Here is a 57,671-nt window from a genome sequence, read left to right as displayed (position 1 = left end):
GAGCCCCATCTGGATCGCCGCGAGCGGCCCTTCCAGCTCGGGCATATCCTCGCTGAGGCGCGTCTGTGCGCCTTCGTTGACCCAGATCTCCTCGGCGCCCCAGAACGTGTCGCCTTCGGACGCGAAAACGTCCTTGCGGCCGCCGGCGAAGCCGAACACCGGTCCGCCCATGCTTTCGATGGCGACGTTGCCAGCCAGGATGAACAGGTCGGCCCAGCTGATGTTCTTGCCGTACTTCTGCTTGAGCGGCCACAGCAGGCGGCGCGCCTTGTCGAGGTTGCCGTTGTCCGGCCAGGAGTTGAGCGGCTCGAACCGCTGCTGACCCGAGGACGACCCGCCGCGACCGTCGGTCACCCGGTAGGTTCCGGCAGCGTGCCATGCCATGCGGATCATGAACGGGCCGTAGTGGCCGTAGTCCGCGGGCCACCAGGACTTGCTGTCCGTCATAAGCGCGGTCAGGTCCGCCTTCAGCGCGGCATAGTCCAGCGCCTGGAACGCTTCGGCGTAATCATACTCGTCGCCCATGGGGTCGGGCGAGACACCATGCTGGTGAAGCATGTCGATCGGCAGCGCATCGGGCCACCAATCCTTGTTCGTGCGGCCCAGCAGCGAGCGGGCCTTGACCTCGCCGCCACCTTGCGGACTCATTGGGCAACCGCTCTCGCGAGGCTTGTCGTAATCGGCCATCTCGGCGTCCTCTCGATTGGTAACAATTCCACTGCCAAGGGTGGGCGTCCAACCGTCGTCTGTCCAATCGATTATACGGGATAGGCCGATCAGGTCGGTCGATCAGAGAGTGCGCGTTAAAGGAACGATAGAGCCAGGCGCGAGTGCGATAGCGGCCAGCTCCGTGAAACCGCGACTCTCACTTCTAAAAACATGTTCTCGTTCGGGTTCTGCGAAGTCCGCCTGCTCGGCTTGCGGGTTGGGCCCGATGAATGAACGTTCGAAGGCGGGAGCCCGTAAGGCGCCGGGAGTGGCAACCTGTCGGTCAAATACGACCATAAATTGGCAGGCCGAGCCTGTCACTCGGCGTTGTGCTCCGTGACATGGTGCGGATCGTCGCTAGGTACATCGTTACCCGTGCCGCCGTCTCCAAGCCCGCGCCGCCATCCATCGCCTGCGATCGCGCGAGCAGGCACCCGGCGCGCAAAAACCTTCCATGGAATACTCGAAGGTCGGGTAGCGTCCCCACCCTTTTCGCTTGCCGATCATCCCGCAAACCGAAAGGAGAGTAGCATGAAAATCCAAGCTGCCGTCCTGCGTGCGCGTGGCGCCGTTCCACTATATGCGGCTAGCAGGCCGCTTCATAGTGAAACGCTCGATCTCGATCCGCCGGGAAAGGGCGAAGCGCTTGTCCGCATCGCCGCGGCGGGAGCTGTGCCATTCCGATCTTTCGGTGATCAACGGCGATCGTCCGCGCCCACTACCAATGGCGCTCGGTCATGAAGCTGCCGGAATCGTCGAAGAGCTCGGCGAGGATGTGAACGATCTTACGGTCGGCGATCATGTCGTGATGGTGTTCATGCCGAGCTGCGGACATTGCCTGCCCCTGCGCCGAAGGACGTCCGGCTTTATGCGCGCCGGGTGCGGCGGCGAATGGCGCGGGAACGTTGCTTGGTGATGGCGTGCGGCTGCATGGCGAGGGCGGTGCTGTCCATCACCATCTCGGCGTTTCCCCCTTCGCGGGCCATGCCGTCGTCTCGCGGCGTTCACTGGTCAAGGTGGACAAGGGATTGCCGTTGCACGAAGCAGCATAAATGGCGTGGAGGAACAGCAGCGCGGCCATCGACAGCGCGCACCAGAACAACGCCCACGCAAGCAGGCCCGGATCGTAGACGAGCGCGGCGGCGAACAGCGCCGCGTCGGCAAGTGCGATCCAGGCGCGGCGATTGCGGCGGACATCCGGTCGGCCGAGCAGCACACCACCGATCCACGCGACCGCGAAGCCGCCAATGACCGCGCCCGGGAAATCAATGGGGAACAGCGCATCAAACAGCGCGACCAGCGCGGTGGCGATCGCGCCCTTGTATCAAAATACGAACCGCATTCCGCGTCACTTCATAAGGGGAAATCGACGTAGTTGGGCGGCGTCGAGGACGGATGGGGCGGCTGCGGATTTCTAGCGCGCGTGGTGTGCGGTCTTTGTGCAGCGCGACCGATCGAATGAGGGCGGCCGAGCATCCACGGTTTGGTCCAGTTGGCGCGGAAGTTGAGCTTTCGCGAGACTGTCCCGCACAGCATAGAAGGGTCATGGCCAACCACGTCTTCTACAGCTTCCGTCGCTGCCCATATGCCATGCGGGCCAGATTAGCGTTGGCCGTTGGTGGGGTTCCTTACGAGCTTCGCGAGGTCCGGCTGTCCAACAAGCCTTCAGAATTGCTGACCATTTCGGCAAAAGGCACGGTTCCCGTACTCCAAACCGCGGATGGAGTGGTGATCGGGGAAAGTCTCGCCATTATGCGTTGGGCGCTCGAGGATCGAGATCCTCAGGGTTGGCTCTTACGGGACGATCCCACACTCATTGCCACCAATGACGGCATGTTCAAGCGCGAGCTGGATCGGTATAAATATCCTGCCCGTCATGGTTCCGCGCCCGCTTGGCATCGCGACAACGGCCTTCGCTTCCTGCAAGAGCTTGAAGCAAGGATTGCGGTTGCCGGCCAGCTTTGCGGCGCAGTGCAGGGGCTTGCGGACGCCGCCATCATGCCGTTCGTCAGGCAGTTTGCAGGCGTCGATCAAGACTGGTTCGCCGCGCAGCCGCTTCCTTGTCTCAAAGCATGGCTCGCAAAACACATCGCGTCGGAACTGTTCGCCAGGATCATGTATCGCGTTGCTCCCTGGTCTCCGGGAGACACACCCACCATCGTGGCCGGCTCCTTGCATGATTGAGCGTTGGTCGATCCAAGATGATTAAAATCGTCATCAGACTTGGATGAACGGACGTCGGATTTCGTAAGTTGCTAATAGCCCTTGAACGTCCGTATCTGGGTCTGCTCCGCTATCACAGCCAGCCGTTTCCCCTAGCAATCCGACCGGCCTCGATGCGGTTGCTCGCGCCAAGCTTGGCGGCCGCATCGGACAAGTAGTTGCGGACCGTCCCGGGGGAGAGCGCGAGGCGGACGCCGATCTCGCGGTTGGGGAGGCCTTCCTCGGCCAGGCGGAGCGCGTCGCGTTCGCGGTCGGTCAGCGGATCATCGCCGATTTCCCATGCGGCGGCGGCCAGATCGGCAGCGATCGCACGGCCGCCCGCCGCGACGGTCCGGATCGCGGTGGCGAGCTGTTCGACCGGCGTATCCTTGAGCAGGTAGCCGCGCACCCCGGCGGCGCGTGCGCGCGCGAGGTAGCCGGGGCGGGCGAAGGTGGTGACGATGACGACGCGGGTGGCGAGTTGTTCGGCGGCGATCCGGGCGGCAACGTCGATCCCGCCGCGCCCCGGCATCTCGATGTCGGTCAGCAGGATATCGGGGGTGAGGTCGCGCACGAGCGCCAGAGCAGTATCGCCGTCGACCGCGCGACCGGCGATGGTCATGTCGGGTTCGAAGCCAAGCAGGGCGGCGATCGCACCGAGGACGAGCGCCTGATCCTCCGCGATGACGATCCGGATCATGCGGTCGCTGCCGGCACATGCGCGACGAGGCGTGTGCCAGGTGTCAGCATATGGATCGAGAATGTCCCGCCAGCCGCCGACAGGCGCTGTCGCATACCGGTCAGGCCGTGGCCTTCGCGGAACGAGCCGCCGCGCCCATCGTCGGCGACAGCCAGGCCGGCGGTGGCCGTATCGGTCGTGAATTCGATGCGGCAGGTGCGCGCATCGGAATGGCGGATCACATTCGTCACGGCCTCCCGCAAGGTCATGGCCAGCACAGCGCCGGCATTGACGGGGATCGCCTCGATATCGCCGGTCAGCGTCGCGGTGATGCCGGCGGCCTCCAGCGCACCGCGCGAGGATTCCGCTTCGTGGCGCAGGCTGTCGCCTGCGGTGCCCGACAGCGCGGCGCGAACCTCGGCGAGGCCGGTGCGCGCGATGTCGGCGACGGCGCGCATCTCCGCCTCCGCAGCGGGGGTGTCACCGGGCACGAGCTTGACCGCGAGGTCGGCGCGCAGGGCGATCAGCGTCAGCGTGCGGCCGACGACATCGTGCAGGTCGCGCGCCATGCGTTCGCGCTCCGCGGTGCCGGCCAAGCGACGGACTTCCTCCTGCGACGCGAGCAATGCCCGGGTACGGTCGTAGAAGGCCTCGCGCGAAAAATTGCCGAAGCCCGTCAGGAGAAGCAGCAACACGCCGGGCAGCCAAGAGACCAGGGCTTGCTCCCATGCAATGCCCGCCGCGGCGGTGATCGCGGCGATGCCGAGGATCGCCAGGACCGCGGCGCGAGGCGGCTGGAGGTAACCCACCATCGCGGCGGCGTAGATTGAGAAGACTGTCCAGCTCCCGCCGAACGGCGCGAGCATCAGGCCGATGACCAGGATCACCGCAGCGGCAGTCGCCTGCTGGCGGCCACGCCGCCGGAAGCCGTACAGATAGACAGGCAGGAACAGTGCGATGCCAATGATCGAGATCGCCACGCCCGTCGGGGTCGGTGGCTGCCAGAGCCAGGGCATCGCGTAAAAGGGCAGATAGGCGAGCCACGGCAGCGGCCCTTCGATCCAGCTTCTATGCGGTGGGGTTGGCATGGCGCCGACGTCGCGCGACATGGGGGCGGCCGTCAAGCGGGGCTCCGCCGCCAGCCGGTCCAGGCCCATCCTGAGGCGGCCAGCGTCATGGCGAGCGCGACCACCAGATGGACGGCCGGGCTGCCAATTGTGTCGGCGCCTACAATGGCGCGCGCCAGCTGGCCGAGATGGTAGGAGGGCGCGAACTGGCCGACCGCCTGCATCCAGCCGGGCAGCATCGTCGAGGGGACCCAAAGCCCGCCCAGCACGGCGGACCCGAGGAACAACGCGTTGGCGACGGCGACCGCGCCCTTGCCGCTCATCCGCATGCCGAGGCCGAGGCCGATCAGCCCGAACGGGAGGGTCGAGGCGAGATGGAGCGCGATTAGCAACAGCCATTGTCCGGCCGAAAGCCTCACGCCGGCCAGGATCGCTGCGAGATAAATGATCGCGATCGCGGCGGCGGTCGCGGCGAGTGCGGCGACCAGCTTGGCGGCGACGAACGCGTCGGCGGGCAGCGGGGAAACGCGCTTGAGTTCGATCAGGCCCTGCTCGCGCTCCATTGCGACACCCGCGCCGAAGCCGAAGAGCGCCGGGCCAATCGCGGCGAACACGCCGTAGCCTGCCAGGCTGGCGGCAGCGACGGCGGGCGATGGCGTGCGACTGATCGCCAGTGTAAACAGCGCGTAGAAGGCGGCGGGGGTCAGGACCGTGGGCAGCAGGAATTGCGGCAGCCGCCACGAACGCTTGAGTTCGGCGACGGCCTCGCGCCGCCAGATGCCGGTGGGGAGGGCGGCGGCAGTCATGCGGCGATCCTCCGGTCCGGGCCGAGCAGGGCGGCGATAGCGTCTTCGAGCGCCGCATCCGCGATGCGGAGATCGGCGAGGTTCGGGTCGGCGCTGCACAGCGCGCGGACGGTGGCGACCGCGTCGCCGGTAATGATGCGCTGGTCAGTCCCGTCCGGGCCGGCCTCGCGTACCGCGGGCAGCGCGAGCAGAAGGGCGGGGGGTAGCATGGTGCGGCAGCGGACGACCGATCCGCCGGCCCGCGCGCGGAGTGCGGCGGGGCTGTCATCCGCGACGATCCGGCCACGGTCCATGACGAGCACGCGGTCGGCGAGCGCGTCCGCCTCGGCCAGGTCGTGGGTGGTCAGCAGGATCGCGGTTCCGTCATCGGCGGCGGCGCGGACCGTGGCCCAGAGCGCCTGTCGCGATACGCGGTCCAGTGCCGCAGTTGGTTCGTCGAGGACGAGCAGCGCGGGTCGGCCGCAGATCGCCAGTCTATAATGGACGCGCCGTGCCTGCCCGCCGGACAGCGCCCCGCAGCGTCGCTTCGCCAAATCGGACAGGCCGGCGATCGCCAGCGTTTCGGCAACGGGGCGCGGATTGGGATAGTAGCCGGATTGCAGCGTCACGAGTTCGAACACGGTCATGACGTCGGGCAGCCCCGCGGATTGCAGCATGACGCCCATCCGGCTGCGCGCCGCCGGGCGGGTCGGGTCGAGCCCGAACAGGCGAACGGTCCCGGTATCCGGTTGCAGCCGCCCGGTGAGCAGCCCCACGCTGGTCGTCTTGCCCGCACCGTTCGGGCCGAGCAGTGCGGTGACTTCGCCAGCGCGGATCTTGAGTGTGAGGCCGTCGAGCACGGGCTTGCCGGCGAGCCGTTTTGACACCTTCGCCAGTGTCGCAATGGCGGAAAGATCGTCCTGCATTTCGTTGCGCTCCCCTATCGTGTCGACTGGGTCATGCAGGACGCGGCGGGCGGGATGCAGTGTCGGCTGTCATCCCGGCCGGGTGACATTTGTCAGGCGAGGGCCGCCGCGACGTTGGTAACGCAACGGGAGTCGCTTGACGCACGCGGCGGGAGGCAGACCGACGCGATCGACCCGGCTAACCCGCAATCCCTCCGTCGGGCCCGGACGGCGGACAGTCGACCGACCGGATCTTTACAAATGTAGATGGCGGCAAAGGCGAGATTAACGAGTGGCCGGCTTCTAGAGGGGCCAATTTAACGGCGAAGACCAAATGAGGGTCAGACGCGACCAAGGCCTTTCTCAGAATCTGACCAACAACGGGTTCACATTTCGGGCACTCTTGCAACGCGATATGTCTTGGTCTTCGGTGCGGTTAGCCGTTTGGGATCCGGTTTAGCTGGAACCGAACCGGACTGTGTCGACCTTCGTTAGGCGCAGTTGCGAAACTGCTAAGTTTCGGACGTCTCGAATGTCGGCACTTTTGCGACAGCGTCATCGTGCCAGGTGGTGGACTGCGAGGAGATTTTTCAAAGCGAGCGGCCCGATGGGCACCTTCCCGAAAACGATCGTTGATCGGGGAGGCATTGGCCTTCCCAGAAGCCGTCAATTATCGAGAACGCGAACTCCGTTTGCGGGGTTCTCGCGGTAATGCTGAAGCCGCGATTGAAGCGATCCAACATGAATTCCCAGCTTATGACCATCGGGATCGAGGAAATATGTCGAGGCTCCCTCGCTCCTGTCCTGCTGCCAAATCCCGCACTCGGCGTTCAGGCGGGCGCTCAGGCTCGTCGAATCAGCTTCTTCGACGGCAAAGACGATATGGCTGTAATTGGGATGCGGTGAGGATCGGGCCTGCGCATTGAGCGACAAGCAAAGCCACAACGAACCTGCTTCCAGATAAGCGCCCTCCGACCATAACGCTCGCGCCTCAAAGCCTAAGACACGCGATAGAAGGTCAGCGAACGCTTCATGTCGCTTACGGCCAACGTGATGTGGTTGATCCCTGTTACGTGCATTAGCGAGCACCTCCCCGGGCAAGCTACCTGATCCGTGCTTCGTTTCTACAAGCGAACGCTTAGCGGGAACGCCGTTGGTCCCACGACCCATCGCGTTCGGGGCGCTCTGAAGTTCGGTGCGACATGGGGGGCGAGAATGCTGCGACAATTTGGTGAAGAAATATGGACGGCTGATGGGCCAACCGTTTCCGTCGCTGGCTTCGCTTATCCAACACCGATGCGTTGAATGGCGCGTCATCGGCGGTTGCGGGCGCTGACTATCGAAAAAGTGGCGATCAGCTGCCCTAGACCCTGAGAAACGACGCCGTCTGAAAGCTTAGGCGTGTTGCCCAAGTACGCTGACGACCGCGCGACGCGCTTCCTCGAGTACCGCCGCGACCCTGCTGACGCGGGCAGTGCCGACCCGATAAACCAATAGTACGTCGACAGGTGGCGATCGCCAGTCAGGAAGAACGTGCACGAGCCGTCGGTTCAGCAGATCGTCGCGCACCATGAAATCTGGAACCATCGTGATTCCGTGACCCGCCCGGACCAGCCGCAGCAACGCATCGAAGTCGCGCACGGAGATCTTCGCGGCGCGATCCAGCGTGACCTGCTCTCCGGAGCCGTCCGTCTTGCACAGCTGCCAGTCGATGTGCGTCGACTTTCCCGAGAAGGCCAGCAACGGTGTTGTGTCCAGCTTGGTGATCTCGGATGGCACGACGGTAAAGGCTGAGGAACAAACGAGAATGCGCGCGAAGGATCCGACCGCGTCCGCAACCAAGCCATCGTCGCTGACCCGCCCGACCCTGACTGCGAAATCGAACGCGGGATCCTGGACGTCGTCGAAATCGTAGCTGGGGTGGACGATGAGCGCGATATCGGGATAGCGTTCCGCCAGCGCCGGGACGAGGTGCTCGAGCAGCGCTCCGCCGAGCGCCGGCGGCACCGCAATCCGCACCGTGCCGCGCGGCGCTGTTCGCGCTCTGAGTGTTTCATCGAGCAGGTGATCGGCCTCGGCCAGGATCGACTGGATGCGGGGCAAAAGCTGCTCGCCCTCACGGGTCAGCGCAATGCGACGGGAAGTTCGTTCGAGAAGGCGAACGCCGAGCCGTGCCTCCAGCCGCGTTAGCTGCACCGAAATCGTCGATTTGGACAAGCCGTGCATACGCGCGGCGGCAGTGATCCCGCCATGTCGAACGACGCTCGCGAACGCGCGAAGGTCATGCAGGTCGATGGTTTGCTTTTCTTGAACCATATGTTCAGTTCTGGGCCGCTGTTTACCTAATGGCAACCTGACTACGTCCCGTCCGCAGTCCATGGAAGGGAATTGACGATGGCTAGGATCCTGATGACCGGCACCAGCGGTGCTTTCGGCATGTTGGCGGCGCGAGGCGCGCTGGCGGCGGGCCACCAACTGGCTGCGGCCATGCGCGAACCCGACGGGCGAAACGCCCACGCGGCAAGCACACTTCGCGCGCTTGGCGCCACGGTGGTCGAGATCGACGTAACCGATGATGACAGTGTTGCCCGTGGCACGGAAGCCGCGCTCGCGGTTTTGGGCGGGCTCGAGGTGCTCGCCAATATTGCAGGCGTGGGGACACACGGGTTGAGCGAGGGCTACAGCTCAGCGCAATTGATGCGCTTGTTTGATCTCAACGTGGTTGGCGTGCACCGCATGATGCGCGCCGTACTCCCCACGTTGCGGGCGCAGCAAACGGGGCTCGTCATCAACATCTCGAGTCTGCTGGGACGGCTGTCCTTGCCATTCTACGGCCCTTACAGCGCCACCAAGTTCGCGCTTGAGAGCCTGAGCGATGCCTATCGCGTGGAGGTTTCGCAGTTCGGCGTAGACGTCGTTCTGGTCGAGCCGGGCGGTTTCAAGACCACCTGGATCGAAGCGCTGGTGCGTCCCGAAGATACCGAGCGCTTGTCAGGATATGGCCCGGCCGCGGATGCGCCAGCGCAGACCCTGGCGCAAGTCGAAGCGATGCTCGACACCAAGCCCGAACAGGATCCGGCCAAGGTGGCCGACGCAATCCTGGCGCTGGTCGATACGCCCGCAGGCGAGCGGCCCCATCGGACGGTGGTAGATTTTATCGGCATGTCTGAGCCCGTCGGCATGATGAACGATCTGGCGGCTCAGGCAACGGCTGGTGTCTACCAAGCCTTTGGAAGTGAAGACCTGCTGAAACTGAAAGTCCGATAGCGATTTCGAAGGGGGGCCGCTGATATGCCGGCGGCTCCAACGACGGACGTTAGGATCATGCAGATGTTTTGATCCTAGCGTTCGTTCGGGCCGCAGATGACCGCGGTATGATAGTCAAGACTTAATTTGACGGCGATCATGTCATTGGCAAGCCGCTCTCCAGGGCAAATGCCCGCGTCGCATCCCGCCGCGACGATGATGGCAGACAATTGTCAAAACGTTCAAACTAAGTGTCCGCAGACGTTCCGGCGTTCCCGGAAACGTTAGTATTCCGGGAACGCACTGTTGCTCGCTTTTCACGAGGTTCGGCGAGGCGCTACGGCGCAGAAGGGCTGACAAGTTGCGATCCAGCGTCGCGACATCATGTCTTGATGAAGGCCAGCAGGTCGGGATTGATAATGTCAGGGTGCGTGGTGGCCATCCCGTGAGGCAAACCAGGATATGTTTTCAAGCTACCCTTCCGCAGCAACTTGATGGCTTTACGCGCCGAATCGGCAATCGGGACGATCTGATCGTCCTCACCGTGCAGGACCAGGACCGGCACTTCGATCGCACGCAGATCATCAGTGAAGTCGGTTTCGGAAAACGCCTTGATGCAATCATATTGCGGCTTGGCACCACCAGTCATGCCCTGCCGCCACCAATTGTCGATCAAACCCTGGCTGACCTTCGCTCCGGGGCGGTTGAAGCCGAAGAAGGGACCTGCGGGTACGTCAATGTAGAATTGTGCTCGGTTGGCGACGAGTGCCGCGCGAAAGCCGTCGAACACCGACATCGGCAACCCTTCCGGGTTCGCTACGGTCTTTAGCATGATTGGCGGCACCGCGCCGATGAGCACCGCCTTTGCGACGCGGCCTTTTTCGGCACGCGCAACATAGCGGGCCACCTCGCCACCACCTGTCGAGTGTCCGATGTGAACGGCATCGCGCAAGTTCAACGAGATCGTGAGTGCTGCGACATCGTCGGCATAGGTGTCCATCTCGTTGCCGGTGTCCGTCTGGTCGGATCGGCCATGCCCACGTCGATCGTGTGCTATGACCCGATATCCAAGACCAAGAAAATACAGCATTTGGTTGTCCCAATCGTCGGAACTGAGCGGCCAGCCGTGATGAAAGACGATGGGCTGCGCCGTCTTCGGCCCCCAGTCCTTGTAGAAGATCTGGGTGCCGTCCTTGGTCGTGATGAAGCCTGTGCTCATGGAAGAGTCTCCGGTGTGAAGGATTGCTTGTGCGAATGCGTCGGAAGGCAGGGCCAAAGCGGCGAGGACCGACGTAGTCCCGATCAGCAGATTACGCCGCGTCGCTACGGGCCAAATGGCATCGGGTCGGGTCAATCGAACCTCACTTATCTGGTTGCGACGACGCAACTCGCGTCGTGCGGTGGATATGGACATTTCGCGGTAAATGAGGCGTGGCATTTATGACATTGAGCGAGCCGAAAGTGACAAATGCCTTCAAACGATACCGACGTTGCCGAGGTGGCGTTGCTGATCTACCCGGACTGCCAGTTGGCCGCCGTTTACGGCCTGACAGACCTGTTTCGTATCGCAGGCGAATGCGCAGCGCGCGAACTGGAGCAGAAGCCGCTTCGCACTGTCCGCGTGTCACACTGGCGCGTGGAGGAACCGGATGTCGTGTGCGTGTGGGACAGTCGTCCCAGTAAGCCGCATCGGATCAGCCACGCGATTGCGCCGCCGAGCCTCGTCATGCCGGAATCGATGCAGCTCATGACGACGGCTTCGAATTGGATGGCCGCACGACATGCCGATGGCGGTATCTTGTGTTCGGTGTGCGCCGGCGCTTTCGTGCTGGCCGAGACCGGGCTGATCGACCATCGGCGTGCCACAACGCACTGGGCCTTCGCAGAGGCGCTCGCGCGGCGGTTTCCGAACGTCAGGGTGGCCACCCAGAACATGGTCATCGACGACGGCGATATTCTGACCGCCGGCGGCATCCTGGCGTGGACCGATCTGGGGCTGACGCTCGTCGCAAAGCTGCTCGGGCAAGGCGTCATGCTCGCAACCGCGCGCTTTCTGCTTGTCGATCCGCCCCGCCGCGATCAGCGGGCGTTCTCCTCCTTCGTTCCGGTCTTCGATCATGGCGACGCAGCCGTCCTGACGGTGCAGCACCATATTCATGCCGATTGCGCCGACACCCGCTCGATCACGGACCTGGCTGCAGTAGCCGGTCTTACGGAGCGGACCTTTCTGAGGCGGTTCTCGAAGGCCACGGGCCTGCGACCGAAGGAGTATCAGCAACAGCTTCGCGTCATGAAAGCACGCGATGCTCTCGAACTCACAAAACAGGCCGTGGATCAGATCGGGTGGTCGGTCGGTTACGCCGATCCCGCCGCATTTCGGCGTCTGTTTCGCAGAACCACCGGCTTATCGCCGGCACAATATCGCGAGCGTTTCAGCGTTCGGATCAAAGCCGCGGGTGAAGGTGAAGGTAAGGATTAGGCCAACGTGGATGCCTCTCCGTCCAAGCAACTTTTCTGAAAAGGAAGATCGATCAAGACAGCCGGGGAGGGGAGAACCTCCCTGCATAGAATGTTGCCGTTCTTGCGAGAGTGTCATGGCGGCAGATGGTGGATTGCCAGAAGACTTTTGGAGGTGAGATGCCCGATAGAGGCCTTCTCACAAACGATGGACTAGCGGGAGAGCCTCGGCCGTCCTTGGTGTCACGGGGTGGGCCAGCCCGGGCTAGATTCATGTCAGCACAACTGCACCCGGGCTGACGCCGAAGGCGCGTTTGAAGGCTTGGCCGAACGCGCTCTGCGAGCCGTAGCCCGCGTCGCTCGCTACCGCGCCAATGTTCCTGCCACCGCGCAGCATCGCAGCGCGCGCAACCGTCAGTCTCCACGTACGGACATAGGCGAGCGGTGTGTAGCCAACCCTGCGAGCGAACGCAGCGGCAAAGGCGGCGCGCGACATACCTGCTACGCCAGCAAGAGTGGCAACGGTCCAAGGCCGCGCGACATCGGCATGGATGGCGCGAAGCGCGCGGCCAAGCCGATCGTCTGACAACGCACCGAGCCAGCCGATCCCGGTACCATCCCTGCGTGCAGCGCAGGCGCGTATCGCCTCGACCAGCAGCACGTCGGCAAGCCGTGCGCTGACGACTTCGCCGCCAACCTCGTCCCGCTCGATCTCGGCGCCGAGCAGTGCCAGGATCGTCGCCACGCTCGACGAACCCGCAGCCTCTTTCGGCACCATCATGAAGTCTGGAAGCACGTCGAGTAAGAAATCGGCGAGCCCGGGGGCGACGGTGACAGTTCCGCCGATCGCGACGATATCGGCACCGCCAATTCGGGCAACGTCGCCATGCTCGAAAAAGGGTTGACCGTCGACCGGCTCGACATCAGGCGCACTCGCCGTTCGATAGGCTGTGCGACCAATCAGGCAGACATCGCCTTCGTTGAGCTGGTGCGCCACGCCTCCGGGAAGCAGCAGCCACTGACTGCCACGCAGCATGGCGACGAACTTCAATCGCTCGACCGCCGGAAATTCGAGCGCCCACCGTCCCGCCGCCTCCATCCTCGTTTGGCGCCCCATCCGCGCACCGAGCACGTCGAGAATGTTTGAGAGGGGATCGCCGGCCATATTAGACGCTCGCTACAAGGATGTAGACGTTCTAGGATAGATCGTCTCGTTATCATTGCCTAGATCTTCTGACGAACGAAGGAGACGAGCAATGAGAAACGAAAGTAAAGTTGTCGCCATTCCGGGTGCGAGCGGCGGCATCGGCCGCGCCACGGCCAAGCTGCTCGCAGGACATGGCATGACGGTGGTCCTGGGCGGGCGCGATGAACAGGCGCTGGCCTCGTTGGCCGCGGACATCGCGGCGTCTGGCGGCACGGCGATCTGCAAGCCGATCGATGTCCGGCGTCGGAGCGATCTGGAAGAATTCGTCGCCGTTGCGGTCAGTCAGGGCGGAAGGCTGGACACGCTCGTCAACGCCGCCGGGATCGGGCCGATCTCGCGCTTCGACGCGCTGCGCGTCGACGATTGGGATGCGATGATCGACGTCAATCTTCGCGGTACGCTCTACGGCATCGCCGCGGCGCTCCCGGTATTTGCCCGACAGGAAAGCGGCCACATCATCAACATCGTGTCGGTGGCGGGCATCCAGATGTCGCCGATGATGGGCGTCTACGCGGCGACCAAGAACGCGGTCCGCACCGCGACCGAAATCCTGCGCCAGGAAGCCGGACCCAACCTCCGCGTAACGGAGATCTCACCAGGCGTCATCGCAACCGACTTCATGGACGGCATCACCGACGAGGCCGCGAAGGCAGCGGTGTCCGACCGGCTCGGCGCGATCGCGATCCCACCCGAGGCGATCGCCCGCGGCATTCTCTACGCCATCGAGCAGCCTGCAGACGTCGATGTTGGAAGCATCGTGATCCGCCCGACGGCTCAAAGTTGAAGGTCAACCGCTCCGATCTGCAACGGCAATCCTGACAGCCGGACAGACCCCCGGGGGGGGGGCTGTCTAAGCTTAGCCGTTTTCCCCAAAACTTCGTTTCCGATTGGCCTTTGACGAAATGGGCTGCTGACGACTGAGAGGTGGGAGTGCGAGCGCATCGCGAATAGTCTAAGTTTCGAACGTCTCGAATATCGGGACTTATGCGACAGCGTTATGCCCAAAGTAGTGGTGAGCGAAACAGCCGCTTTGGAGCATCAAACCAATGCCGGCTGAATTCAATCCGGAGGGTCAGGCATCGAGGGTTTGCTCACCCGGAGAGCAATCGAGCATGGTTCGACCTGAACGCTCGTTCTTGAAGCGGACAGCCATCCTGTCACACATTGCGTTACGCCGCACATGGTGGAGGATCAGGTATTTTCAAAGTTCGCAGACCCACTAAGCATGAAGCATGCCTATTCTTATTCGCGCAATCGCCGCCGTTTTCTTTGGTTGCGCAGTTGTCGCAGCACAATCTGCCCAGGCGCATAGCCAGCCCGCCGCCGCCGTCCGGGCCAAAGGTTCGCAAGGCGTCCCACCTGCTTCCCTATCGGCCGAAGCGTGGCGGAAGCGGACACAGATCGATCTCGGCGCCTTCGCTGAAGCCTTGCGCCAGAATTACATCTACGCTGCCTACCCGGACCCTGCGCGCTGGCGCACATGGTTCGACCGCACGCTCGCGAGCGTCCAAGCCGAACTTCCGCTGGTCCGTGACGAGGCTGGCTACCGGGCCGTGCTCAGTCATCTGACCGCCGCTTTTCAGGATGCCCACGTCGCCATCCGCTTCGATCCGTCGAAGCCAGTCCCGTCGAACTGGCCGGGGTTTCTCGCCCGGTTCGATAACGGCGCCTACCACATCACGGCTTCGCGGCAGGCGAATGTCATCGATAGTGCCGAAGTGTCGGCCTGCGATGGCAAGCCAATGTCGTGGTGGATCGCAACCATTTCACAGTACGAAGTCGGGCTGCCTGACACATTGGAGGTCGCCCGCAACGAGGCGGCACTGCGGCTCTTTGTTGATCGCGGCAGTCCACTTCGCCCACGGCCGGCGCAATGCACCATCGGTGGCCGATCCGTCGCGCTGGACTGGACGCCGGCACCGTTGAAGGACATCAATCCAATTCAGCGTTCGTGGCGGGGTGCCCGCGTCCCCGAGGTCAGCACACGACTGGTCGGCAGCGACGGAGCCTGGGTGAAGCTCGGCTACTTCCAGCCCGAAGATGCCGCGCAGGCCAGGGCGTTCCACGCGGCGATCGATGCTGCGCCGGCTCTTCGAACCAAGGGCTTCATCGTGCTCGACGTACGGGGCAACGGAGGCGGCCCCTATAACTGGTTCATGGCGTACCTGCGTGGGCTCTACGGCCAGGAATATGCCGATCATTACGCAACTGAACGATTGCACATCCGCGCGGTCTATCGCCTGTCACCGGCCTATCTGAAGCTTGATCAAGAGGATGTGTCGGAGGCAAGCAACCTCAAGCAACCGGCGGACCCGTTATATGAGATCAATGATGCCGCCAACGACAGGCTCCAGAAACAGGCTATCGCGTCGGGCCGGCAGATTTTCCGGTCGATGCCTATCCCATTCCCCGCCAGCGGGACGCCACCGGTTAGCCCGGTCCACGCCAAAGTCTACGTCCTCACGGATTATGGCTGCGGGAGCGCCTGTATTGGGTTCGTCGACGAATTGAAGCGGTTCCCCGGCGTGCGTCAGATCGGACTGCCAACCACTGTGGACAGCCGCTCGGGCACTGCCGTAGATATCGAACTGCCCAGCAAGCAGGCCACCGTCATGATCGCGGCAATGACGCGCGACGGTCGTATTCGTGACGACAATGTGTCGCAAGTGCCGTCGATACGCTTCCCTGGGGACATCCGTGACGATAAAGCGGTCGAATCCTGGTTCCTGCGTGAAGTCGCAGGCAAGTAACACTAGGGTTCGTTCCTTCTATTGTGAATGAACGTCCGGAATTAAGTAGCGAAGCGGTTGCAAAAAGCGACTGATGTCGGGGTTTAGCGAACAGTCCGCCTCTGAGCGATAGCGGACATATATCGATCCTCCTGCGGAATGCCCCGAGTTTGGAGAGAAGAGAACCGGCGGCTTTGAGCAGCAACCGTCGTGACCGGACGTTTGTTCAGCTATGATTGTTGGGGGTTGATCGATCGCGTCTCTATTGTCTGGCGCTTGCCCGTAAACGGCTGAAGTGGGGAAGCGAGAAAGGCGCCTGGAATGTCCGGCTATGGGTCATCGCGTATGGCTGTTGCTGGCCCGCTCCGAAATCCTCAGTCCTACGACCGATGCTTCGAAATCAGACGCGCACGAGATGCGCACGGAGCAGCGCTCTGCGCGTGGGAGCCGACAAACAAATATTGCCGTCTCGCCACCAACCTTAGTTGCGAAGCCGCGGGGCCTGTCTTTTGAAGATATAAGGGATCAGGCCCTCATAGAGTGTGATGCGGGTAGGGTTCGGGAGTCTGTCGAGCCGCAGCTTGCGCACCGAACGCGACCCATCCACGGCAAACCCGTGATCGGGCATGGTGCCCACATCCGTAAGCGGTAGAATATATGGTCCTTCACCGTCTGTGGCGACCGTGTAGCGCACAGTTCGCTGGCCGTTCAGCACCATCTTGCCGTTGGACAGAGCGAACGTGCCGCAACAGTCGTTTGCGAATGTGCCGTTCTCACCGGCTACTGCGGCAGGCCCGCGCGGGATGACGAGGAGGGCGACGAAGACCGCAACGCCGACCGCAATGACCCCAGAGGTAACTCCGCGCCGCATATTCGCTCCCCCTCGGCAAAATCCTCAGACAGAGCCGTATAACGACATATGTAGATTTATTGGTCAAGGCGATCTTTTTGGGGTGGTGGTCGACCGCTTGGTACTCAGCAGAACGGGCCTCGCGCCTAGGAGCGGGGATCTTCGCGCACGGTGGTTGAAGCGATGCGGGCGTGCCATTGAGCGATTGTGAGAACGCCTGCCAACTCGACGGCCAGCCGCGTCACTTGCGCAGCCAGGGGCGACAGATCCAGTATCAATATGGCCGTGAAGAGCCACAACGTCATCATCGTCGCGCCGATGAGGGCGCCGAACTTCACCACATTTGGCCAATCCTTCTCGACGACCACCCATGCGAGACCGAGGTGCGCCGTAGCGGGCAGAAGCCACATGAGCAGTAATATCGGTAGGGCGCTGTTCTGGGACCATGTCAGGTAGGGATTCTGACCGACGCCCGATGCCAGGAGGGCGTGAGGCGAACCGTGTCCCAAAGACAGGAAGACTTTCATGGCCTGCTCGAATTGCACGACTGCCATGGGTATGAGCAGACCGAGCGCGAGCGTATAATTTGCAAGCGCAAGACGTCCTTCGTCCTGCCGCACCATTCCGCGGCAAGCCGCCGTCAGGCATCCGATCGCATAGGCAAACGGTTCGCCATCGTCGACTGCCGCCTCAAACTCCGCCTCCATGGCCATTGCCCATTCCTGGCGATCCGCGCCAAGACACCGGGCGGCCACGGACATGACGATGCGTGAAACGAAAGCCGTCACGCTGTTGCGGTCGTTTTAGACGAGAGGGAGTGGACCGGCGTTGCCGTCGTCGCGAACGCGGCCCCCGACGCGGTCAGGCGATATACGTGGCGAGGCGGGCGACCGGGTCGTTCGGGCTCGCGCCATTCAGCTTCGACAAGCCCCTGGTCGGTCATGCGCATCAGGAGCGGGTACAGCGTCCCCGACCTGAGCCCGGTTTCCTTCATCAGATCATAGCCATGTCGCCAAGTCTGGGTCCGCGCGGAAAACGCGCCCAGGAGAACCAACATTTGCTTCGATGGTCGGCGACTACGGCTCATCCTCCTACTCGACGTAATCAGGCCGGTCCGTCAACCTCCAGCTAATCTGAGCTGTCGCGATCGTGCGGGTGTTCCAGTTTTTGCTCCGAACCTGTCTGCTCGCGCTGTGACACGCGGCCTTGCTGTGCGTCGATGTCAAGCCAATCAGCCGGTAGGTTATGGAACATGTGTCTCCAAAAGCCGGCGGTCGCCCAACGGACGATCCGAGAAGAACTGGATATGAACGAAAGGCGGCTTTCGGCGAGGAGGAAGAGCGTCCGGAACGTCGCCTTTTGGGTTAGTGTGGATTTAGCTGCAATTGGGCACGTCGCCTTCTGAGTCAGTCAAAGAACGGCGTCGCGTCTGCGATCGGTTGCTCAGTTTGCGATGCATGCCACTTCGGCAACGCCGGGTCGCTAAGCTTGCCGCATTCAAGCAGGGGAAGACGGCCCAGGAAGTGGATGTGTCATGATAATTAGTTCGCAATGGTGTGGTTGGCGATCCAGTCGCACCTGTAAGTGCCGAACAGTCCACGTCAGCGACGCCAATAGAAATTGGCTAGGTACCGTATGCACGCTGTAGATCCGTCACTCGACGGCGACTGTTGCACAGAATCGCCGACCATGATGTACCAGTGCAAGGCAGTTTGTCGGAGATAATCTGATGCGGCGTTTTACCTTTTTGACGCTACTGGCGTGCGCAGCGGTGCCCGCCGCGGCAGAGGCGGTGCTGCAGGGGGAAGCGCCGGCGACGCTACCATCATCGTCAGAGATCCTGGTCACCGGTGTTCGGAGCCGTCCAAGTCAATGGCGCGAAGCGGAAACGACCCATGTGCGGGTGCTGAGCGATGGCAGCGAGGCCGAATTGATACGCATGGCCCGCAACCTGGAAACGCTGCATCTGCTGTTGGCGGGGTTGATGGGGCGCGGATCGGACGACGACACGGTCAAGCTGCGCATCACGCTCATCGGGGGGCTCGCGGACTTCGAGGCGATGGACCTTCGCAACACCCGCTGGCAGCAGGGTCCGTTCGCGCGCCCGTTCATGATCGCACGGTATTACGATCCGCGTGACGAAGGCGCGGTGATGGCGTCAAGTCGTTTCGACCAGACGGCCGTGCTGCAGCAAGGGTTGAATTTGAGCGCGTTGACGGGAATCGTTCCGGGCCTGCAGCCGGGGGCTGGCGGTGCGCAGGTGGCGGGCGTCGTGCCGCTGCTCGGCCTGGCCGACAGTGCGTTCGGCGTGCCGCAGCCCAACGAACTCTCGGTCGCGGTTCCGGCCACGTCCATGTTGTATTCGTTGTTCGCGCAGCACTGGCTGATGACCTATTTTCCTGGCGCCTATCCACGTTGGTATCTCGACGGGTTCGGGCAACTCTTCTCGACGATGACGATCCGTGACGGACGGGTGATCGAATATGGCCGCGCGCCGGAGAACAGCGACCGGGTAATCCGCTTCTACGGCGGCTATCCGCTCGAACGCCTGTTCGACGGCCGCTATCTCGACAGCCCTGAGCGGAGCGAATGGACGCCGTTCCACGCATGGCTGCTCACACATTATCTGTTCTTCTCCGACGATCGCAGGCCACAGGTGCGGCGCTACCTTGCCGCGCTCGGTAGTGGAGCGTCGCAGGCGGAGGCAGCGCAGGTGTTCGGCGACCTGCCGACGCTTTCGCGCGAGGTGCGGCGTTACCACAGCGAGCGTAAACCCTATTTCCGGATCGAATTGCCCGTCGCATCGGGCGAGGTGCCGCTGGTGCGCCGCGTCAGCCTCGGCGAAGCCGCGTTCATCAAGGGCCGGCTGGAACTCGGTGCGCGTGTCGACCTGCCGCCGCTGCCCGATCCCGACGCGTCGCCCGAAGTCACCAAACGCATGACGCGCGACCGTGAACGGGCGGTGGCGGCGCGCGACGGCTGGCGCGAACGGCTCCGTCGCGACGCTGAACGCTTTCCGTCGGAGGCGGGGCCGCACTTGTTGGTCGCCGAGGCCGAATGCCGCAGTGACAGTGCGGCTACCTGCGAAGCGGCGGCGGATCGAGCGCTTGCGCTGGTGCCGGGCGATCCGCGGGCGCTGGCATGGAAGGGTATGGCGCAGGTGATACGTGCCGCCGCTCTTCCGCAAGCGCAACGCTCGCCGGCGCTGGGTATCGCACGCACGACGATCGGACGTGCCAACCGCGCCGATACCGATGCGGTGCTACCGCTGCTCGCCTATGGCTTCAGCTGGCTCGACGCCGGCGTCACGCCGCCGGCAATCGCGGCGGACGGGCTGTCGCGCGTCGTGGAGCGCGTGCCGGCGTCGCCTGGCCCTCGGCTGATGCTCGGCCGGGTCCTCGCTGCGCGCGGTCAAGCGGCAACAGCACGCACCGTGCTGCGCCCGATCACGCTGGGGCCATATGAATCGCCCGAACGTTCGCAGGCAGCGGCGCTGATCGCTACGCTGCCCGCGAACTGACCAACGTGGCCTCAGCGCACCGCCGCTGCCAAGTCGGATGCCTTGCCGCGGACAAGCCGCGAATGACCAAACCTGCCCATTCTCGACAATTAGTATCCTAGCCCGGATCCATCGCGCACATTTTACAGAGGATCAGCGTCGGCAAAGGGCGGGTGTTGGCGAGTGGTGGATCTGTTTGATTGACCGCTCGTAAGCCTTCCATGCGGCGAAAGGGCCGTTCGGATAGCGCCCACAAGCGGGAGTCGGGCTCCATCGTTAAGGGTTACTGCGGCGGGTGTTTCTATGCGCATTTTCACTTTTCCCGGGCTGGCGGCAGTGACCCTCATGAGTAGTATTGCGGCCTCTGCTCATGGCAACACAGCCGTCGTCACTGGTGTCGATCACCGCGGCGGCACCGCATTCGGCGGTTACGGCGAAATGTATCTGCGGTTCACGGATGTATTGGTGAAGACAGATGGTCGGTGGCAGCTTGTTGTGCAGCAGACAACCTCGACCTCAGGTTTCTAAACGGCCGCTTGTCACCACCTTATATCGGTTAGCGCCTGAATCGAATGCCGTGGGATCGGTCGTAGCGACAAGATGATCGAACGGCCGAAGTTGGAAGCCGAAAACCGCGCACGAACGTCCGGGATCGAGTTCAAGACGCTTTGGCGGAACTCCGCACGTGAGGATGCGTGGCTTTGAAACCAATTCGTCTATTCTGGCTATTTTGGTGGAGACCAATTTGGGGAAGCATCATACTGCCGTGGTCGTCAGCGCAATTCCGGTAGCCGTCTTTCCTTCCCTGCTTCCTTTCTAAGAAGTTCGTCGCTGTTAACCCGCCACGAAGCGCGCAAACTCGTCGACGCCTGTCACGTCGTCGGCACTCCGTTCGCATGCCGCGCGAACCACCGCCAGGAACCGTGATCGCGGACGTAAATGTTGGTGTACCGCCGCCTGAGAACGCGCGTGCAAGATCAGATCGGATCGTAACTGAACAGCCACATTGACGAGGCCTGCTTGCTTGCTTTGTCGCCGGTGCTTTGAAGTCGGCCGACCGCCGTATATCTAGCGCCGTTCCGGAGCGCGCCGGACGGCATGAGGCGGGCGAGGCGCGAGGCGACGTAGAGCACAAGGTCATGGCCATCGTCAGTGATCATGCTGACCGCCGTGTAGCCAAGCTTTCCACCCAGAAGCCGTTCGTTCGCCTGACCGTATCCGGTGGGTGACTTGAGGTTCGTAATGCGGCCGGTCACCCGGACGAGATTGCCGTTAGGCTGGTCGGTCGCGGCGTTGAACGACCGCTTTGTCTGCATCCGCTCGGCATTGATCCGAGTGTAATGATCGAGGAGTTGCCCGAGGCTCTGGTAGCCGATCGTCCATTTGCTGCGCTCGGCCCAGAACAACGTCCCGTCGAATACCGTGAACAGCGCGTCGGTCCAGCCAGCGCACCCGTCGGCATCCTCGCAATTGGGCCATGCCGCGTCGATCCATTGCACGAGCTGCGTGTCCGGATCCGAGAATTCGGCTTCCTTGGCAAGACCGGGCCCGAACGCGACCGCGGCCTGGTGTTGCCGCGGAGCAACGACCGCGACCGCGCCGTTGCCCACATCGAGCTTGCCAATCCGCAACTGTCGCATCATCGCCCAAGCATAGTCGTTCGCGGACAGCCCCTTCAGGTCGTCGACCACCAGGACGCTCATTTCGACGCCCGAGTCCCTGGCAAGGCGATACAGCCGCTGTTCCATCGTTTTCGCACGTGCCGGATCGAGCCGTCCGGTCTCGTCGACGATGAAGCGGCCGTATTTGAAGGGTATCGATCCGGGCGCCGGTAAAATGCGGGCGGGGACCGAGGCATTGACGACCGCCGGCGTTGTGGCGACCTGTGGCGCTGTCGCTGCTCGAGCGATCGCGCCTGGCGAGGCGGCGCCCTGCGCCGCGGGCGCTTTCCCGCCCGCGCACTCGAGACCGCCCGATTGCATGCAGGATTGCCGCCACCCTTGGCGGATCGCGTCGGCGCGCTGGTTTCTTGCCGGATGGGTCGGCGAGCCGTGGCTGCTGCCGACCGTCAGGATCATCCGCTGCGCCTCGGCGAGCGGCGCGCCCATCTTTTGCAGGACGTAGCCGCTGAACTTGTCGGCTTCCAATTCGATGTCCGGGCGACTGCCACCGGGCACGATCGTGTGCCCCGACAGATGGTGCGCGATCTCGTGCGCCATGATGCTGATCGGACCCCAGGGGCTGCCGCCGACCTGCGCCTCGGCTGCCTTCATGAACGTGGGATTGAAGGCGATGACCCGGCGCGGCACCCGCTTGTCGTCGAGCAGGATGACCGCGGCGGCGTTCGGCACCGGTCCGGACACGACGACGAAATTGGCGGGGAGGCCCGTATAGCCCATGATCCGCGTGACGGCGCTGGCGCAATCCTGCGGCGCGCCGCCAGTCAGTGCGGCGCCATCCGCCTGGACCGGCGTGCCGTCATAGGAACAGGCCTGGAGCGTCGACGCGATCGCCTCGACCTTGGCCGCGCTGGACGCCATCTTGCTCGTGTCGTCCGCCTTGCCGCAACCGCTTGTCAGGAGGGCCGCCAGCGCACCCATTGATGCCAGATGCAGGGTTCGCATGTCACTGTCTCCTGGTCAGCGGCTTACCAGCCAAAGGATCGCCCATGCGTAGATGCGCAGCAGCGTCCAGTTGACCGCGGCGACCATGATGCCGGCTAAAACGAGCCTTGGCCAGTCAGTCCGCCATGACAGGAGGAAGAACTGGCGATAGGCCACCACGACAATCACCGTCTTGAGTATCGGGACATAAATCTGCGACGCCGCCTTGTGTGCCAGGATGAAGGCCGGGTCGCGCCAGATCAGCGTCGGCAACAGGTTGACGCTGGTGAAGGCAAGCACGATCGATTGGCAGTAGATCGCCAAGACCGCTACTTCGACCAGATTGTAGCCGAGCCGGCGCGGGAACACGATCGCCGCCGCGACGATGATGGCGACGATGCCCAGCGAGAAGCTCCAGTTGGAATAGGCTAGCACCTGCGCCGCCATGCGTTTGACGACGCCATCGCGATCGACGCCCGCATAGACGCTGAAATACTGGTTGGTCGCGAGTAACAGGACCAGGACGGCAACGGTCGCCACGAGCAGCTTCAGCGGGTGCATCCACGTCGTCCGCCGGCCCATCACATAGTCCCGGGCGACCGTACCGGGCCTGACGACCAGCTTGCCGAGCGTCCGCACCGCCGGCAGCTCGAACAGGCGGAGCCGATCCCAGGTTTCCTTGCGGAGATCGTGCCAAACGAACCGCTTCGCAGCTTTCTGCCCGCAGCGACCGCAATACGCGGTCGTCATCGGTGTCGTGCAATTGCGGCATGTCGGTTGCTCGAACCAGTCATTCGACACCGGAACGTTGGGAAGGGAAGAAGCGCCCTGTCTGCTCGGACCGAACGCATCGGCAATCATGCGGCGGACATCCAGCATCTTACCTCCCATCGTTGCCCCGCTTCGGCTTAGCATAGGACGGATGGACCGCGGAACAGCGTCCCCGTGGACACGATGCTGCGCTGCGACCCGGGTCTCCTTCAAAGCAGTCGGATTTTGGCCGGCCAGACAACGCCGGACACGCTAGATGAACTAAGAAGATCCAGTTCACGGTCAGCACCTCCAGCTGCCGCCTATCTTGCCTGAAGCGTCTGATACGGATCGAACCGGCTCGAGCTTCGCTGTCCCGTCATGTTGTTAGCGAGGGCTGTTAGATGGAAGCTGCGAACGTATTCAAAACACTCGACGTAGAGCTGAAACCGAATCCGGCGCGCACTGTCATACGGCCATTCGGCTTCAGTTATCCGGCCGCCTTTGCCGACGGGAGGCCCACTCGTTCTGAAGCGGTGGCGGCACGCCTGATGGGAATGGCGCCGGAGATGCGTGACCGCATGCTTGGGCTTCTCCACGATGCGATGCAGCCGCGGCATCGGAATGTCGATCGCGTGTTTCTTCGCCGCTTCCTGGAAGTAGAGCACGACCTGGGCGTCGCGGTAGAGGCAGAGCGCGACCGGCTGTTGATCGGCGCCTACTTCAGCCAGGAATATGCCTTCGAGAGCGCTGCGCTCTTCAACCCTTCGATCGTGACCGTACCCGATCAGGACCAGGTCGATGACAATGTCGCCTTCGTTCTCTCGCTGCGTGGTGTGGGCGAAGGACATATCTCGTCCGTCACATTCCGATCGGGCACATGGGACGGCGCAGACGGTCTGGTGATCGATCCGGTCAGCTCGCAAGGGGTTCCGCCGAGGATCGAGCGAGATGACGATGCGGGCTGGGTGCGGCTGCGCTCCGACGACAGTCAGGACGTTTCGGAAACCGTGATCTTCCCGACATTGCCCAGCCAGCGGCAAGGCGTCGAGGATCTCCGGCTTGTCCACTTTACCGACGATGATGGCACTGAGAGCGTGATCGGCACCTACACGGCCTTCGATGGCCGCGACGCGCGTGCTGAGCTTCTCCGCGGCATCGACGTACGGACCTACGAGATGCGGCCACTGACCGGCGCGATGTCCGCGTATAAGGGCATGGCGCTTTTTCCCCGACGGATCGACGGACAGTTCGTCATGCTCGGCCGCCAAGACAACGAGAATATCTGGCTCCTGCGTTCCGACGACCTGCATCATTGGGAGACCGGCGAGATCATCATGGGGCCGCGTTACCCGTGGGAGTTCGTCCAGATGGGCAACTGCGGATCGCCGATCGAGATCGACGAGGGGTGGCTGGTGTTCACGCACGGGGTCGGACTGGTGCGGGGCTATTGCGTGGGTGCGTGCCTGCTCGACAAGGCCGATCCCAGAAAAGTGCTCGCGCGAACACCATCGCCGCTGCTGTTCCCGAGCGGCGAACAGCGGGGCGGCTACGTCCCTAACGTCACCTACAGCTGCGGTGCGTTGCTCCACAAGCGACGCGTGCTGCTGCCATACGCGATCGCCGATGAGTACTCGGCATTTGCGGTTGGTAGCGTCGACGACATACTCTCCGTCATGCGGTAGCGTGCTCTGCTTCATCGACGTCGGAATGCCCTGTAAGCAGCGAAGATCCATTCTGAACGAGCGTCCGACGTCGAGCAGGGGCGACGCTCGTCAAAAATGTCCGAATGTGGGTCTTCCAGATCGGAGACTGCTGTGACCCGGCAGGTGCCGCATATGCCTCCTACTTGGCCGCAGTCGCCTCGATCTCGACCAGATATTGTGGTGCTGCCAATGCGGCGACCTGAACGGTGGACCGGGCAACGGTGGTCGGGTTTTCCGGTGTTCCGAAATAGAGTTTGAAGGCATCGTTCATCCCGGCAAAATCCATTTTGCCACCCAGCTTGGGATCACCGGCAACGAAGACGGTCAGTTTGATAATGTCCGCCATGCGAAAGCCTTGTGCCGCCAGCAGGCCTTTGATTTTTTCGAAAACGCTGATCGTTTGGGTCCGGGTATCACCGTATTGCGCGATCGTCGCCGACGTGCCGGTTGGCGGCGGAGCGCCGATCGGTGACGCCAGTTGCCCGGACAGATACAGCATCTTCGCGCCGGCGGGGACTGTTACGCCCTGGAGGATCAGGCCGGGCGGGCTCGCCGCGTGGCGAACGATCGCCGGGGCCGCGGATGCGCTGCTCGACCAGGTGGTCAGTCCGATGCCCATGGCGATCACTGCCCCGGCCAGCGAAAGGCGGAAGATACCGGCAGCCAGGCCGCGCCACGGAACGCTCGTGCGCCGGCGCGAGAACTCAGACTGCGAAGTTGATGTGTGCATAATATTAGCCTCCGTTGATGCATAGGGACGGAACGTCAGCGGCGCGTCAAGCACGCTGCTACCGTTAAAGATCAGGTCGAGATTGGCAGTCGTACCGCCCGGCCGGGGATTGAACAGCAATTGCCAGCACGGACGCCAATGCGATACACGATGTGCAATTATAATATGTCATGGATTGCTTCCCTGAATGCAAAACGTTCAGACCATCACCTGCCATGGCTCAAAGATTATTGTCACCTGAACTTTATTTTCGGTTTGAATATTGTTCCGGAACGGTTCAATTTTCTGACTAATATTATCAGGGCTGTTTTATTAAATAGTCGGCTGTCAGCTATCTAGTCGGTGGTTTTAATCGAGTTGCCTTGCGTCGTGTGGGTGTACCGATAGTGGTCCGACATGATCGAAGACGCCCCGTGTAAGGATCAGGCGGCGCGGGTGGCGCGGGCTGGCGACTCCGTCAGCGCCTGCGCGGCGACACGGCGGAGCAGCGCCGAGACCTGAGTCTGCGCGGACTGGATGCCGCCTTCCTGCCAACCGGGCGTCTGGCTGAGCGCCGCACCGGCGAAGTAGACCCGGCCGTCGGCGAGCTGGAACGCGCGGAAGGCTTCGGTATCGATGTGGCCTTCCTGATGGCCATTGGCGCTGCCTGCCTTCCAGTCGGGCCAGGGGCCGAGGCTGAACGGTACCTTGTGCCAGTTGACGGCGATGCCGTTGACCAGGTCCTTGCCGTGGCCGGGATGCAGCCGTTCGATTACGTCGCGGGAAAAGGCGATCTGTTCCGCGATCGGACGGCGCTGGAACTCCGCCGCCTTGGCCCCCGAGGCGTAGCAGCCGAGCAGCATGCCCCGTTCGGAATGCAGGCCGGCCGAGGGATACCACACCAGCGACGTCGGCCCGCCGACGAACGAGATCCCGCCGTAGATCTGGTCGCGTTCCCAGAAGCGTGGCGCCTCGAACGCGACCTTGTTCGAATGATCATAGACGACGCCGGCGATCGCGGCCTTCACCCGTGGGCTAAAGTCCGTATCGATCTTTCCCAGGACCGGGAAGGGAATGGTGCAGATCATGTAGTCCGCATCCACCGTTTCGGCCACGTCGCTGGCCGTGTCGCGGTAGACGACCGAGACGCCCCGGCCGGTATGGCGGATCCTCGTCACCACCGCCCCGCGGATGGCGGGATGGCGCAGCGCGCGGTCGAAAGCGGCATGGATTCGGTCCATGCCGCCGACCGGTTCGAACATCGTTGCCTGCATGTACAGATTGTCTTCGAACAGGGTCATCGGCAATTGCTGGTTGGCCAGCAACTGGTCGATCGGCATCGCGCTGCCGGGCGCTGCGAACGTCACCCCGGCCCCCGGCGCGGTGCCGAAGCCGGACCGTTCCGTGCCCTTGAACGTCATATCCTGACCAAGATCGCCGTAGGATTTAAGGAACGGCATGAGCCTTTCGCGGTCCGCAGCGGTGATCGACTGGTCCAGCGAACCCTGATTGATCGCCTTGGCCAGCAGCTCCGCGATATGCCCCCGCATGTCGTTGACGGCGGTTCGCATCCGGATCCGGCGGCCGTCGTCCCCCATCACATAGGCGGACCGGCTGGAATTGATCTCGACCTCAAGCGGGACGCCGAATTTCTTGGCATAGCCGATCAGGCCCTGGTGAAAGCTTGGGATGCGGGCCGGCCCGGCGTTGAAGTAGATGCCGTCCGAAAAGCGCGCCGTCTGCGTGGCCTCGCCGTTCATCTCGATCTTGTCGCCATCGCGAACCGTCCAGGCACGCCCGCCGACCCTGTCCCGCGCCTCGAGCAGGGTGACCAGAAAACCGGCCTGTTCGAGCTCGTAGGCCGCGGTCAACCCAGCGATCCCGGCGCCCAGCACCACCACATGCTTGCCGTGTCCCGCGGTCGGCGTGGCCTCCTTCACCCCTTGCGCGTGGGCGATGCCCGTCAGTCCAAGCGCCTGCATCGCGCAGAATGTCGCGCCATATCCCCCCAGCATGCCGATACGACCAAGTAACGCCCTGCGTGTAACCATGTCGATCCCCCCGAACGAGCAATGGTCGCGCACCGGTCATCGAAATGCGCGACATGACGGGACATTGCTGTCACCGGCCCTCCAGGATCATACTCTCCGAATTGCTCATCACTAATGAGGAAGGCAGCAGGCTGCCTCTCCCCCTCAGCCCCGACTGATTTTGTTTTCTGTTTCTCTGTGTGCAGCTGACATGTTTGAAGATGATCCCGAAACCGAGCGCAGCGCAACACAAAAAATGCGTAATTCGTAGCAGTGGTAAAATTTTCGTGTTGATATGTCGGCTTGACGGCGTCAGTTGTTGCCGGTCGGCCGCCGATAACAGTTGGCCGAAGATCTCGAATCGAAGGCGGTATGAGGTGCCGCTGAGGCCCAGGTGGTGCCCTGCTCCTTCCGAACAGCGCGCCGCATCGGTTCAGGATCACGGCGATCGCCGAGGCCTGCTCGGCGCCAAGCGCGAAACCTGGCCGCCCGGACCCGGATCACCGATTAGCGACCTTGGGCTCCGCGTGCGATCAGGGGTGGATCCAGAAACGGATGACCTGGGCGACCAGGCTCACTGCAGCATGCTCCGCAGCCAGATCGTCGCCATCCAACCGGGGTGGTTCCACAGCGGGCGGAGGTCGGTCATCAATGGTCTTCGCTTACGCCGAGCAGTTGGACACGCAAGATCCTGCCGTAGGCATGCGGGCGCAGCGGCCCGACCCGACATTGACCTGATGATATCGTGACCGATAACGCTCACAACGATAAAGCGAACGGTGAGGGGTGTCGCGATGAAGGCCTTGTTATGGGTCATGGTTGGTCCAGCGGGCATTCCGGCGCCCGCCATTGGCCAGCCGGACGTCGCGCAGCCATCCGTGCCGCATCCCCGCCTGCTCGTGCTGACTGACATCGAGGCCGACCCGGACGATACGCAGTCGTTGATCCGCCTGCTGCTGTACGCGAACGAGATCGATATTGAGGGGTTGGTAGCTACGACGTCCGTCCACCAGAAGACGCGGCTTGCGCCGGAATCCATTCGCCGGCTGATCGGCGAGTATGAAAGGTCCGGCCCAATCTTGTGCGGCATGATCCGGGCTTTCCCACGGCGGAAAGCCTGTCGCGGATGATCGATACGGGTCAGCCGGGTTACGGCATGGCCGCGATCGGGCCGGGCAATGATACGCCCGGATCGCGGCGGATCATCGTCGCGCCGGACCGGCGCGACGATCGGCCGTTGTGGGTCGCAGGCTGGGGCGGGCCGAACACGCTGGCGCAGGCGTTGCCGACCCTCCGCGCCACGCGGTCGCCGGCAGAGCTGAAGCGGCCGGTCGCCAAGCTGCGCGTCTATACCGTGTCGGACCAGGACGACGGCGGGCCGTGGATCCGTCGCGAATTTCCGGACCTGTTCTACATCGTCAGCCCGGGGGGTTACGGAGCGGCGACGTGGAGCGGGATCAATATCGTCGTCGACGGCATCGACAACAACACGATCTCCAACCCCTGGCTTGTCGCCAACATCCAGCAAGGGCGCGGTCCGCTGGGCGCGGCCTATCCCGATGTCGCGTACGGGATGGAAGGCGATACGCCGACGTTCCTCGGGCTGATCCCGAACGGTTTGAACATGCCCGACCGGCCGGACTGGGGCGGGTGGGGCGGGCGCTACACTTTGCGCATACCGGCGCGGGCAGAGCTCGATCCGACGGGGTTCAACGGCGGCGTGCCGGTGCCGCCCGAGACCCGGCCGATCTGGACGAACGCCGTCGACACCGTCACGCCGGTGGTCGCGAACGCCTATGGCCGGGCGACCAAGCCGATGGACCGCAGCTACCGGGGGTTTCGCGAGACGTTGTGGCGCTGGCGGGACGATTTCCAGAACGACTTCGCGGCGCGGATGCAGTGGACCTACAGGGCGCCGGCCGACGTCAATCACCCGCCGGTGGTCGTGCTGCGCCATGCGGATCGGCTTGCCGTCCGGTCGGGTGCCACCGTCCAGCTGAGCGCGCTCGGCACGCGCGACCCGGATGGCGACAGCCTCAGCTATCGCTGGTTCCAGTATCGCGAGGCGGGGACCTGTGGCGATATTGCGCTGTCGAGCACGGAGAATCTCTACGAGCGCAGTTTTCGGGTGCCCTCCGTCACGCGGACCTGCGACGCGCATTTCGTGCTGGCCGTCACCGATCGCGGCACGCCGCCGCTGACCCGGTATCGCCGAATCGTCGTCACCGTCAGGCCGTAGTTGGCAGCCGGGGAAGGGCGCTGCGCCATGGGTCGGCATTGACAATGGGGGCACGGGATAGGCAGGGTGGTATTCAGCAGGTGTCAGACAGCAATTTGGATGCTGTCGGCCGGAGTGGGGGTTGCGGTAGGCAGGATGGCGACCGAACCCGCATTTCCGCTCCGCCACCGTCCGGGTTCCGAACCGGCTCGCGTTCGCCCGGCCATCGCCAGCGCTCCGTTCAATAGAGATTGAAGAGATTATGCCCAGGATCGTCAACGCCCGCGTCATCGTCACCTGCCCGGGGCGCAATTTCGTTACGCTGAAGATCGAATGCGACGACGGGACGACGGGTGTCGGCGATGCCACGCTCAACGGGCGCGAGCTGTCGGTCGCGAGCTACCTGACCGATCATGTCGTGCCGTGCCTGATCGGGCGAGATGCGCACCGGATCGAGGATGTCTGGCAGTATCTGTACCGAGGGGCCTACTGGCGGCGCGGACCGGTGACGATGACCGCGATCGCGGCGGTCGATACCGCATTGTGGGACATCAAGGGCAAGCTGGCCGGGATGCCGGTCTACCAGTTGCTCGGCGGGGCGAGCCGTGAGGGCGTGATGGTGTATTGCCACGCCAACGGCACGACGATCGACGATACGATCGTGGTGGCACGGAAATATCAGGCGCAGGGCTACAAGGCGATCCGCATCCAGTGCGGCGTACCCGGCATGGCGTCGACCTACGGCGTGGCGAAGGGCGACCAGCCCTATGAGCCCGCCGACGGCGACCTGCCGACCGAGGCGGTCTGGAACACCAGCCGCTATTTGCGCGCGGTGCCCGAACTGTTCGCCGCGGCGCGCGAGGCGCTGGGCTGGGACGTCCACCTGCTGCACGACATCCATCACCGACTGACGCCGATCGAGGCGGGGCGGCTGGGCAAAGATCTGGAGCCCTATCGCCCGTTCTGGCTGGAGGATGCGACGCCGGCCGAGAACCAGGAGGCGTTCCGGCTGATCCGCCAGCACACCACCGTGCCGCTGGCGGTGGGCGAGATCTTCAATTCGATCCACGATTGCCGGGAGCTGATCCAGAACCAGCTGATCGACTATATCCGCACCACGGTGGTCCATGCCGGCGGCCTCACGCATCTCCGCCGGATCGCGGCGCTGGCGGACCTGTACCAGGTCCGGACCGGCTGCCACGGCGCGACCGACCTGTCGCCGGTCTGCATGGCCGCCGCGCTTCATTTCGGCCTGTCCGTCCCGAACTTCGGGATCCAGGAACATATGCCGCATACGGCCGAGACGGACGCGGTGTTTCCGCACGCGTACAGCTTCGCGAACGGCATGATGCGTCCGGGCGACGCGCCGGGCCTGGGCGTCGACATCGACGAGGCACTCGCCGCGGGTTACGAATATAAGCGTGCCTTCCTGCCGGTGAACCGGCTGGAAGACGGCACGATGTACAATTGGTGAGCATCGCCGCACCGCCCGCCGACATGATCAAGAAACCGCGTGGCAAGGTGCGGTGGATCATCTGCGCGCTGCTGTTCGCCGCGGTCGCGCTGAGCTACATCGATCGGCTCGTCCTGCCGACGTTGAAGCCCGAGCTCCAGTCGCGCTACGGCTGGAGCGAGCAGGGCTATGCCAATCTCGCGATCGCGTTCCAGGCCGCCTACGGCATCGCCTATGTTCTGTTCGGGCGGTTCGTCGACCGGGTGGGGGCGAAGATCGGCTACGCGGTCGCAGTGACGCTCTGGACGATCGGTCATGTCGCGCACGCGCTGTTCACCAGTGCCGGCATGATGATCTTCGCGCGGATCCCGCTCGCGATCGGGGAGGCCGGGGCGTTTCCGGCGGCGCTGGCCGCGGCGAACGAGTGGTTTCCGCAACGCGAACGCGCGCTGGCGATCGGGATCTTCAACGCCGGATCGAATGTCGGTGCGATCCTGACGCCGCTGGTGGTGCCGATCATCGCGGTCACGTTCGGGTGGCGGATGGCGTTCATCGCGACGGGCGCGCTGACCGTTATCTGGCTGTTCGCGTGGCTCGCTTTCTACCGCAGCCCGCGGCGGCACCCGCGTGTCACGCCCGAGGAACTGGCGTGGATCGAGGCCGACCCCGTGCCGGCGGCCCGCCCGGTGCGCTGGCGCACGTTGCTTGGGCTGCGCCAGACGTGGGCTTATATGCTCGGCCGGTTCCTGATTGACCCGGTCTGGTGGACGTTTCTATTCTGGCTGCCTGACTTCTTCAACCGGCAATATGGCGTGAAGATGCTCGATTTCGGCCCGCCGCTGGTTGCGGTCTACCTGCTGGCGGACGTCGGTTCGATCGGCGGTGGATGGTTTTCGTCGCACCTGCTGGCGCGCGGGTTCAGCGCGAACCGCGCGCGCAAGACCGCGCTGTTCGTCTGCGCGCTGTTCGCGCTGCCGATCATCTTTGCGGCGCAGGCGCCGGGGCTCTGGTGGGCGGTCGCGGCGATCGGCCTCGCCTGTGCGTGCCACCAGGGGTTCTCGGCAAACGTCTACGCCATTCCGGGTGATCTCTTCCCGCGCGGCATGGGCGGGTCGGTCATCGGGCTGGGCGGGCTGGCCGGCGCGCTGGGCGGCATGTTGATGGCGAAGTTCGCGGGCACGATCCTGGCTGGGGTCGGCAGCTACGGACCGATCTTCGCGGTCGCGGGGGTGGCCTATCTGCTCGCGTTGCTCGTCATCCACCTGCTCGTGCCGCGCTACACGCCCGTCGAACCGGACGCGCTTGCATGACGCGTCCGTTTGGCCGGGATCATGGCCGGCTGTTCAGCGGCCGCCGGGCCGGGCGATGACGGGGCGTGCCGTCGACGGTGCGGCGACGCTCGTCCCCGGCGGCAAGCTTCATTTACAGGTTTTGGACGGACTGCGAGGCACAGGGGCGCTGTTGGTTGTCGCATTTCTTATCCAGGGCAGCGCGGTCCAGTTCGACGCCGCGCGCCTGCCGTTGCCACATGCCTATCTGGCCGTGAATTTCTGCTTTGCGTTGTCGGGCTTCGTCTTTGGCTGTGCCTATGTCGATCGCTGGGGACCGAGGTCGATGCGGCAGTTCCTGATCCGCCGGCTGATCCGGCTGCATCCGCTCATGATCCTCGGCGTTGTATTGGGACTGCTGAGCTACTGGGCCGATCCGTTCGCGGGCGACCGGCAAGGCGCGTCCACGATCCTGATCGGCTTCGCGTTCGTCGCCGTGCTGTTCGCCCTGCCGGCTGCGCCGCTGCCCAATCGGCTGGGCGCCAGTCACTCGCTGAACGCGCCCGCCTGACATTCTTTCAGAAGCATATCGGCAGTCTGGCCTATGCGCTCGTGCTGCGGAAACACGGCATGCGCGCGCTGGCGATGGTTGCGCTGGCCACGCCCTTCCACCCAGAGGACGACGGGCCAAAAAAAGGGCCGGTCGCGGACGACCGGCCCATCAGGGGAGGGGAACCGTTTAGAGGGTCAGAAGCGGCCGCGAATACCGACCAGGACCGTTCGGCCGGGGTTGTATTCGTTGAAGGTCGCGTTCGGGAACTGGAAGTAGGAGCTTTGCGCTTCCTTGGTGATGTTGATCACGTTCACGACGACCGTCGGCAACAGGTCGTTGCCTAGGATCTTGCCGAGATCGATGTTGCCGGAGAAGTCGAGCTGAGCATAGTCGCGGCCGATGATGGCGGCGGCGGGCAGGCCGTTCTGGTTGAGACCGGACTGCACCGAACCCTCGTTATAGGTGTAGGTCAGGCGGGCGGACAGGCCGTTGCCCTCGTAATAGCCGGTCAGCGTGTAGGTGGTGGGCGCGACGCCGAGCGCCACCGCGGGGGCACCGGTGCCTTCGCCCTTCTGGTCGATCATCGTCAGGTTGCCCTGGAAACCGAAGCCTTCGACGCCGATGAAGCGGGTCAGGAAATCGAGCGGCTGGGTGACCTGGAACTCAACCCCGTTCACCTTCAGCTTGCCGTCGGAATTGACCTGCTGCTGGATCTGGATCGGCACCTGTTCCGGCGCGACGCCGGCCGGCCCCGCGCGGTCGATCAGTGCCTGCTGCTGCGCCTGCGTCAGCGAGGCGAAGGTGATGCCGAACGGTTCGAGCGTGCTGAACGGCACGGTGGTGAGACCGTTGACCGTGAAGCCGGTGATCGATTTGCGGAATGCGGCGAACGCGATGACGCCCTCGCCCCCGGTGTAGTATTCGAAACCGAGATCGATATTGTCCGAGATATACGGGTTCAGCGCGTTGTTGCCGAGCGTGCCGACATCCGCCGATGGCGAGGTGAACGACGCACCGGGCAGCAGCTGGTTCGGATCCGGCCGGGTCATGGTGCGCGAAACCGAGGCGCGGGCGACGGCCTTGCGCCCGAAGTTATAGGCGACGCTCGCCGACGGCAGGTAGTTGGAATAGAGCCGGTCGGTCTGCGTGAAGTTCACGAGCGTGGGGTAGCAGGACCCGTCAAGCGCGAACGTCGGACTGACACCCGGGCAGGTGACGCCGTTCCGCACGTTGCGCGGATCGGGAATGGTCGTGCGACCGCCGACCTTCTGCAGCGTGCGGACGTAGCGGACGCCGCCGTTCAGCCGGACCGTATCGCCATCGTTGCCGACGTCGAAATTGCCGTTCGCTTCGATGAACGTGCCCGTCACCTTCTCGCGGATCAGGCCGCCATTGGCGCCGCTGCTGCCCGAGCCGGTCTCGGTCGCGCCTGCCAGCAGGCTGTCGTAGTTGGTCGCGGCCTTGAACTTGTCCCAGTCCACCGTGATGTAGCCGTTGCTGCCCGGCAGCAGGTAGCCCGCCAGAGCGGCGGTCGGGACGATCGAGCCCGCATAGACCAGCGGCGCGCCACCGGCGCTGAAGCCCGTGCCGTAGCCGGCATAGGTCGGGTAGCCCGCGGGGGCGGCGGTGCCCGGCTGGTTGGCGCCATCGCACAGTGGCTGGCGGTTCGGGCCCGGCAGAACGACGCTGGGGTTGTTGCCGCAGACAGCGGCCTGCCACGGATTGGTGTTGTCGAACGGCGTAATGCGGCGCGATGTATCGTCATAGGCGGCGCCGACGCGGACGCTGAACCGCTCGGCATCGCCGAACAGCAGGCTGCCGCGGATGCCCTTGGTCTCGGTGCGGCGTTCCTCGCCGTTGAGGTTCAGGCGACCGCCGCCGGCCCAGCCGAACGAGGCGGGGTTGTTCAGATCGACGTTGCTCTGAATGTCCGGAATGCCGCCGTCGTTGGTGTAGTTCACCGTCGTGCCGCTGTTCGGCGGGGTGATGACCAGCACGGTCGGGCTTTCGCGCCGGAACTTGCTCTTCGTGTAGTTCAGCTGGAAATCGCCCTTGATGGCGTCGTTTAGGATGAACTCGGCCCCCGGATTGACGACCCAATAGTCCTGACGATCGCGGTACGGACGATATTCCAGGAAGAACTGCGAGTTGGCATAGGTGCCGCCGGTGACCGTGCAGCCGACGGTGCAGTCGGTGTTGTCATAGGTCGTGTTGAGCGGGATCACGGCGCCGTTGCGCACGGACCACGCCATCGACGTGCGGGTGAAGTCGGTTTTGCGATTGGCGTACATGCCGTCGACGTAGAAATGGAATGCGTCGCTCGGCCGCCATTCGAGCGAGACGAGGCCGTTGTAGCGCGTGCGTTCGCCGACCTCGGTCCGGTTGCGCCCGAGCCGGGGGAGCAGGCCGTTGTCGATCTGATCGATCGTGGCGCCCGGGTTCTGCGCGAGCAGGAAGGCCTGGTTGATCGGCGTGCCCGTCACCAGCCCGTTGCCGGCGTTGATCGGGACGGTGCCGGGAATGGTGAAGTTGCCGCCGCCGGTCGAGTTCAATGCGCCGCTGACGCGCTGGGCCGAGGTCAGGTTCGGGTTGGTCCAGCCGATGGTTTCGAACCCGTCCACCTGGAACCGGTTCTTGACGGCCGCGCCACCGACCAGCACGCCGAAGTCGCCGAACGTGGCACTGGCGAGTGCGTAGCCGCGATAGCCCCATTTGTCGGCGAGGCTGACCTTCGACCCCTGTAGACCGTAGCTGATGTAGGGCTTGGGATTGTCGAACGGGCGCGCGGACCGAAGGTTGACGGTGCCGGCGGCGCCGCCTTCGACCTGGCTGGCGGTGGGCGACTTGCTGACCGTCAGCTGGGTGAAGAGTTCGGTCGGGATGAGGTCGAGATCGACCTCGCGGTTGGTGGACTGCGCATCGAACCGGACCGATGCGATCGCGACGGGGGCACCGTTGAGCAGGACGCGCGTGAAGTTCGTGCCGAGCCCGCGGATCGCGACGTTCGATCCTTCGCCGGTGACTTCGCGGCTGATCGTGACGCCGGGGATACGGTTGACCGATTCCGCGATGTTCGTGTCGGGAAACTTGCCGATATCTTCGGCGAAGATCGTGTCGGTGAAGCCAATCGAGTTGCGCTTTGCGTTCGTCTGGCTTTCCAGCGAGGCGCGGTAGCCGGTGACGACGATATCCTGGTTGCCAGTGGCGGAGGGGTCGGCCGGAGCCTGCGCGGTTCCGTCGATCGCGGTCGGTGCGGTCTGGCCGGCACCGTCCTGCGTCGCGGCAGGAGGGCTGTCCGCGCTGGAAGAAGAGGACGCGGTGGGCGCGGGTGGTGCGGCCGGGGCCGTCCCGGTCTGCGCCATGGCCGGCCAGGCGGTGGTGGCCATCAAGAGCGTCGACACGGCACCGGCGCGACGCAAACCACTCAGCGACTTCATCTGTAATCCTCCCCAAACGCGGCTGTTCTGCGACGCCGCTGTCCTGATGACAGCGTGCTAGGGGCGGCATGGTCGGCCGGTCAAGATGATATATGTCGGTCCAATTCATTTTATTTCGGGTGTGATATGTATGGCACGTGGTCTGCACCGACGGTCCGGGGACGATTTAATCTGGCAAGGATCATGCGATTCATGCTTCACGTTCGCGGACGGCGACGAGGGTAGACGATGATCGGCCAGGAAAAGCTTTATCGACGCATCAGTGACGCGATCCTCGCCCGGCTTGCCGCCGGAGAGTTTCCGATCGGCAGCCGATTGCCGACCGAGCGGAAGCTGGCCGATGCCTATGGCGTGAGCCGTGCGTCGGTGCGCGAGGCGGTGGTGGCGCTCGAGATGATCGGCGTGCTCGAACTGCGCAAGGGTTCGGGCATCTATGTCGTTTCGCTCGGTGCGAACGAGGAGGTCGAGACGCTCGATATCGGTGCGTTCGAGCTTCTGGAGGCGCGCCGCGGGATCGAGGCGGAAGTGGCGGCGCTGGCGGCCGTGCGCCGCAGCGACGACGATCTGGCCGAGCTGGAGCGGTTGATCGCGGTGATGCGCGAGCCGGACGTGACCGTCAGCGAACAGGCCGATCGCGATTTCCATTTTGCGCTGGCGGGCGCCACCGGTAACCGCGCGATGACGACGGTCGTGACCGACCTGTGGGCGATGCGGGAGCGTTGCCTGCTGGCGCGGACGATCCACCAGCGCGCCCGTGGCGGCGGGGAGGATCGTCGGGCGGCCGAACATGATGCCGTGCTGGCCGCGGTGCGCGCGCAGGACGCGGACGGCGCCCGCGTCGCGATGCGCCAGCATCTGGAGGCCGTGATCGAGCATCTGCTCGTCATGACCGAGAATGAGGAATTCGAGGCGGTTCGCCGCCGGATTGCCAGCCGGCGTTCGCATATCCTCGGCACGGATGCCGTGATGAGCGAGGCTCGCTAGCCTTCGAAGATCGCCCGCATCGGATCGGGCGATCGTGGAAAACAATTGCCTTGCCGCCCGTTCTTTCTAAATTGGTCTGACAAAAGCAGATAGGGGCAGGCCGATGGGATCGTTTCGACGCGGGCGGACCGCAGTGACCGTCGGTTCCCGGTTCGCGACGATGGCCCGCCTGGCGCCGCGCATTGCCTGGATCGTGACGGTCGCCGCGGTCGCGGCATCGCCGGCGCAAGCCCAGCGGGCCCGCATTTCGATCAACGACGGCTGGAAGTTCCACCGCGGTGACCCGGCCGGCGTCGGCGCAGACCTGCGCTACGAAGTGCTGCCCGAACTGAAGCTGCGTCCCGACGGTGCCGATTTCGATGCCGGCGTGATGGACGATTCCGACACGGCGGTGCGCAAGGGCGTCCTGCGCCCGTATATCCTGCCAAGCGGCAACGCCTTCATCCGGGACCCCGCAAAGCGCCATGTCCGCCCGGCCGGCAATCCCGGCGGCGACGTGCCTTACATCAAGGGCGGCTTCGACGACGCTGGCTGGCAGTCGGTGACGCTGCCCCACGACTGGGCGATCGCCGGGCCGTTTATCGCGAAGGGGCCCTATGGCGGCATGGGCCGGCTGCCGAGCTGGGGGGCGGGATGGTATCGCCGGAAGCTGGCCATTCCCGCCGCGGATCGCGGCCGATCGGTGTTCCTCGATGTTGACGGTGCCATGTCCTATGCGACGGTCTGGCTGAACGGCAAACTCGTCGGCGGCTGGCCTTACGGGTATAATTCGTGGCGGCTCGACCTGACGCCGTACATCATCCCCGGTGGCGACAACCAGCTTGCGATCCGGCTGGACAATCCGATGGAATCGTCACGCTGGTATCCGGGCGGCGGCATCTACCGGAACGTGTGGCTGACCACGGCCGATCCTGTGCACGTCGCGCAGTGGGGCACGAAGATCACGACGTCCGACGTCTCCGCGCGACAGGCGCAGGTCGCGCTGGCGTTGACCGTCGAGAACCTCGCGTCCGCCGGCGCCAGCGTCGTCGCCGATACCGCGATCTTCGCGATCGATGCGGCCGACCGGCGGCTGGGCGGCGCGGTGGCGCGGATTGCGACCGCGGCGGTTGCGATCGCTGCCGGTGGAACCGCCAGCATCAGCGGGACGACGACGATCCGCAACCCGCGGCTGTGGGGGCCGCCGCCAACTCAGGTGCCCAATCGCTATGTCGCGGTCACGACGCTGCGGCGCGGCGGGCGGGTGATCGACACGTACGAGACCCGCTTCGGCGTGCGTGCGCTGACCTTCGATCCCAATCGCGGGGTGATCGTCAACGGTGAGCATGTGATGCTGAACGGCGTGAACCAGCACCATGATCTGGGGGCGCTGGGTGCCGCGTGGAACGACCGCGCGGCCAAGCGCCAGCTCAACATCCTGGCCGACATGGGCGTCAACGCGATCCGCATGGCGCATAATCCGCCCGCGCCCGAACTGCTCGACATGACCGATCGCATGGGCTTCCTGGTGATGGACGAGGTGTTCGACGTGTGGGAGCGCCGCAAGACGCCGTTCGACACGCATCTGATCTTCAAGGACTGGCACGAGCCCGACCTGCGCGCGATGATGCGGCGCGACTTCAACCATCCGTCGGTCATAATGTGGAGCATCGGCAACGAGGTCGGCGAGCAATATGGCGGGCGCGGGGCGGCCGTCGCGCGCGAGGTGATGACAATCGCGCATCAGGAGGACGCCACCCGCCCCGTAATGGGATCGATGAACGTCGCGGCACCGGGTTCGGACTTCGCCAGCGCGTTCGATGCGATCGCGCTGAACTACCAGGGCGCGGGCGTGCGGACGAAGCTGCCGACCTTTGCCGGGTTCCGCGCGAAGCACCCGGACAAGGTCATCTTCAGCTCCGAAAGTGCGGCGGCCTATAGCAGTCGGGGCGACTATCAGTTCCCGGTCCCCGGTGGCATCAGCAACCCGGTCCGGCCGGGCGTGGGCGGCGACGAAGAGACGCACCAGGTCAGCGCCTACGAACTGTTTGCGGCCGACTTCGGCGGGACGGCGGATCGGACCTGGGCGGCGCAGGACCAGAACCCGACCGTCGCCGGCGAGTTCGTCTGGACGGGCTTCGACTATCTCGGCGAACCGGCGCCTTACTATAGTTCGCGCAGTTCGTATTTCGGCATCGTCGATCTAGCCGGTTTCCCGAAGGACCGTTTCTGGCTGTATAAGGCGCGCTGGCGGCCCGACGTGAAGTTCGTCCACGTCCTGCCGCACTGGAATTTCGCGGGGCGGGAGGGGCAGGTGACCCCGGTCCACGCCTTCACGTCCGCAGACGAGGCCGAGCTGTTCGTCAATGGCAAGTCGCAGGGGCGGCAAAAACGCGCACCGTTCGCCTATCGCTTCCGCTGGGACTATGTCCGCTACGAGCCGGGCGAGATCAAGGTCGTCACCTGGAAAGACGGCAATCCCTGGGCGGAGGAGGCGGTGCGGACCACCGGCGCGCCGGTGCGGATCGCCGCCGTCGCCGATCGCGCGTCGATCGCGAATGACGGCAAGGACCTGGCGTGGGTCAGCGTGGCGTTGAGCGACGCCAGCGGCGGCTTCGTGCCGCGCGACCAGCGCACGGTGCGGTTCACGATCGAGGGGCCGGGCGAGATCGTCGCGACCGACAATGGCGACCCGACCGACTTCGTCGCGTTCCCGTCGGCGGCCCGCAAGCTGTTCAACGGCCGCGCCATCGCGATCGTGCGCGCCGTCCCCGGCAAGCAGGGGCCGATCCGCGTCCGGGTGGCCGCCGAAGGGCTTCCGGACGCAACCGTGCGGATTGCGTCGCAGAAGGAGTGACTTAGGCTCGGTCGTGAACGGGAGGGGACGGCAGGCTGGCCGCGATGGACGTTCCCTTTTGCAGTCCGGTCATGTCGTTGGTTCAGCCGGTCGAGATCGAATGATGGGGTTGGAAGGTTGACCCGCCCGGGCTTGATCAGCAGGTGGTGGAGAGCCTGCCCGGGACCGAGGATTGTCTTAAATTGTCCGTCCGGCCCGGAAAAATGGGAAGGTCTCGCGTTACGCATGGCCCCAGTTTCCGGCGTCGCGAATGTCTGCACTCTTGCGACAGTGGCATGGTGGCCGGTGGCCCGCTGCGAGGAGGCCTTTTCGGGTCAGTTGTCCGATAGGCGCCTTCCCTAAACCGGTCGCTGAATGGAAACGCGCAGGCGTTTCCGACATCCGTCTCGCTCGCTAAACCGGGAGAGCTCGACGTCTGTGCAGCGCGGATACCCACACGCGCACCGGTGATTCTAACGCGTACCCTGCGAGGGGGAACTGCTCGGTCGCACGGTGAGGTTCTCCTGTGGCGGGGCTGGCGGCTCAGGCGGCCGACTTAACGAAGGCGTCGCGATGGTCGCGCAGGAAGCCCGCGAAATCCTTCGGCGGCTGACCGGTCAGCCGCTCGATCTCGCAGGTCGGATCTATGTCGTGGTGGCCCGCCACCATATCGGCGAACTGCACGACTAGCCCGTTGGCCATCCAGCGCGAACTGCCTGTCATACGCAGGATCGTGCGGAACACCGGTGTTGGCAGGTCGACGTACTGCACCTTGCGCCCCGTCACCTGCGACAATTGCACGGCGGCCTCCGTCATGTCGAAGGTCTCCGGCCCGGTCAGGAAATAGGTCGCGCGGCTGTGCCCGTCCTGCGTCAGCACGGTAGCGGCAACCCGCGCAATGTCGCGCGTGTCGACCCACGACACCGATCCCTTGCCGGCCACGAGTGGCAGATATCCCTTTGCGACCGGTTTCGTGAACCACAGGAAGTTCTGCATGAACGCGGTCGGCATCAGGATCGTCCAGTCGATCCCCGAGGCGCGCAGGTGATGATCGATCAGTGCATGCGACTTGGCCCAGGGGATCGGCGAGCGGACGTTGCAATCGGAGGCGGAGATCTTGACGATCCGGCCGACCCCGGCGCGCTTGGCAGCATCGATCGCCGCCGTCTCCTGTGCGATCTGGGCAGGGGTGGGCGCTGTAACGAGGAACAGTGTGTCGATACCGCGCATCGCGGCCGTCAGCGTCTCCGGCTGGTCCAGATCGCCGAGCACGGCGTCCCCGCCATTTTTATGGAAACGATCGATCTGCTCCTGCTTGCGCGCCATCGCGCGGAACGACGTGCCTGCTTGCTTCAGCAGCCGGCAGACCTCGCCGCCGATGCCGCCGGTGGCGCCAAGAACCAGGATCATGACAGGGTCTCCTCGAGGATGTGCGGGACAGGGGTCGACGCGCGTTCGGCATGGTCGAGTCGCTCGGAAATGACGGCCACCATCTCGCCAAGCGTCGCGATCGCGGCTTGCAGGCACTCGTTCCCGATCCGATCCGCGATCGCCTGGTCGAGCGGCGCGACCGCGCCCTCGGCGCCGTTGACCGCCGCAAGCCCCTCAGGCGTCAGAACGACCAGCTTGGCGCGTTGGTGATGCGGATTGGCCTGGAACTCGACCAGGCCACGTTCAGCGAGCACATCGACGATGCGCTGTACCGCCTGCCGGGTCAGACCCACGTTGCGGGCGATCGACGCGGTGGGCAGCGGCACGGGCGAGTAGCGCAGCGCCGCCAGCACCTGCCACCAGGCGCTGGTCAGGCCGAGATGCGCGACCAGTTCGTTGCCGGCGCCAATCAGCCGACCGTTAGCCGCAAAGATTGCCAGCGCCAGCTCGCGTACGCTGTTGTTCTGCTGCCCCATAAGACAACTTATTCCCGATATGACATCATGTTGTCAACTGAATATGAGCATATGGTTCTTGCGTTGCGCGAACTGAAGCTCGACAACACTGGCGTTCGCGGGCGTCGGAACCGCGTCAAAGTGTCCGCTCGGGTCTGAATGGCCATCGTTCGCGGATGAACACTGCCGGGTCGGCTGTTCCGCAAACGGCGGTCGAGACCGTCGGACAGACCCGGGGGCGGGGACCTGTTTTACCCAGGCTATTTTCCCACAACCTGTTTCCCGATTGGCTTTTCCCGAAAGGAACAGCTGTCGACGGAGAAACAGGAAAGCAATTACCTCGCGCAATTCCTGGGTTTCGCGACAGCCTCACTCAGACTGGCAAACCGGGGTTCAAGCTCTCGCGAAGGTGGCTCGCGGAGCGCGCGAGATTTAAAACTTTTTAGAGACACGATAGCGCTGTGATCGGTATGAAGGCGTCGAGATCGAGGAACAAGCTATTCTCATCGATGTCGAGCTGGCTTCAGCATGGGACCGACCTCGTACAGGCATATGCCGGCCCTTCTTCCATCCAGACTGTCTGTCATCATGGATCGTCCATCAGACTCGGGGCAGATAAAGATTGGAGAGTGATGTTGTCAGCGGGGTACGCAAGAATCGCGCTTCGCGTCGGCCAACACTGCCAGAGCTAAAGCGGCATCGATCCGGTCGGGCGGTGTCGTATGCAACAGGCGAAGCACCGCTTCACGCAACGCGGCTCGATTATGGTTGGCTGCCATTGGGTTGGGGGCCATGCGTCTTTGCGCGGCAAGTCGTTCGATCCGCTGCCAAAGCGATCGCCGGCTGACAGCGACGCTGGCCGGGACAAACACGCGGAATGCTCCGAACGCGATCACGATGCCCGCGATGATCGCCGCGCTTGCGCCCAGGGTTGCCGAAAAGGACGTCGGCGGTGACAGCGGCTGGGCAATGAGAAGGAGTGTCATCGTAAAATCGATCGCCGGTTTGGCGGTCCGTCGCACGCGCATGAACCAGGCACCGGCAAGGAGAATGGGTAGCAGCTGAATGACGCTGATCACGACATCGTCCGGCGGCAGGACGAACAGCCGGAACGCCGCGCCGATGATTGCGCCCAACACCGATCCGAGCAGCGCGTCGAGCAATGCGCGATTGCCATCACGGTGGCTGGAGAAGAGCGACGAAAATAATGCGGCGGTCATCACCATGACCGTTCCCTCCCGCCAGTCGGTGGCGAGCCAGATTGCGGAGGCGATCGAAAAGGCGAGCAACGGACGAAGTGCTGCCCGCGCGACGCGGCGTGGGTCTACCGTCGCCAATCGCCCGCGCAGGTTCCATGCCAGGGTCGGTCCGGTCATCGCTTCGCCAAGCTCGTGGACCCTCGACGCGAGGCGCGACTGCCCCTGTGCTTCGGCCAGCGCGCATAGCCGCTTGATGCGCGCGCCGCCGCAATCACCAGATGGGGCGGCGGGATGCGGCGAGCGTTTGGTCGTCGGGGTCAGTGCCAGGAGTTCGAGCAGCACGCCCGACGTGCGGCGAACCTGCCACGCAGCGCGCCGTTCTCGGGCGGATCCCGCCGCACTATCGTCCGCACCGCGATCTAGCACGAGAAGATCATGCAGCAACGGCTCCGGTGCCGGCGCGGTCCGGCATACAAGGAACGTCTCGATCCGGTCCAGACAGCGACCGACAAGATCCTCAAGTTCGGCGGCGAGGCGACGATCGTCACTGGGTCGCACGATGATGACCGAGACCAGCACCGAACACAGGATGCCGATCACCGTGGCATAGATGCGGTCCGCGGGGACGCTCGCATCGCCGCCGTGCTGAGCAAGCCCGAACAGCGCGATGATGGCGGCAGAATAGCCGGCGAGTACGAACGCATAGGTGCGAAAATGCCGAAAGACGCTCCCCCCGGCGGCACAGAGCGACAACCATATAGCGAGTGCCACCAGCACGATCAGCCGATCCCCGGCCGCCATCAGCAGGATTGTGCTGCCGATCACGGCACCGATCGCGGTTCCGGCAAGCCGGGCGATCGCCCGTTCCAGAAGAAGCCCCCGCGTCGGCTGGGCAACGAGCCAAAGCGTCATCGCGGCCCACCACGGATGGCCGATACCGAGTGACCACGCTACGACCAAGCCGAGCAACGCCGCGGCCGTGGTGGTTAAAGCGAATAGAAGGTCGTCACGATTGGCGGCGTTCATCGGAAAAGCGCTCTACCCGGCAATTGCGGACCTGCTATCGCGCTCCCGCGGACCGGAACGGCAAGAGACAAGACAGGAAACGCGATGGCGACGGCCGACAAAGTGCTTTCGATCCTAGAGTTGTTCACGATCGATCAGCCCGAATGGACGGTCGAAGCCGTCGCCACGACGCTCGAGCTGTCGGGCAGCACCGCCTATCAATATGTCCGCAGCCTCGTAAATGCGGGGCTGCTGGTGGCGAGCAAGAACGGTCGTTACACCGTCGGTCCGGCGGTGATCGAGCTGGATCGCCTGATGCGTCGCTTCGATCCGTTCATCCGGGAAGCGCAGGCGCCGCTGCGCCATTTGGTGTCGACGGTTTCCAGCGATGCGATCGGGCTGCTCTGCCGGATCTATCGCCTGAAAGTGATGTGCGTGGATCAGCATGCCGAACATGCGCCCGCGCTTGCCATCAGCTATGAAAGGGGGCGTCCGATGCCGCTTGGCCGTGGTGCGGCGTCCAAGGCAATCCTGGCGCATCTTGCCCCACGGCCGTTGCGCCGCTTCTATGACGCCGATCCGAAGGCCGTAGCCGCGGCAGGGCTGGGCACGAGCTGGGAGGCGTTCAAGCGCGAAGTGCGAGTCCTGCGCAAGGCCGAGGTGCTGGTCACCTCGGGTGAGTTGGATGTGGGCATGATGGGGATCTCTTCGCCCGTTTTCGATGCGGATGGCGATATCCTCGGCAGCATCGGCCTGGTCGTGCCAGCGGCCATGTTCGCCACCGACGCCGCCGGGCTGCAGGCGGCGAAGGCGGCGGTGGTTGCAGCAGGCGCGTCGGTCACGCAGGTTCTTCGGGAGGGTTGAGGACGGGCGGCGCGCCGTCACGGTTGCCGCCCGTCCTGATCAGAACGGATAGTCGCGCGGCGTATCCTGCACCGTGATCCAATGGTCGGTGGTCAGTTCCGACACGATCCAGTCGCCGTTAAACCGGCCGATCCCGCTATTCTTTTCGCCACCGAACATGTTGAACGGACTGTCCTGGACCGAGATGTCGTTGATGTGCGTCATTCCCGCTTCGATCGACCGGGCAACCCGCAGCCCGCGCGCGAGGTCGCGCGTGAAGACGGCGCTGGACAGACCGAATTCGGTGGCGTTCGCCAGTCGCACCGCCTCCGCCTCGTCTGCCGCGCGGATGATCGGCGCGATGGGCGCGAACTGCTCGGCCTGCGCAAACGCGCTGTCGTTGGGCACGCCTGCAAAGACGTGCGGCGGGACGAGGAGGCCGTCCGCTTCTCCGCCAAGCAATTCGGTGAAGCCGGCGGACCGGGCACTGGCGATGTTGGCTAATGCGGCGGCCTTTTGCTTGGCGTTGACCAGCGGCCCGATCACCGTCGCCGGATCGGCAGGATCGCCGACCTTGAAACCACGGACATGCTCGACGAAGCGCTCGACGAACGCGTCGTGGAGCGATGCATCGACGATGATCCGGTTTGCGCTCATGCAAATCTGGCCGCTGTGCAGGAAGCGCGCGAACGCTGCTGCCCGGACCGCGAGATCGAGATCGGCGTCCGCGAGCACGACGATCGGCGCGTTGCCGCCCAGTTCAAGCCCGACATGCTTCAGTCGCGAGCCGGTGGCGGCCAGTTCGGCGATCCGCTTGCCGACGCGGGTCGAACCGGTGAAGGAGATAAGCTTTGGCACGGGATGCAGCGTAAAGGCGTCACCGATATCCGCGACGTTGCCGATCACCACGTTCAGCAATCCAGCGGGTAAGCCGGCTTCCTCGTAGATCTTGGCGAGCAGCAAGCCGCCGGTGACGGGCGTATCCTCTGCCGGCTTCACCACGACGGCATTGCCGAGTGCCAGCGCCGGCGCGATCGAGCGATGCGACAGGTGCATCGGGAAATTCCACGGGCTGATGACGCCGATCACGCCCAACGCTTCGCGGAAGACGAAGCTCTGCTTGCCCGGTACGTCGATCGGCATGATCTTGCCTTCGACGCGCGAGGGCAGGGAGATCGCCTCCATTGCGCCGCTGCGCACCGAACTCCATTCGATTGTCGCTTTCAGCAGCGTCGATCCGCCTTCGCGGACGATCCAGCCGATGATCTCGTCCTTGCGGGCATCGAGCACCTGCAGCACGCGCAGGAACAAGGCGCTGCGTTCGGTATGCGAGGTTCGCGCCCAGCTGCGCTGCGCCTGTTCGGCGGCACGATAGGCCTCGTCCAGATCCTCGACGCTGGCGAGCGGGATCGTGCCGATCAGGCTGGCGTCGAACGGATTGTGGTTATCGAGCGTCTTGCCCGATCGGCCCGCGCGCCACGCGCCGCCGATGAACTGACGGTCGAGGTCTGCGTAGGGGGAGGTGTTCATTGGAAAGTTCCTATATTCAGGCGATCAGGCCGCCTGCGCCACATCCAAGGGTGCCACGTCCGCCGGAGCATCGGGCAGCCAGTTGCCATGCAGGCTCATCCGTAGCCGCATCGGCAGCTTTATCCGCGCGACCGGACCCTTGGCCAGATCCAGTGACTCCAAGATGACGAGCTCCGTCGTGCTGGTTTCGAGGTGATTGAGCAGCGCCAGGATATAGCCGTCACCCTCGGGCACGTGGGGTGCACGCGGCACGAATGTCGGCTCCTGGAAGCATTCGGCATTGCCGCCGGCCCAGTTCTGTACCGCGCCGGTAGCCATGTCGATATGCACCAGCAAGTTGAAGAACTGCCACGGCGGCGGCCCCATCCGTGCGACATCATAGAGGCTCATGTCACAGCCCAGGACGAAGCCATGGCGATAGGGGCGGCCCGCGACGCGGTCGTCGCAGCGCGGGAATTCGCAAGGCGCGTCGTACAGCGTGCTGTGGATCGCCTGGCTCGAATTCGACTGGAGATCGAACGTCCAGCGCGCAAGTTCGAAATGAAGCGTTTCTGGCGACGGTACGTGTCCGTCGGACTCCGGGAAGAAGGCGAAGACATTGCCGTCTGCGCTTGGCATATCGAGGTGGATGCGGTCGCCCTGCTCGAACGCGTTCAGGACGTGCGCCTGGAAACAATTGGGCCCTTCGAACCAGCGGATATCGCTGCCGTCGCCATCGCGGCGCATCACACCGAACTGAAAGCCCAGCCCCCCCTGCCATTCGAAATGCCGCCCGCCGTCCTTGATGCGATCGACGTTGGCGGTCGCGGGCAGCACCGGGAAGATCACGTAGTTCGGGGTGACGGCGAAATCGTGGACCATGCCGGCGTAGGGTGCCTTGACCCAGGTTTCGCATAGCTTCCGACCGTCGGCGGCGAACTCGTAATAGACCATGTCGGTAGTGGCGATGCCCCGCGCTTCATAGCCGAAGGCGAGCAGGTTGCCGCTTTCGGGATCGATTTTGGGGTGCGCAGTAAAGGGTGTGTTGCCGATCTGCCCCTCAAAGTCCCAGCGACCAAGTGTCTCCAGCGTGTCCGGGTCCATCGCATAGGGCAGGCTGTCCTCCTTCAGTGCGAGCAACATGCCGTTGAAGGGGACGATGTTGGTGTTGGCGGTGCTGGGGCTGAGATCCTGGACGCTGGGATCATCGGTGAACGGGTTGCGGTAGACGCCGTGCAACGAACGACGCGCGTCGCGTTGCGCCTTCAGCCGATCGGTTTCGACATATCGGCGCTGTACGTCGACATGTCCGTCGGTGAACCGGAACGACGTCACCGCGCCGTCGCCGTTGAAGTAGATGTCGTCGCCGAGCATGGGCGGATAGGCCGGATCCGGGGCGACCTGAACGAAGCGGCCACGCAATGCGGCAGGAATCTCGCCCTCGATCTCCAGATCGCGAACGGCCCCCTCGAAGCGCGATGGCGTATACAAGGCGCCGCTGAAGTCGGGCGTCTCCGGGAAGCTCAGCGTCATCAAATCTGCTCCTGGTTCGGGTCCGCGGGCGGATCCCATGATCGTGATCTCCAATATAGGTTGCCAACAATGTTTGACAACGCTTTTCCAGCATAATAGGAAATATGTGATATACGGCGATGACGCACACGGTTGCGGATCAGGATAGGAAAGGATGATCGACATGGAATTCCGCGATGATCGCTGGGGCCGGCCGACCGATTCGTTGGTCGCGCGGCTCGACTATCTCGAGATCGGGTGCGCAGAGCCGGCGGTGACCGCCGACTTCTATGCTCGTGCGATGGGCTATACCTTGACACAGGCCGGACAGGCGATCGTGGCACAGGCGCCCGACCGCCGGTTGCTCTTCGTTCCCGGCCGGCCGAAGACGTTGGTGTCGGCCGGGTTCGCGCTTCCCGACGGCGACGAACTGGCCCACCTGCGTTCCCGGATCGCGGCGGCCGGCTGGCCGTGCGAGACTGGGCCGACGCTGTTGTTCGGCGATGCCGTAACGGTGCGCGATCCGGACGGGAATTGCCTGGTCTTCGGCTTGCCGCGCGAAGAGATGCGTTCGCCCGCTGCCGACCGGACGCCGCCGGCGCGCCTCCAGCATGTCGTCGTGGCCAGCCGCGAGCCGGCGCGGATCGTTCGGTTCTTCATCGATATCCTCGGTTTCACCCTGTCCGACGACGTGCTCGACGACGCAGGCGGCGTGCGGACATCCTTCCTGCGTTGCAGCGAGGAACATCATAGCTTCGCCGTGTTCCTCGCGCCCGAAAACCGGCTGGACCACCATTGCTACGAAACCGCTGACTGGAACGCGATCCGCGACTGGGGGGACCATATGGCGGCGGAGCATGTCCGCATCCAATGGGGCCCGGGGCGACACGGGCCGGGGAACAACCTGTTCATCTTCGTCCATGATCCGGACGACAATTGGGTCGAGATCTCCGCGGAACTGGAAGTCGTCGGGCACGATCGGCCCAGCGGGAAATGGCCGCACGAACAGCGCACGCTGAACAGCTGGGGGCAGGGACTGCTGCGCAGCTGAGCGCCCGACCAGCTTTTAGCACGAATTTTGGGGGATATCCTATGAAATGGATGAGTTTCGAAGCACGCGGTCGCGCCAGTTATGGGATTGTCGATGGTGACGGCGTGTATGACGTAGGCGCCCGCCTTGCGTCCCGCTTTCCCGATCTGAAGGCGCTGATCGCCGCCGGTGCACTGCAGGAGGGCGGGGACCCGGCGGGCGGGGACGAACGTCTCGCATTCGCCGACATCCGGTTTCTGCCGGTGATCCCCAATCCCGGCAAGATCATGTGCGTTGGCCATAATTACGAGAGTCATCGCCAGGAGACGGGCCGTGACAAGACCGAGCGTCCGTCGATTTTCACGCGTTTTGCCGACAGCCAGACCGGACACCGGGCGCCGATCGTCCTGCCGACCGTCTCGACCATGCTGGATTTCGAAGGCGAACTGGCGGTGGTGATCGGCCGCGGAGGCCGCGAGATCCGCGAGGAGGACGCGCTGTCGCATATCGCCGGCTATGCGTGTTATGACGACGCCTCGGTTCGCGATTGGCAGTGGCATACGCGGCAGTTCACGCCGGGCAAAAATTTTCCGCAGACCGGGGGCTTCGGCCCTTGGCTGGTGACCGCCGACGAGATTGCCGATCCGTCCGCGCTGTCGGTCACGACGCGCGTCAATGGCGAGGTAGTCCAGTCGCAGCCGACCGCCGACATGATCTTTTCGATCCCGGCGATCATCGCCTACGTCTCAGCCTTCACGCCGCTCTCACCGGGAGACGTGATCGTGACGGGCACCCCCGGCGGCGTCGGTGCGAAGCGGCAGCCACCACGCTGGCTGGCCGCCGGCGACGTTGTCGAAGTCGACATTCCGGGCGTCGGGCTGCTCGTCAATCACGTGCAGGCGGAAGCGTGACGGCATCGTCCACGGCCGCCGGCGCGGCCGATCGAGACCGCCGCACGATCGCCGCTCACTATCCGGTGATCGTGGTGGGCGGAGGGCCGACCGGGCTGGCGCTGGCAAATCTACTGTCGCGCTATGGCACCCGCGCGCTGCTGATCGAGCGCAACGCGACGACGGTTCAGGAGCCGCGCGCCGTTTCGATCGATGACGAATCGCTTCGAACGATGCAATCGGCGGGCGTCATCGAGCGTATCCTGCCCGGTATCGTCCCCGGATACGGATCGGAATATCGTTCGCCACGCGGCCGCAAGTTCCTGCACGTGCGGCCGGACGCGCGGCCCTACGGCTATCCCCGTCGCAACGCCTTCCGCCAACCGGTATTCGAGGCGCAGCTACGCGGTGCGCTGGCTGCATCGCCCATTGTCGATACGCTGTTCGGATGGACGCTGGAGCGGTTCCACCAGGACGGGCAGGGGGTGACACTTCATCTCGTGGCTGACGGGGCACGCCGGATCGTCAGCTGCGATTATCTGGTTGCAGCGGACGGCGGGCGCAGCCCGATCCGCTCCGCCCTCGGGCTCAGTCTCGACGGCGAGACCTTCGAGGAAAAATGGCTCATCGTCGATCTGGAGAACTCGCCGGCGGCAACCAGTGAGACGGTCGTATTCTGCGATGCGCGCCGCCCCTGTATCGCGCTGCCGGGTCCAGACCTGACGAGGCGGTTCGAGTTCAAGCTGCTGGCGGACGAAAATCCCGAGGATCTGGTCGCGGAGGATCGGGTGCAGGCGCTGCTGGCGAGCCACGGGGCGCATCCCGACAGCGTTTTGCGCCGTAAGGTAGTCTATACGTTTCACGCGCGGGTCGCGCCGCGCTGGTCGTCGGGGCGCGTCTATCTTGCGGGCGACGCCTGCCATCTGACCCCGCCCTTCGCAGGGCAGGGCATGAACAGTTGCATCCGCGATGCCCATAATCTGGCCTGGAAGCTCGCATGGGTGACCGCAGGCCGGATGCCGGCCGCACTTCTCGACAGCTACGAGGCGGAACGGCGCAAGCACGTCCACGATATGATCCAGCTTGCATTGCGTATGGGCCGGATCATGGGGCCGCGTAACCGAATGGTCGGGTTGGCTACCCGTACGGCGTTTACCGCCCTCGGTCTCTGGCCGGTTGCGCGCGATTATCTGGCACAAATGAAGTATAAGCCGAAGCCACGCTTTGCCAGCGGCTTCCTGCTTCCCGATGGGCTCAAGGGACGGCACACATTGGTCGGCCGCCTGCTTCCGCAACCGTTGGTGGAGCGACCCGGCGGCGATCGAATACTGCTGGACGAGGTGCTGGGCGACAATTTCGCTCTGGTTGGTCGGATCGAGGATAGTGCGGATCTCTTGCGGATCGGGGACATGCCCGCATTCGCTGCCTTGCGTCCCAGGATCGTTGCTGTTGCCGATGGCACCGGGCCGATCACCGTACCGGTTGACCTGCCCGCCGACCTGATCGTCGTTTACGACCGAAGTGGCACCCTGGCGCACGCAGTCGGTCGGGACCGTCGCCTGCTTGTCGTCAGGCCGGACCGGTACGTCTTCACCACCTTCCCGGTGAGCCGTGCCGAAGCAACTGCCGCGCTTCTCGAGGGGCACCTTACGCCTGATTCCGGCAGCATGGCCCGACGAACGCGAACCTGACGGCGACGCACAAGCCAAAAGCAATATTCCGATATTTCAAGAAATCTCTTTTAAACACACAATTCCTATTATACAGGAATAGCGAGTAATCAAGATGGCGTTTCAAGCCATCCATCGCCGAACGAGAGCGGTCACGCTCCAGAGGAGGGATGCAATGAAAGTCTCTATCACCACGAAAATGCTGTTGTCGGCCGCGCTTTCGGCGACCGCGGCGTCGGCGAGCGCGCAGTCTGCCGGCAATGTTTCCGCTGCGGCGGCTCCGGATCTGGTTGTTCCGCCAAACGGAATCAATCTTGGCAGTACTAGCTTCTATGACGGGTTCGGCCCATCGAAGCCGGGCCTGACGATCATCCAATATGCGCGCTACAACAACTTCAACGCGATCAAGGATTCGAAGGGAGACGATTCGGCGAGTTTCCAAAATCCGCGGATCGATGTGCTCACTTCCGTAACGCAGTTCTCCGTCGCCACGCCCATCAACTTCGACGGTAACGCGCTCGGCTTCGACGTCCTCGTCCCCGTCACCAGTATTCGAAGCCGCTTCGGGGAGGGCGGGCTCCAGCTGCGCGACAATGGCACCGCATTTGGCGACGTCACATTCGGGCCGTTCATCCAGTTCAAGCCGCACATGCGCGGGCCACGTCCGGTCGCGTCGGTGCGCGTCGCGTTCAACGTGATCGCGCCCACCGGCGGCTTTGATCGGCGCCGCGACCTGAATCAGGGAAGCGGCTATTGGTCGCTCAATCCTTATGTCGCTTGGACGGTGCTGCCCGCGCCGGGATGGGAAATTTCCGGACGTCTCCAGTACCTCTATAACTTCAAAACCACCAGGATCGCCAACCCGCCTGCGATTCCCGGCCTCACTTTCGATAACGGGCAGGCGGGGCAAATGCTCTACAGCAATTTCGACGTGTCCCGTGAGGTCGCACGCGGCGTAGCGCTCGGGGCGAACGGTTTTGTTGTCAAACAGCTCAACAATAATCGCCTGAACGGCAACAAATTGCCAGACACTAAAAAGTCGGCACTCTATATCGGACCGGGGATCCATTATGATCACGGCCGGAAATGGCTGATCAACGCGAATCTGTATTTGCCGGTCGCGGCACGAAACTATTCGAGTGGGCCACAAGCCAATGTGCAGCTGATCCTCCCGATCAACTGATCCTGCCAGACCCGAATCCGACAGATCGGAGAGAAGCGTCATGCACAGCCTATCCAAGCATCAATCGTTCACGGGCACAGTATCGCAGGCATCGCCAGGCATGACCCGCCCGCTGTTGCCCGGTGTCCTCCTCGCAGTGCTGGCGTGCCTTCCGATCGGGGGAACGTTGCTCGTCGCGCAGATCCTGCCGCAGATGGAACAGGCGTTTGCGGGCACACCCGATCTCCGGCTGCGCGTGTCGTTGGCGCTGACCATTCCGGCGCTCGCAATCGCGATCTGCTCCTGGGGCGCAGGCTGGCTGGCGGATCACGTGGGCAAGCGACGTCTGCTGATCATCGCGCTGCTCTTCTATGCTCTGTTCGGGCTCGCCCCGCTTCTACTCGACAGCCTGGATGCCATCATCGGCGTACGCGCGGGAATGGGCGTTGCCGAAGGGATCATCATGACCTGCTCGACCGCGCTGATCGGCGATCTTTACACCGATGGGCAACGCGAACGCCTGCTGTCGCTGCAGACTGCGTGCGCGTCCCTGGCGGCGGTCGCGTTTGCGATCATTGGTGGTGCGCTTGGCGAATTTGGCTGGAGGGCGCCGTTTGCGGTTTACGGGATCGCACTGATCGCGCTGCCCGCGGTGTTGCTGCTGGTTCCGGCGGGGACGGGGCGAGCCCCATCAGGCCGCGGGGCCGACGATGGCGCAGGGCGCTTGCCCCTGGCAATCCTCGCGCCCATCTGTGCGACCACGTTGCTGCTGTCGTTGTGCTTCTACGTCGCCCAGATCCAAATCCCGTATCTGCTCAACGCGATCGGCACGGTTTCGCCCACATCCGTCGGACTCGTGTCTGCAATGACCAACGCAGCAGTCGTTGCCGGCACTCTTTGTTTCGGCCTGACACGGCGGCTTCCGCTGCGCACGACCAACCGGCTCTGCTTTCTACTGATCGGGCTGGGCCTGGGACTGATCAGCGTCTCGCAAACCTATGGTCCGCTGTGCGTCGGGCTGGTCATTACCAGCTTTGCCGGCGGCATCGCACTGCCGACACTCCTGAACGGTGCCATGGCTGTCCTCAGTTCGGAACAGCGCGGATCGGGTGCGGGGCTCTGGCAGTCGAGCTTCTGGGCGGGGCAATTTGCAAGCCCCATCCTGATCATCATGCTGGCTTCGTTCGCCGGCGGACTTTCCGCTGCCGTTGCCTTGTGTGCAGTCGGTGGTTTGGTGCTGGGCCTCATGCTGTCACTGAAACTGTGAGGTTCGAACTGGCATTGGCCTCGATCAGCTTCCTGCCATCAACGCCGCGCAAGACGGGCGAGTGGAGATGCGGCGCATGGCTGGGCGACCGGAATTTTAACGCGGATGGCGTCACAGCCCCATGCGCTGTCGTCAAACGTCCGAAACACGCCTTTCTGCCCGACCCCGATGGTCGATTTGCAGGCGAGAGGAACGTCCATCGACAGTGGAGCCTAGCCGGCTGGCCTGGTTGATGGGCCGGCGACACGTATTGTTACGAAACTGGGTTCAGGGCTGCTTGCCGACCGGTCCGGCCTGCTCGCCCAGGTCAGGAGCGTCGTCCTGCGCCTCTCCGCGCTGCAAATTCGAATGGCGCATGCCGTAGGCGAAGTAAAGGACCACGCCGCCGGCCATGTACCACAGAAAGAACACCAGCACGCTCCACGGGACCGTCGTGATGAGGTAGAGGCAGGACAGGATGCCGAGGATCGGCACGATCGGATAGAGCGGCACCGAGAAACCGCGGGGCAGATCGGGCGCGGCGCGACGAAGATAGATCACGGACAGGCAGACGATCGCGAACGCCGCCAGAGTCCCGACCGAGGTCATGTCGCCGAGCACGTTAATGTCGAAGAACCCGGCGGCGATCGCGGTGATGACGCCGACCAGCATGGTGTTGATGTAGGGCGTCTTGAATTTCGGATGGACGGTGGCGAACACGCGCGGCAGCAATCCGTCACGCGCCATGGTGTAGAAGATGCGCGTCTGGCCGTACATGAGGACCAGGACAACCGAGGTCAGGCCGATGATCGCGCCGACCTTGATGAGCTTGGCAAGCCAACCCCAGGTCGGACCAAAGCTGTCGACGACCACTGCGACCGGGTCCGGCACGTTCAGCGACTGATAGGGTACTAGCAACGTCATGATCGCGGCGACCAGCATGTAGATGACCGTGCAGACGACGAGCGAGCCGATGATGCCGAACGGCATGTCCTTTTTCGGGTCCTTCGCCTCCTGACCCGCCGTCGAGACCGCTTCGAAACCGATATAGGCAAAGAACACGATCGATGCGGCACGCATGATCCCGTCGACGCCGAACTTGCCGGGACCCTGGTTGGCCGGGATGAACGGCGTCCAGTTGCGCGCGACGAGTTCGCCGAAGTTCGACAGCACGATCGCGCCGCCGACCGCGATGAAAGCGATCAGGACGGTCACCTTGATCGCGACGATGATGTTGTTGACCTTCGCCGATTCAGACACGCCGCGGATCAACAGGCCGGCAAGCGCGAGGCAGATCGCAAAGGCGGGCAGGTTGAAGATGGTGGTGACCGTTCGGCCATCGACCAGCACGGGGACGCCGTCGCGCATCAGCGTGTAGCCGGCGGGACCGGTGAATTGCGGGGGAATGCGCAGCCCGAAATCGGCGAGCAGGCTGACGACGTAGCCGCCCCAGCCGACGGCGACGACCGAGGCGGCCAGCCCGTATTCGAGCAGCAGCAGGGCACCCATCGTCCACGCCACGAACTCGCCAAGCGTCGTGTAGCCGTAGGTATAGGCCGAACCCGAGACCGGCAACGTCGAGGACAGTTCGGCATAGCAGAGACCGGCAAAGGCACAGACGACGCCGGCCACGACGAACGACAGGAGCACCGCCGGCCCGGCATGGAGCGCCGCGGCGGACCCGGTCCGCACGAAGATGCCCGCTCCGATGATGCAGCCGACCCCGAGCAGCAGCAGGTTCCATTTGCCAAGCGTGCGCTTCAGCTCGCTCGTCGCGGTTTCGCGTTGCACTTGCGCGATCGATTTTCGCGCGAACATGCGCTCGACCACCCCCCGTTTAACTTCAGCTGTCATATGTCCCCCCTGGCAATTGTGCCGCCGATTGTGGGCGCAGCCTAGACACCGGGCGCGATCACGCAATCTCCTTGATTCCAGCAGAGTCGGTCCTCATCGGCTGAGTGGTGAGCGAGGCCGCGGATCTTGTCGCCTGGTGTTTTTCTGACGCTGTCGGAGCCCGGCGTACACCAGTCTCCGGATACGTAGCGTGATGCCGGCCACAGGCCGGACATGTTCGGAAATTTTCAATAAAGATCATGCGGCGTGCCGCGTTCCTGCAGACAGAACAGTTCAGCGTTGCCAAGAGTTACCGGTGGCGTCGCCATCTCGCCTGGATGTTCGGCGTGAAGCTCACCGGCGACATCCCCGAGCGACTGATCGCAGCGGGCCTCTCCGTAAATTCCGCCCGCAATGCTGGTATTCGACGGACGCCGGCGGGCGGCTGGCGGTCGAACATCTCGTACCGATCGACGATCTTGACCGGCTCCACGCATTGTTCGCCGACCGCAGGGGCGCACCTTTTCCGCGGCTCAATGCCAGCAGGGCGTCGACGATGTTGCTGTCCGCTGTGGGAGCGCGCGCGCTGATCGCCCGCGCCTGGCTTGAACCGACGATGCGTTCCGCGGTGCGTTCGTCGCCGGCTCCTGAACGGTTGCTCGAGAGGCCATCCGGCCAGCCACACTATGTCACGCAACCTGTCAGCGCACAAACCGCTTCAACCAGCCCGTGTTTGGAGGATTATCATATGAAGATGTCTCGTTTCGTACCCGCATTCGGGCTCGCGCTGGCCGCCGGCTCGCCGGCCATGGCTCAGGTCACCGACAGCTGGACCGGTCCTTATGTCGGCGGCCAGCTTGGCTACGGGTTCCAGCCCAAGGATAGCGGCGAGGCCGTCCTGTTCGACAACAACCTGGACGGGACGTTCGGCGATACCGTGAACACGGCGGCGGGCGCCAACGCGTTCAGCCCGGGCACCTGCGGCGGCAGCGCGGCGACCAACACGCCGGCCGGCGGCTGCGTCGG

Annotated in this window: 44 protein-coding genes and 3 pseudogenes (1 of these 47 running past the window's edge); 23 read left to right on the top strand and 24 right to left on the bottom strand. The window is 63.9% G+C overall.

Translation table 11 applies throughout. The features are described from left to right. Positions 1-648 carry the beginning of a catalase/peroxidase HPI gene (gene katG, locus IEX50_RS16245; protein WP_229674126.1) on the bottom strand. Its footprint begins 1,539 nt before the window's first position, so 648 of the gene's 2,187 nt are visible here — the first part of the coding sequence; the start codon lies at positions 646-648; the stop codon falls past the left edge of the window. 622 nt (positions 649-1,270) lie between these two features. On the opposite strand from katG, the gene IEX50_RS16240 reads away from it, so the two are divergent. Beyond that, a complete protein-coding gene (locus tag IEX50_RS16240) occupies positions 1,271-1,624 on the top strand; it encodes an alcohol dehydrogenase catalytic domain-containing protein (RefSeq protein WP_229674125.1) in 354 nt (117 codons plus the stop codon). A gap of 36 nt (positions 1,625-1,660) precedes the next feature. Here IEX50_RS16240 and IEX50_RS17580 read toward each other — a convergent pair whose 3' ends face one another. After that, positions 1,661-1,924 (bottom strand): hypothetical protein, encoded by a 264-nt coding sequence (locus tag IEX50_RS17580; protein ID WP_229674123.1) that lies wholly within the window; start codon positions 1,922-1,924, stop codon positions 1,661-1,663. A 329-nt stretch (positions 1,925-2,253) separates the two neighbouring features. Between IEX50_RS17580 and IEX50_RS16230 the strand changes: the two genes are divergently transcribed. Continuing rightward, on the top strand, positions 2,254-2,892 hold the full coding sequence (locus IEX50_RS16230; protein ID WP_157177827.1) for a glutathione S-transferase: 639 nt from the start codon (positions 2,254-2,256) through the stop codon (positions 2,890-2,892). A gap of 112 nt (positions 2,893-3,004) precedes the next feature. Here the strand turns inward: IEX50_RS16230 and IEX50_RS16225 are convergent, their stop codons facing one another. The 6 genes and pseudogenes from IEX50_RS16225 to IEX50_RS16200 all read right to left on the bottom strand — a co-directional run bounded on the left by IEX50_RS16225 (position 3,005) and on the right by IEX50_RS16200 (position 8,662). After that, entirely contained in the window at positions 3,005-3,610 is a 606-nt protein-coding gene (locus IEX50_RS16225) for a response regulator transcription factor (protein WP_157177828.1), read from the bottom strand. After that, on the bottom strand, positions 3,607-4,698 hold the full coding sequence (locus tag IEX50_RS16220) for a sensor histidine kinase (protein ID WP_198350728.1): 1,092 nt from the start codon (positions 4,696-4,698) through the stop codon (positions 3,607-3,609). Before IEX50_RS16220 ends, IEX50_RS16225 begins: the two co-directional genes overlap by 4 nt. 11 nt (positions 4,699-4,709) lie before the next feature. Beyond that, complete coding sequence (locus IEX50_RS16215; protein ID WP_157177830.1) at positions 4,710-5,462, bottom strand: ABC transporter permease; 753 nt, start codon at positions 5,460-5,462, stop codon at positions 4,710-4,712. Then, on the bottom strand, positions 5,459-6,367 hold the full coding sequence (locus IEX50_RS16210) for an ABC transporter ATP-binding protein (RefSeq protein WP_157177831.1): 909 nt from the start codon (positions 6,365-6,367) through the stop codon (positions 5,459-5,461). Before IEX50_RS16210 ends, IEX50_RS16215 begins: the two co-directional genes overlap by 4 nt. 645 nt (positions 6,368-7,012) lie before the next feature. Beyond that, positions 7,013-7,425, bottom strand: a pseudogene (locus IEX50_RS16205) (VOC family protein). 316 nt (positions 7,426-7,741) lie between these two features. Beyond that, complete coding sequence (locus IEX50_RS16200; protein WP_184075338.1) at positions 7,742-8,662, bottom strand: LysR family transcriptional regulator; 921 nt, start codon at positions 8,660-8,662, stop codon at positions 7,742-7,744. 78 nt (positions 8,663-8,740) lie between these two features. Between IEX50_RS16200 and IEX50_RS16195 the strand changes: the two genes are divergently transcribed. Further along, positions 8,741-9,613 (top strand): SDR family NAD(P)-dependent oxidoreductase, encoded by an 873-nt coding sequence (locus tag IEX50_RS16195; protein ID WP_157177833.1) that lies wholly within the window; start codon positions 8,741-8,743, stop codon positions 9,611-9,613. Between the two features lie 361 nt (positions 9,614-9,974). On the opposite strand, the gene IEX50_RS16190 is transcribed toward IEX50_RS16195, so the two are convergent. Continuing rightward, the gene (locus IEX50_RS16190; protein WP_157177834.1) at positions 9,975-10,811 is read right to left on the bottom strand and encodes an alpha/beta fold hydrolase; all 837 of its coding nucleotides are present in this window, start codon (positions 10,809-10,811) and stop codon (positions 9,975-9,977) included. Between the two features lie 279 nt (positions 10,812-11,090). On the opposite strand from IEX50_RS16190, the gene IEX50_RS16185 reads away from it, so the two are divergent. Next, positions 11,091-12,071, top strand: coding sequence for a GlxA family transcriptional regulator (locus tag IEX50_RS16185; RefSeq protein ID WP_229674121.1), 981 nt, complete (start codon positions 11,091-11,093; stop codon positions 12,069-12,071). A gap of 249 nt (positions 12,072-12,320) precedes the next feature. Here IEX50_RS16185 and IEX50_RS16180 read toward each other — a convergent pair whose 3' ends face one another. Beyond that, on the bottom strand, positions 12,321-13,214 hold the full coding sequence (locus tag IEX50_RS16180) for an AraC family transcriptional regulator (RefSeq protein WP_157177836.1): 894 nt from the start codon (positions 13,212-13,214) through the stop codon (positions 12,321-12,323). A gap of 91 nt (positions 13,215-13,305) precedes the next feature. Here IEX50_RS16180 and IEX50_RS16175 point away from each other — a divergent pair, with 91 nt between their 5' ends. Both IEX50_RS16175 and IEX50_RS16170 read left to right on the top strand, forming a co-directional pair. Next, positions 13,306-14,040, top strand: coding sequence for an SDR family oxidoreductase (locus tag IEX50_RS16175; RefSeq protein ID WP_157177837.1), 735 nt, complete (start codon positions 13,306-13,308; stop codon positions 14,038-14,040). A 448-nt stretch (positions 14,041-14,488) separates the two neighbouring features. Beyond that, a complete protein-coding gene (locus IEX50_RS16170; RefSeq protein ID WP_157177838.1) occupies positions 14,489-16,006 on the top strand; it encodes a hypothetical protein in 1,518 nt (505 codons plus the stop codon). A gap of 460 nt (positions 16,007-16,466) precedes the next feature. Here IEX50_RS16170 and IEX50_RS16165 read toward each other — a convergent pair whose 3' ends face one another. From IEX50_RS16165 to IEX50_RS16155, 3 genes are all read right to left on the bottom strand, one after another. Next, positions 16,467-16,856: a hypothetical protein gene (locus tag IEX50_RS16165; protein ID WP_157177839.1), complete on the bottom strand. Its 390-nt coding sequence runs from the start codon at positions 16,854-16,856 to the stop codon at positions 16,467-16,469. A gap of 125 nt (positions 16,857-16,981) precedes the next feature. Next, positions 16,982-17,623, bottom strand: coding sequence for a hypothetical protein (locus tag IEX50_RS16160; RefSeq protein WP_157177840.1), 642 nt, complete (start codon positions 17,621-17,623; stop codon positions 16,982-16,984). Continuing rightward, entirely contained in the window at positions 17,620-17,892 is a 273-nt protein-coding gene (locus IEX50_RS16155; RefSeq protein ID WP_157177862.1) for a PadR family transcriptional regulator, read from the bottom strand. Before IEX50_RS16155 ends, IEX50_RS16160 begins: the two co-directional genes overlap by 4 nt. Before the next feature lie 672 nt (positions 17,893-18,564). Here IEX50_RS16155 and IEX50_RS16150 point away from each other — a divergent pair. Together IEX50_RS16150 and IEX50_RS16145 are read left to right on the top strand one after the other, a co-directional pair. Further along, entirely contained in the window at positions 18,565-20,355 is a 1,791-nt protein-coding gene (locus IEX50_RS16150; protein ID WP_157177841.1) for a tetratricopeptide repeat protein, read from the top strand. A 282-nt stretch (positions 20,356-20,637) separates the two neighbouring features. Continuing rightward, on the top strand, positions 20,638-20,862 hold the full coding sequence (locus IEX50_RS16145) for a nuclear transport factor 2 family protein (RefSeq protein WP_157177842.1): 225 nt from the start codon (positions 20,638-20,640) through the stop codon (positions 20,860-20,862). 449 nt (positions 20,863-21,311) lie between these two features. Here IEX50_RS16145 and IEX50_RS16140 read toward each other — a convergent pair whose 3' ends face one another. Both IEX50_RS16140 and IEX50_RS16135 read right to left on the bottom strand, forming a co-directional pair. Next, a complete protein-coding gene (locus tag IEX50_RS16140) occupies positions 21,312-22,958 on the bottom strand; it encodes a TPM domain-containing protein (RefSeq protein ID WP_157177843.1) in 1,647 nt (548 codons plus the stop codon). Positions 22,959-22,973: 15 nt separating this feature from the next. Further along, a complete protein-coding gene (locus IEX50_RS16135; protein ID WP_157177844.1) occupies positions 22,974-23,687 on the bottom strand; it encodes a DUF3667 domain-containing protein in 714 nt (237 codons plus the stop codon). A 404-nt stretch (positions 23,688-24,091) separates the two neighbouring features. On the opposite strand from IEX50_RS16135, the gene IEX50_RS16130 reads away from it, so the two are divergent. Continuing rightward, positions 24,092-25,372: a glycoside hydrolase family 130 protein gene (locus IEX50_RS16130; RefSeq protein ID WP_157177845.1), complete on the top strand. Its 1,281-nt coding sequence runs from the start codon at positions 24,092-24,094 to the stop codon at positions 25,370-25,372. A gap of 160 nt (positions 25,373-25,532) precedes the next feature. Here the strand turns inward: IEX50_RS16130 and IEX50_RS16125 are convergent, their stop codons facing one another. Together IEX50_RS16125 and IEX50_RS16120 are read right to left on the bottom strand one after the other, a co-directional pair. Continuing rightward, positions 25,533-26,243, bottom strand: coding sequence for a RidA family protein (locus IEX50_RS16125; protein ID WP_229674117.1), 711 nt, complete (start codon positions 26,241-26,243; stop codon positions 25,533-25,535). 302 nt (positions 26,244-26,545) lie between these two features. Beyond that, complete coding sequence (locus IEX50_RS16120; RefSeq protein WP_188699512.1) at positions 26,546-28,117, bottom strand: flavin monoamine oxidase family protein; 1,572 nt, start codon at positions 28,115-28,117, stop codon at positions 26,546-26,548. Positions 28,118-28,926: 809 nt separating this feature from the next. Between IEX50_RS16120 and IEX50_RS17830 the strand changes: the two are divergent. The 5 genes and pseudogenes from IEX50_RS17830 to IEX50_RS16100 all read left to right on the top strand — a co-directional run. Then, positions 28,927-29,738: pseudogene (locus tag IEX50_RS17830) on the top strand (DUF1593 domain-containing protein); the annotation flags it as partial. A gap of 18 nt (positions 29,739-29,756) precedes the next feature. Beyond that, positions 29,757-30,371, top strand: a complete 615-nt coding sequence (locus tag IEX50_RS17825; RefSeq protein WP_373285335.1) for a hypothetical protein — start codon at positions 29,757-29,759, stop codon at positions 30,369-30,371. 241 nt (positions 30,372-30,612) lie between these two features. After that, positions 30,613-31,824 (top strand): D-mannonate dehydratase ManD, encoded by a 1,212-nt coding sequence (gene manD, locus IEX50_RS16110; RefSeq protein WP_157177847.1) that lies wholly within the window; start codon positions 30,613-30,615, stop codon positions 31,822-31,824. Positions 31,825-31,847: 23 nt separating this feature from the next. Next, positions 31,848-33,113, top strand: a complete 1,266-nt coding sequence (locus tag IEX50_RS16105; RefSeq protein ID WP_157177864.1) for an MFS transporter — start codon at positions 31,848-31,850, stop codon at positions 33,111-33,113. A 55-nt stretch (positions 33,114-33,168) separates the two neighbouring features. Continuing rightward, complete coding sequence (locus IEX50_RS16100; protein ID WP_157177848.1) at positions 33,169-33,642, top strand: acyltransferase family protein; 474 nt, start codon at positions 33,169-33,171, stop codon at positions 33,640-33,642. Between the two features lie 176 nt (positions 33,643-33,818). Here IEX50_RS16100 and IEX50_RS16095 read toward each other — a convergent pair whose 3' ends face one another. After that, positions 33,819-37,061, bottom strand: a complete 3,243-nt coding sequence (locus tag IEX50_RS16095; RefSeq protein WP_229674114.1) for a TonB-dependent receptor — start codon at positions 37,059-37,061, stop codon at positions 33,819-33,821. A gap of 228 nt (positions 37,062-37,289) precedes the next feature. Here IEX50_RS16095 and IEX50_RS16090 point away from each other — a divergent pair, with 228 nt between their 5' ends. Next, positions 37,290-38,045 (top strand): FadR/GntR family transcriptional regulator, encoded by a 756-nt coding sequence (locus tag IEX50_RS16090; protein WP_198350731.1) that lies wholly within the window; start codon positions 37,290-37,292, stop codon positions 38,043-38,045. Positions 38,046-38,178: 133 nt separating this feature from the next. Next, positions 38,179-40,881 (top strand): beta-galactosidase GalB, encoded by a 2,703-nt coding sequence (galB, locus tag IEX50_RS16085; RefSeq protein WP_229674113.1) that lies wholly within the window; start codon positions 38,179-38,181, stop codon positions 40,879-40,881. Between the two features lie 522 nt (positions 40,882-41,403). Here the strand turns inward: galB and IEX50_RS16080 are convergent. The 3 genes from IEX50_RS16080 to IEX50_RS16070 form a co-directional block, all read right to left on the bottom strand. Then, a complete protein-coding gene (locus IEX50_RS16080) occupies positions 41,404-42,270 on the bottom strand; it encodes an SDR family oxidoreductase (RefSeq protein WP_157177849.1) in 867 nt (288 codons plus the stop codon). After that, positions 42,267-42,767, bottom strand: coding sequence for a MarR family winged helix-turn-helix transcriptional regulator (locus tag IEX50_RS16075; protein ID WP_157177850.1), 501 nt, complete (start codon positions 42,765-42,767; stop codon positions 42,267-42,269). The genes IEX50_RS16080 and IEX50_RS16075 overlap by 4 nt, the downstream gene beginning before the upstream one ends. Positions 42,768-43,384: 617 nt before the next feature. Then, positions 43,385-44,971, bottom strand: a complete 1,587-nt coding sequence (locus IEX50_RS16070) for an FUSC family protein (protein ID WP_157177851.1) — start codon at positions 44,969-44,971, stop codon at positions 43,385-43,387. Between the two features lie 84 nt (positions 44,972-45,055). Between IEX50_RS16070 and IEX50_RS16065 the strand changes: the two genes are divergently transcribed. After that, the gene (locus IEX50_RS16065) at positions 45,056-45,814 is read left to right on the top strand and encodes an IclR family transcriptional regulator (protein WP_157177852.1); all 759 of its coding nucleotides are present in this window, start codon (positions 45,056-45,058) and stop codon (positions 45,812-45,814) included. 39 nt (positions 45,815-45,853) lie between these two features. Here IEX50_RS16065 and IEX50_RS16060 read toward each other — a convergent pair whose 3' ends face one another. Continuing rightward, complete coding sequence (locus IEX50_RS16060; RefSeq protein WP_157177853.1) at positions 45,854-47,323, bottom strand: aldehyde dehydrogenase family protein; 1,470 nt, start codon at positions 47,321-47,323, stop codon at positions 45,854-45,856. Positions 47,324-47,347: 24 nt separating this feature from the next. Further along, entirely contained in the window at positions 47,348-48,835 is a 1,488-nt protein-coding gene (locus IEX50_RS16055; protein WP_157177854.1) for a carotenoid oxygenase family protein, read from the bottom strand. 154 nt (positions 48,836-48,989) lie between these two features. Here IEX50_RS16055 and IEX50_RS16050 point away from each other — a divergent pair, with 154 nt between their 5' ends. From IEX50_RS16050 to IEX50_RS16030, 5 genes are all read left to right on the top strand, one after another. Further along, the gene (locus IEX50_RS16050) at positions 48,990-49,865 is read left to right on the top strand and encodes a VOC family protein (protein ID WP_198350732.1); all 876 of its coding nucleotides are present in this window, start codon (positions 48,990-48,992) and stop codon (positions 49,863-49,865) included. A 41-nt stretch (positions 49,866-49,906) separates the two neighbouring features. Then, complete coding sequence (locus IEX50_RS16045) at positions 49,907-50,755, top strand: fumarylacetoacetate hydrolase family protein (RefSeq protein ID WP_157177869.1); 849 nt, start codon at positions 49,907-49,909, stop codon at positions 50,753-50,755. After that, positions 50,752-52,425, top strand: coding sequence for a bifunctional 3-(3-hydroxy-phenyl)propionate/3-hydroxycinnamic acid hydroxylase (locus tag IEX50_RS16040; protein ID WP_184075336.1), 1,674 nt, complete (start codon positions 50,752-50,754; stop codon positions 52,423-52,425). The genes IEX50_RS16045 and IEX50_RS16040 overlap by 4 nt, the downstream gene beginning before the upstream one ends. Before the next feature lie 154 nt (positions 52,426-52,579). Beyond that, positions 52,580-53,587, top strand: coding sequence for a SphA family protein (locus IEX50_RS16035; protein WP_157177855.1), 1,008 nt, complete (start codon positions 52,580-52,582; stop codon positions 53,585-53,587). Positions 53,588-53,687: 100 nt separating this feature from the next. Continuing rightward, complete coding sequence (locus tag IEX50_RS16030) at positions 53,688-54,833, top strand: MFS transporter (RefSeq protein ID WP_157177856.1); 1,146 nt, start codon at positions 53,688-53,690, stop codon at positions 54,831-54,833. A 267-nt stretch (positions 54,834-55,100) separates the two neighbouring features. On the opposite strand, the gene IEX50_RS16025 is transcribed toward IEX50_RS16030, so the two are convergent. After that, complete coding sequence (locus IEX50_RS16025) at positions 55,101-56,666, bottom strand: amino acid permease (protein ID WP_157177857.1); 1,566 nt, start codon at positions 56,664-56,666, stop codon at positions 55,101-55,103. Between the two features lie 727 nt (positions 56,667-57,393). Between IEX50_RS16025 and IEX50_RS16020 the strand changes: the two are divergent. After that, positions 57,394-57,671: pseudogene (locus tag IEX50_RS16020) on the top strand (outer membrane protein); the annotation flags it as partial.

The sequence above is a fragment of the Sphingomonas prati genome, from assembly GCF_014643515.1.
GTDB lineage: Bacteria > Pseudomonadota > Alphaproteobacteria > Sphingomonadales > Sphingomonadaceae > Sphingomonas_R > Sphingomonas_R prati.
Note: the sequence above shows the minus strand (reverse complement) of the source record. Positions and strands in the feature narration are given on the sequence as shown.

Coding starts and splice junctions, on each gene's coding strand:
- IEX50_RS16120 (WP_188699512.1), bottom strand. CDS start 28,117: ATGCTGGGGGGATATGGCGCGACATTCTGCGCGATGCAGGCGCTTGGA.
- IEX50_RS16230 (WP_157177827.1), top strand. CDS start 2,254: ATGGCCAACCACGTCTTCTACAGCTTCCGTCGCTGCCCATATGCCATG.
- IEX50_RS16170 (WP_157177838.1), top strand. CDS start 14,489: ATGCCTATTCTTATTCGCGCAATCGCCGCCGTTTTCTTTGGTTGCGCA.
- IEX50_RS16025 (WP_157177857.1), bottom strand. CDS start 56,666: ATGACAGCTGAAGTTAAACGGGGGGTGGTCGAGCGCATGTTCGCGCGA.
- IEX50_RS16080 (WP_157177849.1), bottom strand. CDS start 42,270: ATGATCCTGGTTCTTGGCGCCACCGGCGGCATCGGCGGCGAGGTCTGC.
- IEX50_RS16075 (WP_157177850.1), bottom strand. CDS start 42,767: ATGGGGCAGCAGAACAACAGCGTACGCGAGCTGGCGCTGGCAATCTTT.
- IEX50_RS16100 (WP_157177848.1), top strand. CDS start 33,169: ATGACGGGGCGTGCCGTCGACGGTGCGGCGACGCTCGTCCCCGGCGGC.
- IEX50_RS16065 (WP_157177852.1), top strand. CDS start 45,056: ATGGCGACGGCCGACAAAGTGCTTTCGATCCTAGAGTTGTTCACGATC.
- IEX50_RS16225 (WP_157177828.1), bottom strand. CDS start 3,610: ATGATCCGGATCGTCATCGCGGAGGATCAGGCGCTCGTCCTCGGTGCG.
- IEX50_RS16045 (WP_157177869.1), top strand. CDS start 49,907: ATGAAATGGATGAGTTTCGAAGCACGCGGTCGCGCCAGTTATGGGATT.
- IEX50_RS16050 (WP_198350732.1), top strand. CDS start 48,990: ATGATCGACATGGAATTCCGCGATGATCGCTGGGGCCGGCCGACCGAT.
- IEX50_RS16190 (WP_157177834.1), bottom strand. CDS start 10,811: ATGAGCACAGGCTTCATCACGACCAAGGACGGCACCCAGATCTTCTAC.
- manD (WP_157177847.1), top strand. CDS start 30,613: ATGCCCAGGATCGTCAACGCCCGCGTCATCGTCACCTGCCCGGGGCGC.
- IEX50_RS16055 (WP_157177854.1), bottom strand. CDS start 48,835: ATGACGCTGAGCTTCCCGGAGACGCCCGACTTCAGCGGCGCCTTGTAT.
- IEX50_RS16090 (WP_198350731.1), top strand. CDS start 37,290: ATGATCGGCCAGGAAAAGCTTTATCGACGCATCAGTGACGCGATCCTC.
- IEX50_RS16155 (WP_157177862.1), bottom strand. CDS start 17,892: ATGTTGGTTCTCCTGGGCGCGTTTTCCGCGCGGACCCAGACTTGGCGA.
- IEX50_RS16135 (WP_157177844.1), bottom strand. CDS start 23,687: ATGACGACCGCGTATTGCGGTCGCTGCGGGCAGAAAGCTGCGAAGCGG.
- IEX50_RS16200 (WP_184075338.1), bottom strand. CDS start 8,662: ATGGTTCAAGAAAAGCAAACCATCGACCTGCATGACCTTCGCGCGTTC.
- IEX50_RS16060 (WP_157177853.1), bottom strand. CDS start 47,323: ATGAACACCTCCCCCTACGCAGACCTCGACCGTCAGTTCATCGGCGGC.
- IEX50_RS16070 (WP_157177851.1), bottom strand. CDS start 44,971: ATGAACGCCGCCAATCGTGACGACCTTCTATTCGCTTTAACCACCACG.
- IEX50_RS16105 (WP_157177864.1), top strand. CDS start 31,848: ATGATCAAGAAACCGCGTGGCAAGGTGCGGTGGATCATCTGCGCGCTG.
- IEX50_RS16220 (WP_198350728.1), bottom strand. CDS start 4,698: ATGTCGCGCGACGTCGGCGCCATGCCAACCCCACCGCATAGAAGCTGG.
- IEX50_RS16175 (WP_157177837.1), top strand. CDS start 13,306: ATGAGAAACGAAAGTAAAGTTGTCGCCATTCCGGGTGCGAGCGGCGGC.
- IEX50_RS16130 (WP_157177845.1), top strand. CDS start 24,092: ATGGAAGCTGCGAACGTATTCAAAACACTCGACGTAGAGCTGAAACCG.
- IEX50_RS16215 (WP_157177830.1), bottom strand. CDS start 5,462: ATGACTGCCGCCGCCCTCCCCACCGGCATCTGGCGGCGCGAGGCCGTC.
- IEX50_RS16140 (WP_157177843.1), bottom strand. CDS start 22,958: ATGCGAACCCTGCATCTGGCATCAATGGGTGCGCTGGCGGCCCTCCTG.
- IEX50_RS17825 (WP_373285335.1), top strand. CDS start 29,757: ATGCCCGACCGGCCGGACTGGGGCGGGTGGGGCGGGCGCTACACTTTG.
- IEX50_RS16210 (WP_157177831.1), bottom strand. CDS start 6,367: ATGCAGGACGATCTTTCCGCCATTGCGACACTGGCGAAGGTGTCAAAA.
- IEX50_RS16030 (WP_157177856.1), top strand. CDS start 53,688: ATGACCCGCCCGCTGTTGCCCGGTGTCCTCCTCGCAGTGCTGGCGTGC.
- IEX50_RS16165 (WP_157177839.1), bottom strand. CDS start 16,856: ATGCGGCGCGGAGTTACCTCTGGGGTCATTGCGGTCGGCGTTGCGGTC.
- IEX50_RS16180 (WP_157177836.1), bottom strand. CDS start 13,214: ATGGCCGGCGATCCCCTCTCAAACATTCTCGACGTGCTCGGTGCGCGG.
- IEX50_RS16150 (WP_157177841.1), top strand. CDS start 18,565: ATGCGGCGTTTTACCTTTTTGACGCTACTGGCGTGCGCAGCGGTGCCC.
- IEX50_RS16035 (WP_157177855.1), top strand. CDS start 52,580: ATGAAAGTCTCTATCACCACGAAAATGCTGTTGTCGGCCGCGCTTTCG.
- IEX50_RS16095 (WP_229674114.1), bottom strand. CDS start 37,061: ATGAAGTCGCTGAGTGGTTTGCGTCGCGCCGGTGCCGTGTCGACGCTC.
- IEX50_RS16145 (WP_157177842.1), top strand. CDS start 20,638: ATGCGCATTTTCACTTTTCCCGGGCTGGCGGCAGTGACCCTCATGAGT.
- IEX50_RS16195 (WP_157177833.1), top strand. CDS start 8,741: ATGGCTAGGATCCTGATGACCGGCACCAGCGGTGCTTTCGGCATGTTG.